Source organism: Actinomadura vinacea, from assembly GCF_039532545.1.
Taxonomy (GTDB): domain Bacteria; phylum Actinomycetota; class Actinomycetes; order Streptosporangiales; family Streptosporangiaceae; genus Spirillospora; species Spirillospora vinacea.
This window is the reverse complement of sequence record NZ_BAAARW010000020.1, coordinates 341,937-399,116: the sequence shown is the minus strand read 5'-3', so window position 1 is coordinate 399,116 and position 57,180 is coordinate 341,937. Positions and strand designations below refer to the sequence as shown.

At 71.9% G+C, this 57,180-nt stretch carries 54 protein-coding genes (2 of these 54 running past the window's edge); 36 read left to right on the top strand and 18 right to left on the bottom strand.

Features of this window, described 5'->3' with window-relative positions; translation table 11 throughout:
• The 16 genes from ABD340_RS26205 to ABD340_RS26130 all read left to right on the top strand — a co-directional run.
• On the top strand, positions 1-629 hold the end of the coding sequence (locus ABD340_RS26205; RefSeq protein WP_344592384.1) for an outer membrane protein assembly factor BamB family protein. Its footprint begins 1,537 nt before the window's first position; 629 of the gene's 2,166 nt are visible here — the last part of the coding sequence; its start codon lies beyond the left edge, outside the window; the stop codon is at positions 627-629.
• Between the two features lie 25 nt (positions 630-654).
• The gene (locus ABD340_RS26200; RefSeq protein ID WP_344592383.1) at positions 655-2,028 is read left to right on the top strand and encodes a serine/threonine-protein kinase; all 1,374 of its coding nucleotides are present in this window, start codon (positions 655-657) and stop codon (positions 2,026-2,028) included.
• A gap of 66 nt (positions 2,029-2,094) precedes the next feature.
• On the top strand, positions 2,095-2,889 hold the full coding sequence (locus ABD340_RS26195; protein ID WP_344592382.1) for an FHA domain-containing protein: 795 nt from the start codon (positions 2,095-2,097) through the stop codon (positions 2,887-2,889).
• Positions 2,890-2,936: 47 nt separating this feature from the next.
• The gene (locus ABD340_RS26190; protein WP_344592381.1) at positions 2,937-3,557 is read left to right on the top strand and encodes a hypothetical protein; all 621 of its coding nucleotides are present in this window, start codon (positions 2,937-2,939) and stop codon (positions 3,555-3,557) included.
• Between the two features lie 183 nt (positions 3,558-3,740).
• Positions 3,741-4,376: an HAD family hydrolase gene (locus ABD340_RS26185; RefSeq protein WP_344592379.1), complete on the top strand. Its 636-nt coding sequence runs from the start codon at positions 3,741-3,743 to the stop codon at positions 4,374-4,376.
• 61 nt (positions 4,377-4,437) lie between these two features.
• Positions 4,438-5,529, top strand: coding sequence for a helix-turn-helix domain-containing protein (locus ABD340_RS26180; RefSeq protein ID WP_344592378.1), 1,092 nt, complete (start codon positions 4,438-4,440; stop codon positions 5,527-5,529).
• Between the two features lie 191 nt (positions 5,530-5,720).
• Positions 5,721-6,014 carry a hypothetical protein gene (locus tag ABD340_RS26175; protein ID WP_344592376.1) on the top strand — a complete coding sequence of 98 codons (294 nt, stop codon included), beginning with the start codon at positions 5,721-5,723 and terminating at the stop codon, positions 6,012-6,014.
• Positions 6,011-6,367 carry a hypothetical protein gene (locus ABD340_RS26170; protein ID WP_344592375.1) on the top strand — a complete coding sequence of 119 codons (357 nt, stop codon included), beginning with the start codon at positions 6,011-6,013 and terminating at the stop codon, positions 6,365-6,367. Before ABD340_RS26175 ends, ABD340_RS26170 begins: the two co-directional genes overlap by 4 nt.
• A gap of 37 nt (positions 6,368-6,404) precedes the next feature.
• A complete protein-coding gene (locus ABD340_RS26165; RefSeq protein ID WP_344592374.1) occupies positions 6,405-6,626 on the top strand; it encodes a hypothetical protein in 222 nt (73 codons plus the stop codon).
• A 688-nt stretch (positions 6,627-7,314) separates the two neighbouring features.
• The gene (locus ABD340_RS26160; protein ID WP_344592372.1) at positions 7,315-7,485 is read left to right on the top strand and encodes a hypothetical protein; all 171 of its coding nucleotides are present in this window, start codon (positions 7,315-7,317) and stop codon (positions 7,483-7,485) included.
• A gap of 4 nt (positions 7,486-7,489) precedes the next feature.
• A complete protein-coding gene (locus tag ABD340_RS26155; RefSeq protein WP_344592371.1) occupies positions 7,490-8,029 on the top strand; it encodes a DUF6879 family protein in 540 nt (179 codons plus the stop codon).
• Between the two features lie 7 nt (positions 8,030-8,036).
• Positions 8,037-8,885, top strand: coding sequence for a helix-turn-helix domain-containing protein (locus ABD340_RS26150; protein ID WP_344592369.1), 849 nt, complete (start codon positions 8,037-8,039; stop codon positions 8,883-8,885).
• A 130-nt stretch (positions 8,886-9,015) separates the two neighbouring features.
• Positions 9,016-9,342, top strand: a complete 327-nt coding sequence (locus tag ABD340_RS26145; RefSeq protein ID WP_344592368.1) for a hypothetical protein — start codon at positions 9,016-9,018, stop codon at positions 9,340-9,342.
• A 224-nt stretch (positions 9,343-9,566) separates the two neighbouring features.
• Positions 9,567-10,424: a radical SAM/SPASM domain-containing protein gene (locus ABD340_RS26140; RefSeq protein WP_344592367.1), complete on the top strand. Its 858-nt coding sequence runs from the start codon at positions 9,567-9,569 to the stop codon at positions 10,422-10,424.
• Between the two features lie 41 nt (positions 10,425-10,465).
• Positions 10,466-11,242, top strand: a complete 777-nt coding sequence (locus ABD340_RS26135) for an RIO1 family regulatory kinase/ATPase domain-containing protein (protein ID WP_344592365.1) — start codon at positions 10,466-10,468, stop codon at positions 11,240-11,242.
• A gap of 283 nt (positions 11,243-11,525) precedes the next feature.
• Positions 11,526-12,446: an SDR family NAD(P)-dependent oxidoreductase gene (locus ABD340_RS26130; RefSeq protein ID WP_344592363.1), complete on the top strand. Its 921-nt coding sequence runs from the start codon at positions 11,526-11,528 to the stop codon at positions 12,444-12,446.
• Positions 12,447-12,469: 23 nt separating this feature from the next.
• Here the strand turns inward: ABD340_RS26130 and ABD340_RS26125 are convergent, their stop codons facing one another.
• The 3 genes from ABD340_RS26125 to ABD340_RS26115 all read right to left on the bottom strand — a co-directional run bounded on the left by ABD340_RS26125 (position 12,470) and on the right by ABD340_RS26115 (position 15,151).
• Positions 12,470-13,654 carry an alpha/beta hydrolase gene (locus ABD340_RS26125; protein ID WP_344592361.1) on the bottom strand — a complete coding sequence of 395 codons (1,185 nt, stop codon included), beginning with the start codon at positions 13,652-13,654 and terminating at the stop codon, positions 12,470-12,472.
• Positions 13,655-13,844: 190 nt separating this feature from the next.
• Positions 13,845-13,991, bottom strand: coding sequence for a hypothetical protein (locus ABD340_RS26120; protein WP_344592360.1), 147 nt, complete (start codon positions 13,989-13,991; stop codon positions 13,845-13,847).
• 155 nt (positions 13,992-14,146) lie between these two features.
• On the bottom strand, positions 14,147-15,151 hold the full coding sequence (locus tag ABD340_RS26115; RefSeq protein WP_344592358.1) for a LacI family DNA-binding transcriptional regulator: 1,005 nt from the start codon (positions 15,149-15,151) through the stop codon (positions 14,147-14,149).
• 206 nt (positions 15,152-15,357) lie between these two features.
• Between ABD340_RS26115 and ABD340_RS26110 the strand changes: the two genes are divergently transcribed.
• The 6 genes from ABD340_RS26110 (at position 15,358) to ABD340_RS26085 (ending at position 20,856) form a co-directional block, all read left to right on the top strand.
• Positions 15,358-16,428, top strand: a complete 1,071-nt coding sequence (locus ABD340_RS26110; RefSeq protein ID WP_344592357.1) for an asparaginase — start codon at positions 15,358-15,360, stop codon at positions 16,426-16,428.
• A 10-nt stretch (positions 16,429-16,438) separates the two neighbouring features.
• A complete protein-coding gene (locus tag ABD340_RS26105) occupies positions 16,439-17,314 on the top strand; it encodes a polysaccharide deacetylase family protein (protein WP_344592355.1) in 876 nt (291 codons plus the stop codon).
• Between the two features lie 123 nt (positions 17,315-17,437).
• A complete protein-coding gene (locus ABD340_RS26100) occupies positions 17,438-18,793 on the top strand; it encodes an MFS transporter (RefSeq protein WP_344592354.1) in 1,356 nt (451 codons plus the stop codon).
• Positions 18,790-19,557, top strand: coding sequence for an SDR family NAD(P)-dependent oxidoreductase (locus tag ABD340_RS26095; protein WP_344592353.1), 768 nt, complete (start codon positions 18,790-18,792; stop codon positions 19,555-19,557). Before ABD340_RS26100 ends, ABD340_RS26095 begins: the two co-directional genes overlap by 4 nt.
• A 10-nt stretch (positions 19,558-19,567) precedes the next feature.
• Entirely contained in the window at positions 19,568-20,323 is a 756-nt protein-coding gene (locus ABD340_RS26090) for an SDR family NAD(P)-dependent oxidoreductase (RefSeq protein ID WP_344592352.1), read from the top strand.
• Between the two features lie 8 nt (positions 20,324-20,331).
• Positions 20,332-20,856 carry a hypothetical protein gene (locus ABD340_RS26085; RefSeq protein WP_344592351.1) on the top strand — a complete coding sequence of 175 codons (525 nt, stop codon included), beginning with the start codon at positions 20,332-20,334 and terminating at the stop codon, positions 20,854-20,856.
• Here the strand turns inward: ABD340_RS26085 and ABD340_RS26080 are convergent.
• The 5 genes from ABD340_RS26080 to ABD340_RS26060 are packed head-to-tail and all read right to left on the bottom strand — an operon-like array spanning position 20,853 to position 24,815.
• On the bottom strand, positions 20,853-22,091 hold the full coding sequence (locus ABD340_RS26080; protein ID WP_344592349.1) for a styrene monooxygenase/indole monooxygenase family protein: 1,239 nt from the start codon (positions 22,089-22,091) through the stop codon (positions 20,853-20,855). The genes ABD340_RS26085 and ABD340_RS26080 overlap by 4 nt on opposite strands.
• Positions 22,092-22,134: 43 nt before the next feature.
• Positions 22,135-22,749, bottom strand: a complete 615-nt coding sequence (locus tag ABD340_RS26075) for a GTP-binding protein (protein ID WP_344592348.1) — start codon at positions 22,747-22,749, stop codon at positions 22,135-22,137.
• A complete protein-coding gene (locus ABD340_RS26070; RefSeq protein ID WP_344592347.1) occupies positions 22,727-23,068 on the bottom strand; it encodes a DUF742 domain-containing protein in 342 nt (113 codons plus the stop codon). The genes ABD340_RS26075 and ABD340_RS26070 overlap by 23 nt, the downstream gene beginning before the upstream one ends.
• Positions 23,065-23,517 carry a roadblock/LC7 domain-containing protein gene (locus ABD340_RS26065; RefSeq protein WP_344592345.1) on the bottom strand — a complete coding sequence of 151 codons (453 nt, stop codon included), beginning with the start codon at positions 23,515-23,517 and terminating at the stop codon, positions 23,065-23,067. Before ABD340_RS26065 ends, ABD340_RS26070 begins: the two co-directional genes overlap by 4 nt.
• Entirely contained in the window at positions 23,514-24,815 is a 1,302-nt protein-coding gene (locus ABD340_RS26060) for an ATP-binding protein (protein WP_344592344.1), read from the bottom strand. The genes ABD340_RS26065 and ABD340_RS26060 overlap by 4 nt, the downstream gene beginning before the upstream one ends.
• A 713-nt stretch (positions 24,816-25,528) precedes the next feature.
• Between ABD340_RS26060 and ABD340_RS26055 the strand changes: the two genes are divergently transcribed.
• Positions 25,529-26,035, top strand: a complete 507-nt coding sequence (locus ABD340_RS26055; protein ID WP_344592343.1) for a SigE family RNA polymerase sigma factor — start codon at positions 25,529-25,531, stop codon at positions 26,033-26,035.
• A 1-nt stretch (position 26,036) separates the two neighbouring features.
• Positions 26,037-26,957: a hypothetical protein gene (locus ABD340_RS26050; protein WP_344592342.1), complete on the top strand. Its 921-nt coding sequence runs from the start codon at positions 26,037-26,039 to the stop codon at positions 26,955-26,957.
• 11 nt (positions 26,958-26,968) lie between these two features.
• Here ABD340_RS26050 and ABD340_RS26045 read toward each other — a convergent pair whose 3' ends face one another.
• Genes ABD340_RS26045 through ABD340_RS26025 form a run of 5 tightly spaced genes read right to left on the bottom strand, consistent with a single transcriptional unit; the run spans position 26,969 to position 31,124 of the window.
• On the bottom strand, positions 26,969-27,712 hold the full coding sequence (locus tag ABD340_RS26045) for a copper homeostasis protein CutC (protein ID WP_344592340.1): 744 nt from the start codon (positions 27,710-27,712) through the stop codon (positions 26,969-26,971).
• Positions 27,713-27,720: 8 nt separating this feature from the next.
• Positions 27,721-28,662: an asparaginase gene (locus ABD340_RS26040; protein WP_344592339.1), complete on the bottom strand. Its 942-nt coding sequence runs from the start codon at positions 28,660-28,662 to the stop codon at positions 27,721-27,723.
• Positions 28,663-28,682: 20 nt separating this feature from the next.
• Complete coding sequence (locus tag ABD340_RS26035) at positions 28,683-29,531, bottom strand: amino acid ABC transporter permease (RefSeq protein WP_344592338.1); 849 nt, start codon at positions 29,529-29,531, stop codon at positions 28,683-28,685.
• Positions 29,528-30,172, bottom strand: coding sequence for an amino acid ABC transporter permease (locus tag ABD340_RS26030; protein WP_344592336.1), 645 nt, complete (start codon positions 30,170-30,172; stop codon positions 29,528-29,530). Before ABD340_RS26030 ends, ABD340_RS26035 begins: the two co-directional genes overlap by 4 nt.
• 16 nt (positions 30,173-30,188) lie before the next feature.
• Positions 30,189-31,124, bottom strand: coding sequence for a glutamate ABC transporter substrate-binding protein (locus ABD340_RS26025; RefSeq protein WP_344592335.1), 936 nt, complete (start codon positions 31,122-31,124; stop codon positions 30,189-30,191).
• 146 nt (positions 31,125-31,270) lie between these two features.
• Between ABD340_RS26025 and ABD340_RS26020 the strand changes: the two genes are divergently transcribed.
• Positions 31,271-32,428, top strand: a complete 1,158-nt coding sequence (locus tag ABD340_RS26020; protein ID WP_344592334.1) for an ROK family protein — start codon at positions 31,271-31,273, stop codon at positions 32,426-32,428.
• 165 nt (positions 32,429-32,593) lie between these two features.
• Here ABD340_RS26020 and ABD340_RS26015 read toward each other — a convergent pair whose 3' ends face one another.
• A complete protein-coding gene (locus ABD340_RS26015) occupies positions 32,594-34,105 on the bottom strand; it encodes a beta-N-acetylhexosaminidase (protein WP_425547457.1) in 1,512 nt (503 codons plus the stop codon).
• Between the two features lie 24 nt (positions 34,106-34,129).
• Positions 34,130-35,515: a sensor histidine kinase gene (locus ABD340_RS26010; protein WP_344592331.1), complete on the bottom strand. Its 1,386-nt coding sequence runs from the start codon at positions 35,513-35,515 to the stop codon at positions 34,130-34,132.
• A gap of 459 nt (positions 35,516-35,974) precedes the next feature.
• Between ABD340_RS26010 and ABD340_RS26005 the strand changes: the two genes are divergently transcribed.
• From ABD340_RS26005 to ABD340_RS25985, 5 genes are all read left to right on the top strand, one after another.
• Positions 35,975-39,625 carry an nSTAND1 domain-containing NTPase gene (locus tag ABD340_RS26005; RefSeq protein WP_344592330.1) on the top strand — a complete coding sequence of 1,217 codons (3,651 nt, stop codon included), beginning with the start codon at positions 35,975-35,977 and terminating at the stop codon, positions 39,623-39,625.
• Positions 39,626-39,643: 18 nt separating this feature from the next.
• On the top strand, positions 39,644-40,300 hold the full coding sequence (locus ABD340_RS26000) for a hypothetical protein (protein WP_344592328.1): 657 nt from the start codon (positions 39,644-39,646) through the stop codon (positions 40,298-40,300).
• Positions 40,297-42,765 (top strand): NACHT domain-containing protein, encoded by a 2,469-nt coding sequence (locus ABD340_RS25995; protein WP_344592327.1) that lies wholly within the window; start codon positions 40,297-40,299, stop codon positions 42,763-42,765. The genes ABD340_RS26000 and ABD340_RS25995 overlap by 4 nt, the downstream gene beginning before the upstream one ends.
• A 294-nt stretch (positions 42,766-43,059) precedes the next feature.
• Positions 43,060-44,088 (top strand): hypothetical protein, encoded by a 1,029-nt coding sequence (locus ABD340_RS25990; protein WP_344592326.1) that lies wholly within the window; start codon positions 43,060-43,062, stop codon positions 44,086-44,088.
• Positions 44,089-44,524: 436 nt separating this feature from the next.
• Positions 44,525-45,550 (top strand): DMT family transporter, encoded by a 1,026-nt coding sequence (locus tag ABD340_RS25985; protein ID WP_344592325.1) that lies wholly within the window; start codon positions 44,525-44,527, stop codon positions 45,548-45,550.
• A gap of 184 nt (positions 45,551-45,734) precedes the next feature.
• Here the strand turns inward: ABD340_RS25985 and ABD340_RS25980 are convergent, their stop codons facing one another.
• Both ABD340_RS25980 and ABD340_RS25975 read right to left on the bottom strand, forming a co-directional pair.
• Positions 45,735-45,923, bottom strand: coding sequence for a ferredoxin (locus ABD340_RS25980; RefSeq protein WP_344592323.1), 189 nt, complete (start codon positions 45,921-45,923; stop codon positions 45,735-45,737).
• Positions 45,920-47,209 carry a cytochrome P450 gene (locus ABD340_RS25975; RefSeq protein WP_344592322.1) on the bottom strand — a complete coding sequence of 430 codons (1,290 nt, stop codon included), beginning with the start codon at positions 47,207-47,209 and terminating at the stop codon, positions 45,920-45,922. Before ABD340_RS25975 ends, ABD340_RS25980 begins: the two co-directional genes overlap by 4 nt.
• Positions 47,210-47,712: 503 nt before the next feature.
• Here ABD340_RS25975 and ABD340_RS25970 point away from each other — a divergent pair.
• From ABD340_RS25970 to ABD340_RS25945, 6 genes are read left to right on the top strand one after another with little or no spacing between them, the layout of a single operon-like run.
• Entirely contained in the window at positions 47,713-49,683 is a 1,971-nt protein-coding gene (locus ABD340_RS25970) for an outer membrane protein assembly factor BamB family protein (protein ID WP_344592321.1), read from the top strand.
• A complete protein-coding gene (locus tag ABD340_RS25965) occupies positions 49,680-51,764 on the top strand; it encodes an outer membrane protein assembly factor BamB family protein (RefSeq protein ID WP_344592320.1) in 2,085 nt (694 codons plus the stop codon). The genes ABD340_RS25970 and ABD340_RS25965 overlap by 4 nt, the downstream gene beginning before the upstream one ends.
• A 15-nt stretch (positions 51,765-51,779) precedes the next feature.
• Positions 51,780-52,598, top strand: a complete 819-nt coding sequence (locus ABD340_RS25960) for a vWA domain-containing protein (protein ID WP_344592319.1) — start codon at positions 51,780-51,782, stop codon at positions 52,596-52,598.
• Positions 52,595-53,383, top strand: a complete 789-nt coding sequence (locus ABD340_RS25955) for a protein phosphatase 2C domain-containing protein (RefSeq protein ID WP_344592318.1) — start codon at positions 52,595-52,597, stop codon at positions 53,381-53,383. Before ABD340_RS25960 ends, ABD340_RS25955 begins: the two co-directional genes overlap by 4 nt.
• 4 nt (positions 53,384-53,387) lie before the next feature.
• The gene (locus ABD340_RS25950; RefSeq protein ID WP_344592317.1) at positions 53,388-54,803 is read left to right on the top strand and encodes a protein kinase domain-containing protein; all 1,416 of its coding nucleotides are present in this window, start codon (positions 53,388-53,390) and stop codon (positions 54,801-54,803) included.
• 13 nt (positions 54,804-54,816) lie between these two features.
• Complete coding sequence (locus ABD340_RS25945) at positions 54,817-56,697, top strand: P-loop ATPase, Sll1717 family (RefSeq protein ID WP_344592315.1); 1,881 nt, start codon at positions 54,817-54,819, stop codon at positions 56,695-56,697.
• A gap of 6 nt (positions 56,698-56,703) precedes the next feature.
• Here ABD340_RS25945 and ABD340_RS25940 read toward each other — a convergent pair whose 3' ends face one another.
• On the bottom strand, positions 56,704-57,180 hold the 3' portion of the coding sequence (locus ABD340_RS25940; RefSeq protein ID WP_344592314.1) for a substrate-binding domain-containing protein. It continues 1,359 nt past the right edge of the window; only the last 477 of its 1,836 coding nucleotides appear in the window; its start codon lies beyond the right edge, outside the window; the stop codon is at positions 56,704-56,706.

Here is a 57,180-nt window from a genome sequence, read left to right as displayed (position 1 = left end):
AGCGCGTCACCGCGCTGGGCGTCCGCGACGGGCGGGTGCGCTGGACGGCCGGAGTGAACGCCGAAGACGGGATCGCCGCGGGCGACGGCATGGTCGTGGCGATGGAATCCAAGGTGATCGGGCTGGACGCGGAAAACGGCCGTACCAAATGGACCCATGCCGTCGTCGAGCCACGCCATCCGCACTTCGGCGACGGCCTCTTCTTCGTCGCCGACCGCTATTCCACGCTGCACGCGCTGCGCGCCGACGACGGACGGCTCGCGTGGCGGCGGCCCGGCACCGGCCAGGCGTTCCTGCTCCAGATCGGAGGCGGAATGCTCTACAGCGACGCGGGCGGCGGCCACATCCTCGCACTCAAGACCGCGACCGGAGAAGTGGTCTGGACGCGGCGGCTCGGCTACGGCGAGGGCGGCGACTACGGGCGCGACAACGCGCTCGGCCTGTACGGCGGCACGCTCTACGTCGGGTGCACCGACCGGAACGTGTACGCGCTGGACGCGGCGAGCGGCCGCGTCCTGTGGAGCCACGGCGCCGACATGACGCTCAAGTCCGGGCCGCTGGGCATCGGCGGGCTCGCGTTCGTCGCCACCCGGGACGGTCACGTCCACGCCCTGGGGGGTGTTTCATAAGTCTCGTCCGTGAACGGAGGCGCGCGTGCGACCCCTTGAACCCGGCGACCCGCGCTGGATCGGCGACGGCGACCGGCGCCACCGGGTGCTGGCCCGGATCGGATCCGGCGGCATGGGCGTGGTGTACCTCGGCCGGTCCGCGGGCGGCCGCGCCGTCGCGATCAAGCTGGTGCACGCCGACCTGGCCGGGGACGGCGAGTTCCGGGACCGCTTCCGGCGCGAGGCGGCGGCCGCGCGGGCGGTCGGCGGGGCGTTCACCGCCCCGGTGCTGGACGCCGACCCGGACGCCGCGGTCCCCTGGCTGGTGACCGAGTTCCTGCCGGCGGTACCGCTGAGCGATGCCGTCCAGGACGGCGGGCCGCTGCCGGCCGCGGCGGTGGCGCCGCTGGCCGCCGGGATCGCCGAGGCGCTGCTGGCGATCCACCGCGCCGGGATCGTCCACCGCGATCTGAAGCCGGCGAACGTGCTGCTCACGGCCGACGGCCCGCGCGTGATCGACTTCGGCATCGCGCGGGCGGTCGACGCCGCCACGGTGACGCGTCCCGGCGTGCGTGCGGGGTCGCCCGGGTTCATGTCGCCCGAGCAGGTGACGGGAGGCAAGATCGGGCCGGCCGGCGATGTGTTCTCCTTCGGCGCGACGCTGGCGTTCGCGTGCACCGGTGCCGAGCCGTTCGGCGACGGGCCTTGGCACGTGAAGATGCTGCGGATCGAGTCGGAGGAACCGCGGCTGGACGGCATCGCCGACGACCGGCTGCGGGCGCTGGCCGCCTCCTGCCTGGACCGCGATCCGGAGCGCCGTCCGACCGCCGCCGAGCTGGCCGAGCGCCTGTCCGCGCTGTCCCGGGACGACTCGCCCGAGGACGCGTCCTGGCTGCCGCCCCACATCACGGCCGAGATCGGCAGGCGCGCCGCCGAGGCGGAGAACCCGCCGCTCCCGCTGCCCGCACCCGCCACCCCACGCAAGGTGGAGCGTCGTGTGGTGGCGGCCGCGACCGCCATCGGCCTGGCCCTCGTCGCGGGCGCCGCGATCGTGGCCTGGCCCGCGAAACGGGGACCCGGTGCCGCGGCCACGCCGTCCGCGTCCGCGAAGGCGTCCCAGATCGTGCGGACGACCCCGGCGACGCGCACGCTGGAGTTCTACATCACCGGCGACGTCCGCCTCACCTCGGTGACGTTCACGGTGAACGGCCAGGACACGACCCTCAAGAACGTGAAGCTGCCGCGGCGGCAGATCGTGCGGATCCCGGCCGCGCCGCAGCGCAGCGAATGGCGGCTCAGGTTCCGGTTCCCGCCGGGACAGGTGGCATGGCGGGTCCTCATCGACGGTTTCGAGACCTCCACCGGCGGCAGCGGTTCCGCCGGCCGATCCGGCACCGGAGACTATGACGGAACCGCTTGAGGTCCGGGACCCCTCCCCGGGGCCCGGACGTAGCGTGGAACGCCGCGTGAGAGAAAGGAGCGGACCATGCCGACGGCAATGCCGAGACGGTTGAACAAGGTCGACATCCTGCCGAAGGAGATCGGCAGCCTCGCGCACGGGCTGCCCCCGGCCCGGCCGGGGACGTTGTTCGTCATGGGCCTGAACGGCGGGATGAGCGTGGCGCCGGACGCCCGCTTCGACCTGGTGTTCGGGCGCTGCGAGCCGGACGTCCACGTCTGCGTCGGCGGGAACGACCCGCACGTCAGCCGGAAGCACGGCTACATCACCTGCGAGGGCTCGCGGTGGATCCTGCACAACACCGGCAGGCTCGCCATCCGGTTCCCCGGTTCGCGGCTGGTCCTGGGCGGCCACCACGCCGAACTGCCCGTCGCGTACACGCCGCTGTTCATCGTCGCCCCGCGCCAGGAGCACCTGCTCGAGGTGCGGATCGCCACCAAGACCGCGCCGCCGGGCCAGGGCCGCCACGAGGCCGACACCTACGACGCCGAGAAGTGGGACCTCACCCCCGCCGAGCATCTCGTGCTGGTCTGCCTCAGCCAGCGCTACCTGCGCCAGGAACCGCATCCGCAGCCGCTCACCTGGTCGCAGGTCGCCGAGGAGCTGAAGCGCGTGCGGCGCGGTGAGCGGTGGACGAGCAAGCGGGCCGCGCACCTCGTCACCGACGTCCGCAAACGGCTCAGCCCCAAGGTGTACGGGCTGGTCGAGGAGGAGGTCCCGCCGCCGCTCGGCAACACGCTCAACCACAACCTCATCACCGAACTGCTGGTCACGGCCACGATCGTGGAAGCGGACCTGGCCCTGCTCGACGAGCGGCGGTAGCGGAGCGGGAACCGATCGTGACCGTCCCTTCTCTAAGGATCCGGATCATGGAACCGGACGGAAGGGACGTACGACGCGTGGCTGCCAACAACGAGGCCCGTGCCAGGCCGGGCGGACGGGTCCGCCTGGCGTTCTCCGGGCACGGGTACTCGGCCGACAAGGAGAGCTTCCGCGACAGGCTGGAGCGCTGGGGGCACCGCTTCTTCCGTGACAAGGTGCTGTTCATCGCGCTGGGGCTGGCCATCCTGCTGTCCTGGCCCGCCTTCCTCATCCCCAAGGCCGTTGGCGCGTCCGAGAACGCGGCCGTCATAGTCGGTTCGCCCGCGCTCCTGTGCTTCTGCTACTTCCTGTTCGGCATCCTCGTCCGGGCCGCCGCCGAGTTCGTGATGTACACGCTGATGATCCTTTCGCTGCCGCTGCTGGTGTTCGGGAGGTACCGGCGCTGGCTGTTCGGTGACAAGGTGGCGCTGGACCACCGCCCGGGATTCGTGCACGCCTCGCACGTCGCCCAGGCATGGGCCGCCGGGGACGGCGACCGGGTGACCGTGACGGTGCGGCTCTCCGACGGTGCGCAGATCGAGTACGCGGCCCAGGGCGACTCGGGACGGTCGATCGCGAACGGTTTCGCCCGCCTCCTCGGCCCGCGCCTCGTCCAGGCACGCCAGTAGCGATTCGCGGCGCCGGCGTCGTCCGCGCCGGGGCCGAGAATTACCGGGATGAACAGGCGAAACACATCCCTGGAGTTCCCGGCCCCATGTGCATTCGATGTACACGCCTGGGACGTCTTCGGGAACTGTCGGGAAGTCCGCGACCGGGCTCACGGTGGTCGTTCCCGCTCGTACTCTGGAGCGGTGATCTCTGTGGTGTTCGACGTTGGCGAGACCCTGGTGGACGACACGCGGGAGTGGCGGGCATGGGCGGAATGGCTCGGCGTTCGCCCTCACACGATGTCGGCCCTTGTCGGCGCTGTGGTTTCCCAGGGACGCGACAACGCCGACGCACTGCGTCTCATCCGGCCCCGCATCGACCTCGCGGCCGAGCGCCAGGCCCGCATCGCTGCGGGATGCGGCGAGCAGATCATCGAGGCCGACCTGTACGGCGACGTCCGTCAGGCTCTGGCCGGGCTGCGAGCCCAGGGTCTGTGGGTCGGCATCGCAGGCAACCAGACCTCGCGTGCCGGCGACTGCCTGCGCGCGCTGAATCTTCCCGCCGATGCGATCGCCACTTCGCAGGAGTGGGGCGTGGCCAAGCCAGATCCCGCCTTCTACGCCCGGCTGATCGAATGGGCGCCTGGCGCCCCCAACGAGATCCTTTACGTGGGTGACCATCCGGCCAACGACATCGGGCCGGCCAAAGCCGCCGGTCTCTGGACGGCACTTGTGCGCCGCGGCCCCTGGGGCTACCTGTGGGCCGACGATCCGGCGGGCGGCCGGAGTGCGGATTGGCTGGTCGACCAGCTGATCGATCTTCCTGCTCTGCTGCGCTGAAGTTCGCTGCCTGCGGGGGAGGGCCATGTACGGTGCTCGCAGGACGTACCTCACGGAGCCCATGGTGATCCCGGACAGGCAGGTCGGCCATCGCATCGCCGCGATGCGCGGTGTGCGCCGACTCACGCAGCGGCGACTGGCCGAGGACGCACACATCTCGCTGAGCACACTGCGCAAGGTCGAGCAGGGCAGCCGCCCGGTGACCGATGGTGTACTGGAGGCGCTCGCAGCCGCACTTGGGGTGGAGCCGGACGCCCTCACAGGCCGCCGTGCGCACACCGACAGCCGGGTGCATGCCGCGGTGCCGGATATCCGCACCGCCATCGATGCCTACGACATCCCCGACGACGGCCCCGTACGCCCGCTGGATGAGCTCGGGCGAGCGACCGCGACCGCCACACAGCGGCGGTTGACCTCGCAGTACACGCGCTTGGCCGAGGAGCTGCCGCCGCTGTTGGTTGAGCTGTCGCGCGCCGTGTTGGGTGGAGGTCCTGAACGCCGAGCCGTTGCGGCCCTGCTGGCTGCGGCCTATCGGTCCGCTGACGCGGTGGCCTACAAGTACGGCTACTACGATTTGTCGGCCCGCCTGATCGAGCTGATGCGCCGGTCGGCCGATATCGCAGAGGACTCGGCGCTGATCGCCACCGCCGCCTATGTGCGAACCGAGGTGTTCTTCGCTGCTGGCCGCAATCTCACTCCGGGGCTGCGCGCGCTAGAGATGGCCCTCGACGACCTTCCCGAGCCGACCTCGCCGGACCTGCGCGCTGCCGCAGGCTCCCTGCATATGCGCGCCGCCGTCGTGGCAGCCCGGCTGACCGAGGACCCCGCAGTCGTCGCCCAGCACATGAAGGAGGCCCGGCGCCTGGTCAAGGGGGTCCCAGAGGGCGTCTATAACGGCACGGCCTTCGGCCCGGCCTCGCTGCATGTGCACGAGGTCTCGGTTGCCGTCGAGCTCGGCGACGCGGCGCGCGCGCAGCTATGGCTGGGGATGCGGGATGAGGCTTTCGGGTCGCTCCAGACTGCCCGGCAGACCGCTCCTCAGCACGTGCGCGAGCATCCTTTCGTGCGTGATGCCCTGGTCACCCTACTTCGCCTGCATGTGTCCCCGCCGCACGCCCTAGTCGCATTTGCCGAGTGGGCGCGGGCCATTTAGCCAGTTCAGGCGTGGTGACACCAGGTGTGTCACTTCTGGGTCTTGTGAGCCATCAGGATCGGTGCGTGGGAGCGGCCTGCTGAACGACAGCCGCCCGCCCCGTCCGAGAACAAGGCGGCCCCGGCCTGGTGCGCGAACACCAGGGGCCCCGGGGCCTTGGCCGGAAGGATCTCCGACCCGTGGCAAAGACTATGCCCCAGACCAATCCGCTCGCCGCGCTCGGCGCCTATTTGGGCGCGCATGGCCTCGCCGTCGAGCTGACCGCGCGCGGTCTCAAAGTGACGAACACGCAGGTTTCCGGATGCTGCGATGAGGTCTCCTACGCGGCCGACACGATTACCTGCCGCAAGCGCAGCGACGACGGAGACCGCCTCTGGTTCTGGACCTCGTCGGGGAAGCCGATCACCGAGGCGGACCGGATCGTCGACGCCGCGCTGATGATCCGCGGCATCCTCGCCGGCTCCCAGCACGGGGGCGGGCAGTGAACGCGGCCGTCCCGTGCCCGGCAGAGGTCTCCCGGGTCGTCACCGAACTCCGTCGCCGCTTCCCGGGTGCGCGCGTCTGGTGGGGCGAGGCGACGCGGGAGTGGTGGGCGATGCTCCGCGACCGCTCCGGTCGTGACCTCCTGGTGGAGGCCGACAGCCCGGCCGAACTGAGCCACCGCGTGGCGGCCGTCCTCACAGTGCCCCGGTTCGCCCGCGTCCATCAGCCTGGTGCCGTGAGTCGGCCGGCGCCCGGCGTCCCCGCGCCGCGCCGTCCCGCCATGCCCACCGAACCTCGGGCGTCGCGTGGCCGACACGAATTGCCCCGGCGCGGCCTGCTGCGCGGGTGGCGCTGACCTTCGACGACCCCTGGAGCAAACAGCCATGCCTCATGTGAACGAACCCTCCGGGCTCGTGCCGCTCTCGCGGTTCAGCCTGCACGGCGCGTTCCGCCGCCGCTTCCCCCAAGTGGCCGTGGCACGCCTCGGCACGCCGACCGAGTTCCTCGCCGTCACCTACAGGCAGCGGGGCCCTTGGCGGATCCGCTGGGACGACGGCGACGAGCTGTTCATCTGGTCGACCGCCCGAAGAAGGACCACTCGGTCGGCACCTTGACCCACGTCGAGCGGACCGCCGAACGAATTGCGCGGCCGCTCGGGGTGGACACTGACGCGCTGCGGTGCTGACCCGCCGCACGCGGACGCGACGTGAGTGCGCGCCGCGCCGTCCCAGGGGGCGGCGTGCACTCACCCAAGGCGCGGGGCGGGCCGGCCGGACAGGCGCGGCAGCCGGACCGCCCCGCATCGACGCCGTGCGACCGCTCAACTTCCTCACACCAGGAAGCGCACCGTCCCCGCAGAGCGGTCGCACGGCCGCATCCCGGCCCGGTGGCTTGGGGATCGCCGCCGGGCTCAGGGGGATCGTGCGGCTGGTGCCTTGCTCCCCCCACGTGGGCATCGGCCGCACGGCGAAGGAGAGACCGACGCCGGGTGGTGGGTTCGGCGATCTTGAGAGCAGGCAGTCAGCGGCCATGGTGGCGCAGGACGATATCGGGCGCCTGACGCTGCGATTCGGGCTCTGACTCGCGGCCAAGGAGCAGCCCGTACGGTCACCGATCGGTGGGGCTTTCCCACGCTGTGTTCACAGTGGCGGATGCGATGTGTAGCCTTCGCGGTTCTTGACCGTTGCGCGACCGGCCGCAACGCTGCCCCGTGAAGCAAGTTCCAGCAACCTACTGGGTGAAGGGAAGATCATGCGGCTACGGTTCCTCGGAACGGATTCGAATCAGGGCACGTGTCCGGCGATGTACGCCACCGATCGCCGCACCTATGTGGTGCAGGGGAAGATCGTCGCGGACTTGACGGCGCTGGGCGACGTGCGCAATCTGGCCGACGACGAGACTCTCGTGGAGATCGACCCGGCGCTGGTGCGGCACCTGATCGAGCACTACCGGGAGCACCACGCGAAGGGATGACCTCGTGGCAGTTCTGCTGACCGGCGACCAGCTCGGCGCCCTGTTCGAGGGCGTGCGGCGGTACGCGTTCCGGTTGGAGACCCGCGACCGCTACAACGTGCCAAATGAGCGGCCGTCGTTCGAGGCGTTCATGGCCGGCGCCGGCGAGCTGGACGAGTCGGTCCGCTCGGGCCACTGGTACGACAGGACCCGCCGGGCGGCCATGGAGGGGCGCCCGTTCTCCCGCGTGCGGGTGGTGTCGGTTCCGCTGGGCGACTACTCGCGGTACGCGCTGTGGTGCGCTCAGGGCAACGTCGCTGCCGGGGAGGACATCCGCTATCTCGACCGGGTCCGCGCCGTCGGGCTCGGCCTTCCGGTTGAGCCTCCGCATGATGCGTGGCTGTTCGACGACGAGCACGTGGCGGTCCTGCGGTTCGACGACGATGACGCGTTCGTCGGCGCCGAGTTGCTCGACGATTCGGCCACGATCGCCCAGCACCAGCAGTGGCGCCGGATTGCCTGGGAGGCGGCCGTCAGCCGGGACGAGTTCGCGGACGCCCTGTAGCGCCGTCATGTCCCAGCCCCACCAGCAGGCCCGCGAGGCGCTCGGCCTGCGGCTGCGCGAGCTGCGCCAGGACTCGCGGCTCGCGCAGCGCCGCTTGGCCGAACAGGCGGACTGGCACGAGAGCAAGGTCTCCAAGATCGAGCACGGCAAGCAGACGCCGAGCGAGGACGACATCCGCGTCTGGTGTCGTCTGGTCCACGCCGAGGACCACATCCCGGACCTGATCGCGACGATTCGGAACATCTCCAGCGCCTACATGGAGTGGCGGAGAGAGTGGCGCGCCGGCGCCGGGCGGCGCCAGCAGACCATCGCCGCGCAAGAGGCGGAGACCACGCTGTTCCGGGTGTTCGAGCCCGTCGTCATCCCCGGCCTGCTTCAGACCCGCGACTACGCCGAGGCGCGGTTCCGGGACAATATCGCCTTCCATGGCACCGGCGGCGATGTCGACACGGCCGTCCAGGCGCGCATGGACCGTCAGGACGTGCTCCGGCGCGGTGACCGCGACCGACGTTTTCACATGGTCATCTGCGAGGTGGCCCTGACGATCGGCCTCGCGGGGGATGACGTGCTGATCGCCCAGTTGGAGCGGCTGCTGACGCTGTCGATCCTGCCGCGCCTGAGTCTCGGCATCATCCCGACCAGGGCTCGGCTCCGGCGCGCTCCCAGTCACGGGTTCTGGATCTTCGACAACCGGTTGGTGCTGGTCGACACCGCGGCGGCCGAGCTTGCCATCACCCAGCCCCGGGAGATCGCCGTGTATGGCCAGGAGTTCGACTGGCTGGCGTCCTCCGCTGTCTACGGATCTGCGGCGCGTGATCTCATCAGCGGGGCAATTCAGGAGTTGCGAGCAAGCTGAGGCAAGTTCCTGGCCAGACCGTTAAGGCCTTGTCCACTGTTGGGGGTGCCCCCAGAAAGTAGCCCCGGACGCGGTGATCTCACCCACCGGCCGGGACCAGGAGCAACGCCGTCCGAGGAGGCCCCACCTTATGACCGCTGATCGTAGACCGCTGCTTGAGGCGCTCTGCACCGTCCTGAGGGCCCACAGACTCACGGCCGAGATGACGCCGGACGGGTTGCACGTCACCAATCCCGAGACCACCTCGTGCCGCCCGGAGCATCCCAGCGCCACGATCGTCGCCCGTCGGCGCGAGGACGACGGCGGCCGGGTGTGGTTCCTGACCACCGGCGGCTGCCCGCTCGGCGAGGCCGACAACTTCCCCGACGCGGTCACGGCCATCAAGTCTTTGGTGACCGCCGGCCGGGAGATCCGCCGGATCGTGCGGCACGAGTCGGGAGTGCGGATCAACACGTGAGCGGCGACATCCCCGGCGCTGTCGCCCACATTGACCGGGAGTTGGGCGCGCTCGTACGGCGGCTCGTGTAGACCCCGCGGCCCTCGGATGCCTGGCCGGGGCCACGGCTCGTGCTGTCCCTTCAGCGCCGCGGCCCGCCACGTCCCCGACCCACCCGTCCACCACATCGGCAAGAGGTTCCCAACAGCTCCACCCCTATTCACCGTTCACGAACGGAGAAGAGCATGACCATCACAACCGACCGGACCGTCGAGCAGGCGAAGCCCCGAATGCTCTGGCTCGACCTGACCCGCAAGTGCCAGCTGTCCTGCTCACACTGCTACAACTCCTCGGGGCCCGAGGGCGACCACGGCACCATGACCATCAAGGACTGGACCCGCGTCCTGGACGAGGCCGCGGGCTGCGGCGTCCAGCAAATCCAGCTGATCGGCGGCGAGCCGACCATGCACCCCGCCGGCGCCCAGCTGGTCGAGCACGCGCTGGGCCTCAGCCTGCGAGTCGAGATCTACACCAACCTCGTGCATGTCTCCGCCGAATGGTGGGGCCTGTTCCAGCGTGACGGGGTGTCCCTGGCCACGTCCTACTACTCCGACCAGGCCGAGGTGCACAATGCGGTCACCGGTCGACCGACCCACGCGCGAACCCGGGCCAATATCGAGCGGGCGCTCACCCTGGACATTCCGCTCCGAGCCGGGATCATCGACACCGGCGACGGGCAGTCCGTCCAGGAGGCATGGCGCGACCTGGAAGCGCTCGGTGTAACCCAGATCGGGATCGACCGGGTCCGGCGGTTCGGCCGCGGCGCCGATGGCCACGCCCCGGACATGACGCAGCTGTGCGGCAACTGCGGAACCGACCGCGCCGCCATCGGCCCCAACGGCGAGGTCTCCCCCTGCGTGTTCACCTCGGACTGGATGAGCGTGGGCAACGTCCACCGGGACCCGCTGGCCGCTATCGTCGGCGGGACCGCAATGGCCGAGGCGAACGCCTCCATCAGGGGCACGGCCCGCTCGGGTGTTTGCGAGCCCGACCAGGAGTGCAAGCCGGGAACACCGGGCAGCGGGTGCAGCCCCAAGGCGTGAGGAGCCGAGGATCGATGAGGCAAGCCCTTCCCGAACCGGAGTTGGCGGCGGCGATCCGCCCGTACACCGGCGACCTGGTCGACGTCCGGGCCGCCCAGCACGGTGACGACGCCGATGTTACGGCCGTGGTCACCGGTGCGACCGGGGCCTGGTTCGTCAAGGCTGTCCGTAACCGGCCCGGAGGCCGGCGGGACTCCCTGGTTCGGGAAGGGCTCGTCAACCCGGCGATCGTGCCCCTTGCACCGGCGGTGCGCTGGCAGGTCGAGAACCCGGCCTGGGTCGTGCTCGGGTTCGATGTCATCGAGGCGCGGCCGACCGGTTTCGAGCCCGGCTCGCCGGACCTGCCCGCTCTGATCGACGTCGTCGAACGGATCGGGGATCTAGACCTGCCCGAGGTCGCCCGAGATTGGCCGGAAACCCGGTGGGACCGCTTCGCTGGGCAGGACGCGGCTCATTTTCAGGGCGAGACGCTGATTCACGCCGACCTGCATCCCCACAACGTGCTCGTGAACGATGATCGTACGTGGGTGATCGACTGGTCGTGGCCCACCCGGGGCGCAGCATTCATCGACCCGGCGCTCCTGGTAGTGCAGCTGATCGCCGCGGGCCACGACGCCAAGGCCGCCGAGACGTGGATGAGCGGGTGCCGGGCGTGGAAGGCCGCGGACCCGTTTGCGGTCGACGCATTCGCCGCGGCCACACTGCGGATGTGGCGGGAGCGTGTGGAGCGGAATCCTGACACGGGGTGGCTCAAGGCGATGGCCACAGCAGCCCAGGAGTGGGCTGGTCATCGAGGCTTGACGCCCTCGGGCCGCTGAAACCTGCTGCTCCCGCTGCGCTACGCCGCCGCTCGGCAACACGCTCAACCACAACCTCATCACCGAACTGCTGGTCACGGCCACGATCGGGGAAGCGGACCTGGCCCTGCTCGACGAGCGGTCGTAGCGGAGAACGCTCACGCGGGTGGCAGCGATAAAGGGAAGCGAAAAGCTCTGGTCGAATGGCATATAGCCAACGGTTATAAACGCATGTCTTGGACGTGCGACGAGTGCGTGCAGCAGGGTTCCCAGCACATCCCCCAACGGCTGATCTGGAGCCCAGATGTCCGAGCACTCCGAGCACTCCGCGCATTCCCGCCGCCGTCTGCTGGCCGCCGGTGCGATCGGCGCCGCCGGTCTGGCCGCCGTGCCGCTGGCCGGACGGTCCGCCGCGGCGAACACCCAGCGCCCGCCCGCCCCGTCCACCGGGCGGGCGAACCCGGACGGCCGCTTCGCCGGCAAGGTCGTCCTGATCACCGGTGCCACGTCGGGGATCGGCCAGGCCACGGCGTACGAGATGGCCCGCGAGGGCGCCCGCGTCGTCTTCTGCGGCCGCCGCGCCGAACTCGGCCGCCGGCACGAACGCGCGATCCGCGCCTTCGGCGGCGACGCCACGTACGTGCGGGCCGATGTCACCCGCGAGCCGGACGTGCGCGCCCTGATCGACGCCTGCGTCCGCCGGCACGGCCGCATCGACATCGCGTTCAACAACGCCGGAATCGAGAGCCCCCGCTCCGCGCCCCTGCACCAGCAGACGCTGAGCGACCTGGAACTCGTCTGGCGCACCAACACCGCGGGCACGTTCCTGTCGATGAAGTACGAGATCCCGCACATGCTGCGGCGGGGCCGGGGGATCGTCGTCAACACCGCGTCGATCTCCGCCGAGGTGGGCTTCGCGACGATCGCGCCGTACAACTCCAGCAAGCACGGGGTCGCCTCGCTCACCAAGGTCGCCGCCCTCGAGTACGCCGACCGCGGCATCCGGGTGAACGCGCTGGCGCCCGGTGCGGTCGACACCCCGATGCTGCGCCGCGCCGCCGAGGCGTTCGACATGACCTACGAGCAGATCGCCCAGGACTATCCGATCAAGCGGATCGTCCAGCCGCAGGAGATGAGCCGGGTGGTGATGTGGCTGGCGTCCGACGACGCCACCGCCGTCCTGGGCACCGACATCGACGCCTCGGGCGGCTACCTCACCGGCTGATCGCGCGCGCCGCGGAAGGGGCCTCAGGACTTGCGGGCGCCCAGTGCTCGCATGATCGTGGGCCAGGTCTGGTGCATCTCGCGCTTCCAGTAACCCCAGCTGTGCGAACCGTCGCCGTAGAAGTCGGTGGTGATGGAAACGCCGTGGGAACGGGCCCGGTCGGCGAAATCACGGGAAGCGCGCTCGACCTGCGTCTCGCTCAGGTACCGGATGTCCCAGGGGGCCGCGTTGGACGGATCGTACGGCCCAGGCCTGCCATTGCCCGAGGAGACGTACACGCCCGTGCCGCGCAGGTTGGCCGCGAGGCTGGTGGGGTCGTGGGCGGCCCAGTTCGCCCGGTCGCGCACCGGGTCGCCCCAGATCCGCAGCGGGTCCTGCTTGGAGTTGATGAACAGCAGGAGGGCGGGAATGCCCGGCGACAGCATCGACAGGACGCCGCTGTAGGCGGCGGCGTACTTGTACATGCCCGGGTGGCGGGCCGCGTAGGTCATCGCGCCCTGCGCCCCGGAGGAGATCCCCATGGCCGCGCGCGTGGCGCCCGCGCGGAAGTTGCGTTCGAGGAGCTGCGGCACTTCCCGCGTGTGGAAGGTCTCCCACTTGGGCGGCCCGCCCTTGCCGCCGTTGTACCAGTCGGTGTACGAGCCGTTGCTGCCCTCGGGCATCGCCACCATCACGTCGTAGCCCGAGGCGACCTTGCTGATGTCGGTGCTGCGCGTCCAGGAGACGTAGGAGTCGTCGCCGCCGTGGAAGGTGTACACGATCGGCCAGCTGCGGGTGGCCGTGGCCTTCCAGCTCTTGGGGACGAGCAGGCGGACTTTCTGGGTGGAGCCCAGTGCGGGGGAGGCGACGGAGATGTCCGCCGTCCGCTTGCCGATCCACTTGACGCGGGTGATGCGGGCGCCGTCGTCGGCGGTCGCGTACATGACACCCCCGCCGGGGCGCGAGCCGCCGCCCTGGCCGCGGGGCCGGGGCGAGTTGATGTCGGGCAGGACCCCGGAGTTGCGTCCCGCCGGGACGGGCGGCGAGGCGGTCTCGGACGGGGAGGGGATGGGAGCCGCCGGTGTGTTCCCCGCGGGGGTGGGGCCGGGCATGCCCTGGGTACCGGCCGGTTGATCTTTCTTCCAGGGCATCAGGACGAGAACCGTGGGCACCACCGCAACGGCGATGATGCTGCCGACCCCGACCCAGCGATCCAGCTGCTCGCGCACGGGCGTCCCACCTTTCAGAGCGCAAACTTTACTTGCGCATTGCCCCATTGGCGAGCACTTTGCTCAGATATGTCGGTCTTGTTAATGCTTGATCGTTCGGTACCGTTTCCGCGGCGCCACCACCTGCACCTTTACCAGCCGGTAGTACCAGCGGGTAGGTTCCCGGTCCGGGCGTGGCCGATGGTGGCCGTCACCCTACGGGCCGGCGACCGTCCCGGACGTGGGCGCCCTGGTCGGCGGGCCGGTCGGCGTGCTGCGCGTCGCCGGTCCTGGGACGCGGCGGCCGCGGCCAGGCGTCGATGCGGGTACGGCGGGGGTTGGCCAGCGGGGTGCTCATCGTGTCTGCATCCTCCGGGTTTGATCGCGTTCGAGGTGGTTGTTGGGTGATTCCACCTAGTTGTAACGCGCCAAGCCCCGAGCCTTTGTCTGTGGGTTCGCCTTGTTTCCGTAAATTGCTCTTTGCCGACCCGCGAATACCGTCCGTGAGAACCGTCAGCCGGCGCTGGTCGGACGGCTGGAGGCGCGGGCGATGAGGGCGGGGGCGAGCCGCCGGGAGCGCGCGGACCCGCCCTCGATCAGCTTGACGATGGCGGCCGCGGCGCCGCGCCCCATCTCCCGCATCGGCGAGCGGACGGTCGTGAGCGGCACCGGCAGGTCGGCGGCGATCGACACGTCGTTGTAGCCGACGACCGAGACGTCCTCGCCGACCCGCAGGCCGGCCTCGCGGATCGCGCCCATCGCGCCGATCGCGGCGAAGTCGTTCACGGCGTAGACGGCGGTCGGCCGCGGATCGAGGGCGAGCAGGGCGGCCGCCGCGCGGCGCCCCCCGTCGGCGTCGAACGGCGAGTGCAGCACATGATCGTCCGGCACCGGGACGCCGGCCTCGGCGTACACCTCGCGGAATCCCCGGGTGCGCTCGATCCCGGTGGAGGCGTAGGGCCGTCCGGCGATGATCCCGACCCGGCGGTGGCCCAGTGCCAGCAGGTGCCGCCCGGCCAGCCGGCCGCCTTCGAGGTCGTCGCAGGTCACCGAGGTGACGCCGGGGAGCCGCCGGGAGGTCAGCACCACCTTGGCGCCGCTGCCGACCAGGCCGTGGACGAGATCGGAGTCGGTCCGGGCGTCGCCCAGGATGAGGCCGTCCACCCGCATGCCCAGCAGCGTCTCGGTGCGCAGCCGCTGGATCTCGATGTCGTCGCCGCTGTTGGCGACCACGGTCTGGTACCCGGCCGCCGCGGCGCCCTCCTCGATGCCCTCGTAGATGGTCGCCAGCACCACGTCGGTGAGCCGCGGCACCACCACCCCGATCATGCGGGACCGGCCGGTGCGCAGGCTGGTGGCCGCGGGGTGCGGGAGGTAGCCGAGGTCGGCGGCCACCCGCCTGATCCGCTCGGCGGTCTCCTCGCCCACTCCCTCGCTCCCCCGCAGGGCGCGCGAGACGGTCGTGGTGTGCACGCCGGCGGCGCGCGCCACATCGGACAGGCGGGGTCGGTCGGCCAAGTGGATCTCCTCCGGGGGTCTGGGGCTCCCCTCACATTGTGGCGGACGGCCCTGGGGCGAGCGCCGCCCCCTCTCCGGGGCGGCGGCTTCGCCGGCCGGTTCGGCGGTGTTGATTCGTCGTTTTTCCGGGAATCGGGGCTTGACGTGCATGGACGTCGTACTCCAGGATGTCCGCAATCGTTAGCGCAAACGTTAGCGGAGGTTGCGTGCGTCATCTGATCCTGCTGGGCACCGGGGGCACCATCGCCACCACGGACGGGCCGGGCGGCCGCCGGGTCGGCGTCCCCACCGCCGAGCTGCTCGAGGCGGCGAACACCGCGTGGAACGATTCGGACGTCCGGGTCGAGGTCCGCGAGGTGCGCCGCACCGTCAGCTTCGCGGCCACGGTCGCCGACGCCCTCGCGCTGGCCGCCGAGGTCCGCGAACTGAGCGGCGCCGCCGACGGCATCGTCATCACGCACGGCACCGACACCATGGAGGAGGTCGCCTTCCTGCTGGGCCTCGCGCACGGCTCGGGCACGCCCGTGGTGCTGACCGGGGCGCAGCGGCCGTACGGCGACCCCGGCGCCGACGGCCCCCGCAACCTGGCGGCCGCGCTCCGCTGGGCCGCGTCCGGCGCCGCCCGCGGCACCGGCGTCACCGTCGCCTTCGACGACCGGATCTGGCCCGCCGTGGGGGTGCGCAAGGTCGGCAGCCTCGCGCTCGCCGCCTTCGCCGCCCCAGGCCGCGGCCCGATCGCGCACGTGGACGAGGCCGGGGTACGACCGCACGCCCGCCCGCTCCTTCCCCGGCCCCTGCTGACCGGGCGGCACGACGACCTGCCGCGGGTGGACGTCGTCCCGCAGTACCTCGGCTCGGACGCGACCGCCCTGCACGCCGCGCGGCGGGCCGGCGCCCGCGGCGTGGTGATCGCCGGGTTCGGCGTCGGGAACGCCACCCCGGAGACCACCGCCGCCTGCCTCGACCTGCTCCGCGAGGGCGTGCCGGTGGCGGTGGCCAGCCGGACCGGCGAGGGTCCCGTGCTCGGGCTCTACGCGGGGGCGAGCGCCGAGCTGTCCGCCGCGGGCGCGCTCTTCGCCGGCGACCTGTCGCCCTGGCAGGCCCGGCTGCTGCTCGCCGCCTCCGTCGCCGCCGAGTCCCCCGGCGGCGACGGCGGCGGCGACCTACCCGCCCGGGTGGCCCGGCGCTGCCGGTCCTGGCTCGTCGAGGCGGGCGCGCTCAGCGCGGCGTGCCTCGACGGCCCCGCCGCCTCCACCGCCCCCGTCACACAAGTCTGAGAGGGAGACAATGGCAAAGGAAATCCTGGTCGCGTACGGAGTCGACGTCGACGCGGTCGGCGGCTGGCTGGGGTCGTACGGCGGGGAGGACTCGCCCTGCGACATCTCCCGCGGCCTGTTCGCCGGCGAGGTCGGCGTCCCCCGGCTGCTGGAGCTCTTCCGCCGCCACGAGCTGCCCAGCACCTGGTTCTGGCCGGGCCATTCGATCGAGACCTTCCCCGAGCAGTTCGACGCCTGCGTCGGCGCCGGGCACGAGATCGGCGCGCACGGCTACAGCCACGAGAACCCGATCGCGATGAGCCGGGAGCAGGAGGCCGCGATCCTGGATCGCTCCATCGAGCTGATCGAGGGCCGCGCCGGCCGCCGTCCCACCGGCTACGTCGCACCCTGGTGGGAGTTCTCCCCGGTCACCAACGAGCTGCTGCTGGAGCGCGGCTTCACCTACGACCACTCGCTCATGCACCGCGACTTCGAGCCGTACTACGTCCGGGTCGGCGACTCCTGGACGAAGATCGACTACGACCGTCCGGCCGCGGAGTGGATGAAGCCGCTGGAGCGCGGCGAGGAGACCCCGCTCATCGAGATCCCCGCCTCCTGGTACCTCGACGACCTGCCGCCGATGATGTTCATCAAGGCCAGCCCGAACAGCCACGGCTTCGTCAACCCGCGCGACCTCGAGCGGATGTGGCTCGACCAGTTCGACTGGATCCACCGCGAGTGCGACTACGCGGTCTTCACGATGACGATCCACCCGGACGTGTCGGGCCGCCCGCAGACCCTGCTCATGCACGAGCGGATCATCCAGCACATCAACGGGCACGACGGCGTCCGCTGGGTCGGCTTCGACGAGATCGCCGCCGACTTCGCCCGGCGCAACCCGCGCTGACCGGACGCCTCCCGCGGCCCGTGTTTCAGGCCCGTGGTTCAGGCCCGTGGTTCAGCGGCGAGCCACGACGCCCCCTCAGCCTCTCCGCCATCTCCATCCTTTTTTCACCCCTGAAGGCTCACCATGTCTGGAAACACCGCACCATTCCCCCCTGGGGGCGCACCGCTGGCACCGGCGGCCGTCCGCCGCGTCTCGATCGTCTGCTTCTTCGCCTGGGTGTTCAGCGTGTTCGACTACACGCTGTTCGGCACCCTGCTGCCCGCCATCTCCGAGGACAACGGCTGGACCGCCGGCACCGCCACCGCCGTGACCACGTGGATCACCATCGGCACGTTCGTGGTGTCGCTGTGCGTGGGCCCGATGCTGGACCGCTGGGGCCGCCGCCGGTCGCTGGCGATCACCACCGCGGGCGCCGCCATCGCCTCCGGCCTCACCGCGCTGGCCGGCGGCAAGGTCTCCATGATCCTGATCCGGGCGCTGTCCGGCCTCGGCTACTCCGAGGAGGTCGTCAACAGCGTCTACCTGAACGAGGTCTACGGCGACAACCGGCGCCGCGGCTTCATGTACAGCTTCGTGCAGAGCGGCTGGCCGGTCGGCGCGCTGATGGCCGCGCTGGTGTCGGCGCTGCTGCTGCCCTACCTCGGCTGGCACGGGGTGTTCCTGCTCGCCACCTTCCCGGCCGTGGTGATCGTGCTGATGGTGCGCCGGCTGCCCGAGTCGCCGACGTTCGTCAACCTCACCCGGATCCGCGAGCTGCGCGCCGAGGGACGCGCCGCCGAGGCCGCCGACCTGGCCGGGCGCGCCGGGCTGGAGACCGGCGAGACGGGACGGCTGCGCGACATCTTCGCCCCCGAACTGCGCCGGCACACGGTCTGCCTGTCGGCGGCATGGCTGCTGAACTGGATGGGCATCCAGGTCTTCTCCGTGCTCGGCACGACCGTGCTCACCGACGCCAAGGGCGTCTCGTTCGACAGCGCCCTGCTGGTGCTGATCCTGGCTAACGCCGCCGGGTTCGCCGGTTACATTGCGCACGGCTACGTCGGCGACCGCATCGGCCGGCGCCGGACGATCACCATCGGCTGGCTGCTCGGCGGCGTGGTGATGACGGTGATGCTGGCCGGCCCGGCGACCGCGGCGTTCGTCGTCCCGGCGTACGCGCTCGGCCTGTTCTTCCTGCTCGGCCCGTACGCCGCGCTGCTGTTCTACATGGGCGAGTCCTACCCGGCGAAGGTCCGCGGGATCGGCCCGAACACCGCGCACATCATGGGCCCCGTCGGCGCGATCGCCGGGTCCGCCGTGCTGTCGGTGCTGCTGAGCGCGGACCTGTCCATGTCGGTGGCCGCGTTCTTCGCCGGTGCGGTCGGCATCATCGGCTCCGGCCTGGCCATGCTCGGCACCCGCCGCGTCGACCAGGACGGCGAGACGGCCGTGCCCGCGGCCCCCATCCGAAACGAGGACGACCTGAGGAGCACCCTGTGACCGACTCGACCAAGGTGGCCGTCATCAGCGGCGGCGCCAGCGGGATCGGCCGCGCGCTCGCCGTCGCGTACGCCAGGGCGGGCGTGGCCAGCGTGATCGGCTACTACCCGGGCGACCCGCACGATCCGCAGGCCGCGGTCGACGAGGTGACCGCGAACGGCGGACGGGCCGTCGCCGTCCCGGCCGACGTGCGCGACTCCGCCGCCGTGGACGCGCTGGTCCGCACCGCCGTCGACACCTTCGGCCGGCTCGACATCGCGGTGGCGGGCGCCGGGATCCTGCGCCGCGCGCCGCTGGCCGAGCTCACCGACGAGCGCTGGGACGAGATGCTGGGCGTCGACCTCACCGGCGTGCTGCGGGTGTTCCGGTCGGCCGCCGCGGCGATCGGCCCGGGCGGCGCGATGGTCGCGGTGTCGTCCATCGCGGGCGGCGTGTACGGCTGGGACGACCACGCCCACTACGCGGCGGCCAAGGCGGGCGTGCTCGGCCTGGTCCGCTCGCTCGGGGTGGAGCTGGCGCCGCGCGGCATCCGGGTGAACGCCGTCATCCCCGGCCTGATCGAGACCCCGCAGTCGCTGGACGCGGAGAACTCGCTCGGCCCGGACGGCCTGCGCGCCGCCGCCCGCGGCATCCCCACCGGACGGGTCGGGCGGGCCGCGGAGGTGGCCGGCGTGATCCGGTTCCTGACCTCCGACGAGGCGAGCTACGTCACCGGCCAGCAGCTCGTGGTGGACGGCGGCCTCACCACCCGCTTCCCGGACTGAGGAGAGCGACATGACCGGAACTTCCGTGCTCGCCGGCCGGCGCGCCCTGATCACCGGGGCGGCCAGCGGGATCGGTGCGGCGATCGCGCGCGCCTACGCGGGGGCAGGCGCCGCGCTCGCCCTGGCAGATCTGGACCCCGCCGGGCTGGCCGTGGCCGCGGACGGCCTGCCGGAGGGCACCGCGGTCACCCGGCACGTCCTGGACGTCACCGACGCCGGTGCCGTCCAGGACACCGTGGCGGCGGCGATCGAGGCGCACGGCGGCATCGACGTCCTGGTGAACTGTGCCGGGATCCTGACCGAGGTGCCGCTGGTGGAGATGGACCCGGCGACCTGGGACCGGATGCTGGACGTCGACCTGCGCAGCGTCTTCCTCTGCTGCCGGTACACCGTCCCGCACATGATCGAGTCGGGTGGCGGCCGGGTCGTCAACGTCGCCTCCCAGCTGGGCCAGAAGGGCGGCGAGGGGCTCACGCACTACTCGGCGGCCAAGGCCGGGGTGATCGGCTTCACCAAGGCGCTGGCGCGGGAGGTGTCGCGGCACGGCGTGCTGGTCAACGCGATCGCGCCGGGTCCCATCGAGACGCCGCTGATCGACGGTCTCAGCCCGGAGTGGAAGGCGGCCAAGGGCGCCGAGCTGCCGCTGGGACGGTTCGGACGGCCCGAAGAGGTCGCCCCGACCGCCGTCCTGCTGGCCGCCGACCCCGCCGGGAACCTCTACACCGGGCAGACGCTGGGCCCCAACAGCGGCGATGTGATGCTGTAGGCGGGGCGATGTGCGGAGCCTGCGGCACGGCCGCGACCTGGACCGAACGGATCGCCCCGCTGGACGGCGGCGGGGCGGTCCGCCGGGCCCGCGCGCTCGCCGCGCTGCTGGCCGCCGGGCCGCCGCGGCTGCGCCGGGTCAAGGCGTCGCCGTGGCCCGGCGGCGGGTGGCGGCTGCACGCGCCGGACGGGTGGCACTTCGCCCGCTCGCTGGACGACGCCGTGGCCCTGCTGACCCGCCGCTACGGCCCGCTGGTGACCGTCGACCCCGGCGACCCCTCCACCATGGCCCGGCTGCCGGACGCCCTGCCGGGCCACGCCCTGGTGGTCTGGGCGGTTGCGGTCCGGCACGCGGACCTCACCGCCACCGTGGAGACGGCCGGACCGACCCTTGAGATCGGCCCGTCCGGCGTCCACACCACGGAACCGGACGGGCCGCACGCCCCGTGCTCGGAGACACTGGGCCCGGGGACGCTGCGCAGCGGCACCGGGGCTCGTTCCCTGACCCGGCACCTGGAGATCGCCTGCGGCTAGGGCTCGGGGGTGACCGAGGCGATATAGGCGTCGGTCTTCTCCGGATCCATGATCCAGTTCTCGAAGTCGGTCGGGTTGGCGTAGCCGTACGCGAACCGGTACGCCACCTCCTCGTTCCCCGCCGACGCCACGGCCAGCACCTTCTGCACGTGCTCGGGCAGCGGGCCGAGCATCATGTTGGTGAACGCGGTCGGATGCCGCGCGTAGTCCCAGTACGCGTCGAACGCACTCTGCATCCACTTCTCGTCGAACGGCCGGTCGCCGTGCCGCAGGATCTCCGCGCAGTAGACGGCCGCGCAACGCGCGGCGTTGTTGGACCCCTGCCCCGTGATCGGGTCGTTCGCCACGAGCACGTCGCCCATCCCCAGCACCGACACCGAGCCCGACAACCGTCCCACCGGATGACGCACGACGGGGGCGTAACCGCCGAACAGGGTGCAGCGCGCGTCCGTGGGCTCCGCGCCGACCGTGAGCTCGTACTCCCACGGCGCGTACTGGCGCATCAGGTCCAGCGTGCGGGCCAGATGGTCGGCCGGGGACGGCCGGTCGGACCAGACGTCGAACGCCTCGCCCGGCACCGCCTCCCAGAGCAGGATGTCGCACGGGCCGCTGTTGGTGAGTCCCGGCATGAAGAACAGCTCTCCGACGCCGGGCGTGGCGGTCAACCGCACATGCGGCTCGGGATAGTCCGGACGCGGCGACATGCCGTGCACGTAGATGCACGACAGCTGCCGCTGCGGCCGGTCGTACGGCGAGCGGGACGCGTCCCGGTCGAACAGCTCGACCAGCTCACCCTTCCCCGCCGCGATGAGGGTCAGGTCGTACAGCGTCGCCAGCCCCTCCAGGTCGGAGGTCATCACGCCGTGGTAGACCACGTTCCCGCCGCGGGACTCGAACAGCTCCAGCCAGCCGGCCATCTTCACCCGCTGGTCGATGGACTGCGCGTAGTCGTCCCAGCGCCCGACGGTGTCCAGCGCGACCTGCCCCGGCGGGCCGCCGACCGTCACCCGCTGCGCGACGATCTTCGGCGCGTCCCGCTCCCACAGGTTGAGGCCGCGGTCGCGCTCCAGCTGGAGCTGCGGGTAGAACATGCACTGGGTCGACATGATCCGGCCATTCCGGATCTCGTCCGGGGTGCGGGCCGACATGACCGTCACCTCGTAGCCCTCGGCCTGCAGGCTCAGCGCCAGCTGCAGGCCGGCCTGCCCGGCACCGATGATCAGGATCCTGCGCAAGCGTCCTCCTAGGCGGGGTGCGCCCGCCGCGTCTCAGGGAATGTCACGGGGTGGTCAGCGCGCCGGGCCCGGGCGCGCCGGCGGTGCTCCGCAGCGTGTGCGCCAGCGTCTCGGTGAGCACCCGCGCGACCGAGCCGCGGTCGCGGGCGTCGCAACTGGTCAGCGGCACGCCGTCGGGCAGCCGGAGGGCTTCGCGCACCTCCTCCGGCGGATGCGTCGCCAGCCCGTCGAACAGGTTGACCGCGACGATGAACGGCACGTCGGAGTCGTTCTCGAAGTAGTTCACCGCGGGGAACGACATCTCCAGCCGCCGCGTGTCCACCAGGACCAGCGCGCCGCTGGCGCCCCGGCACAGGTCGTCCCACATCGGCCAGAACCGCGGCTGCCCGGGCGTGCCGAACAGGTAGAGCACCAGGTCGGGGCCCAGCGTGATACGGCCGAAGTCCATCGCGACCGTGGTGGTCGTCTTGCCGTCCACATCCGCCAGCGGATCGACCGTCCGGGCCGCCTGCGTCATCCACGCCTCGGTGTTGACCGGCGGGATCTCCGACACGGCGCCGACCAGGGTGGTCTTGCCGGTGCCCAGCCCGCCCGCGACCACGATCTTGACCGATTCGCGGGTGCGCCGCCGCGGGTCAGGCGAGCTCGCGTAGACCATCGATCACTCTCTCCAGAAGCTGCGGGTCGTACGGGGAGGTGGTCTCCGGGCCGATCGAGATCCGGTCGCCGGCGGCCAGGTCGCTCAGCAGCACCCGGGTGACGCCCAGCGAGATCCCGCAATGCGCGGACAGCTCCGCCACCGACTCGCTCACGGTGTGCACGCGGTCGTACAGCGCCCTGGCCTCCGGCAGCAGCCGGGCCGCGAACCCGCCGTCGTAGCGGCGCCCGTAGACCAGGGTGTGCACCAGCAGCTGGCTCCGGCCGCGGGTCCGGCCCCCGGTCAGGACGTAGGGCCGCACCCAGGGGTGGGCGCTCATGGCGCGACCTGCCCGGCCGACAGCCGACGGAGATCGTCGCGCATCTTCGGGGTCAGCACGTGCCCCACGCTCTGCACCATCTGCGTCATCCGGTAGGCCACCGCGCCGAGGTTGGCGCTGTCGTTCACCAGCACCGCCAGCCCGGCGAGGCTGCCGATGCTCATGAACAGGAAGTGCCCCGAGGCGAACTTCAGCATCACCTGCTCGCAGCCGCTCTCCCCGACCCGCCGGGCGATGCTGTCGCCCAGGCTGATCATCCCGCTGGTCATCGCGGCCAGCGGATCGGCGAAGTCGGCGGGCATCGCGCCCGAGCCGGCCAGCGCCAGGCCGTCGGACGACACCAGCAGCGCGTGCGTCACGCCGGGCGTCGCGGAGGCGAAGTCGTCCAGCAGCCACCCGAAGTCCTCGGGCCCGCGCGGGCGGCCGGAGTCGGAACCGGCGCTCATCATCTGGATCGTCCTTCCGTCCCGTCGCCGGCGTCCTCGCCATCGGCGAACGCCGCCTGTCCTCCGCTGGAGAAGGCCTCGATGTCGGCGGCGAACGCCCGTGCCGCCTCGGCCGCCTCGGCCGGGTCGCGGGGCGCGGCCTCCCGGCCGCCGGGCCCGCCGTCCGACTCCATGCGGCGCAGGCTCATGCTCTCCCGGCGCGGCAGCGCGCCGCCGGTCGCCGGCCGCTCCACCGCCTCCGTGCCCGGTCGCGTACCGCCCGATCCCGTGCCACCGGGCGCCGCGCGGAGCGGCCGCTCGGGCGGCTCGGCGCGATGCGCCATCGTCAGATGCGCCAAGGCCCGTTCGCCCACGCCCTGGCCATGCCCGCCGACCGGGGCGGGCACCTCGCCGGGCACCTCGCACAGCAGCTCGGGCGGGATCACGACCATCGCGACCGTGCCGCCCTGGGCGCCGTTCCCGGACGGGCGGCACGCCAGCCGCACGCCGATGTCGTGCTTGCGCGCCAGCCGGTGCACGATCGGGAAGCCGGTGTGCAGGCCGGTCTCCGGGGTCGGCGGCGGCACCGGACCGGCCAGCAGCGCGTTGATCGCCTTCACCCGTTCCGGGTCGATGCCGATCCCGCCGTCCTCGACGCGCATCATGACCGCGCCGTTGTCGAGCAGGTGGGCGCTGACCGTGACGGTGGACGGGGAGTACCGGGTCGCGTTGTCCAGCAGCGCGACGACCAGGGCCGCCACGTCCTCGGCCGCGTACGCCACCACGGCCAGCTGGACGACCTTGCCGATCGCCACGTGGGTGTACCGCTCGATCGACGACTCGGCGATGCGGATCACGTCCACCAGGGAGGTGGTGTGGCCGTCGAGCTCCTCGGCGCCGGTGCCCGCGAGCACGCGCAGCCCGCGGGCCGCGCGGCGCATCCGGGTCACGGCGTGGTCGACCTCGTAGAGGAGCTGGAGCCGGTCGGGGTCGTCCTCCTCGGTCTCCAGCCGGTCCATGGCCGGGCGGAGCTGCTCGGCCAGCAGCAGTACCTGCTGCGAGAACTGCTCGCAGATCCCGGGCCATGCCTCGTCCGCGGTGGCGTGCTGCGGGGGAGCCGGGGCGACCGCGTGGGCGTTCGGCGGGACGGCCTGGTGCGGCTGGGGCTGCGCCGCGTGGGGCGCGTTCCCCCAACCGTGCTCGTACTGCTGCTGCCCGTATGGCTGTTGTGCGTACGGCTGCTGTGCGTACCGCGGGTCGTAGGGCTGCTCGTAGTGCGGTGCGGGGGGCGCCTGGCCGCTCCGTCTCCGCCACCTCACCATGCGACGTCCTTCCCAAACCCCAAACGGCGGGCACCAGAGTGGCAGAAGGGGCGGCGATGATCAATGCCCGGCAGCAAATTGGAGTGACATGGGGGTAATTATCCGGACTTCTCCGCTTGTGGTACTGGCTTGGCCGCTCAGGGCGGTGCTCCGGGGCCTCCGGGCACCGGAGACCGCATCGCGGGAAGTGCTATTTTGCGGCCTGAGTTCGGCGATGGTATTGGTGCCCGATTTCCGCGGCGAATGCCCCTCGCGGATCGTCCAATGCGCCCCCGCGCTCGCCTGCCCCCGCCAAGCCGCCCGCACTGAGATGGAGGAGCACATGCGTGAGGTCGCGGGCGCCGGACGCGTGCGGCTCCCGATGCTCTACACGATGGGGATCACCCGTCCTGGGCGGCGCCCGACGCGCCAAGGAGCGCCTACGACGACGATTCCAGGATCGCCCCGCTGCGCGACCTCGCGCATTGGGACCGCTACGTGCGCGCCGTGGCATCGCGCTACCGGGGGCGGATCGGCCACCGGACGACCTGCACGACCACGGCAAGCGCCAGCAGATCGCCGCGCCGACGTGAAGAGCGCAGTGATCCGCCGGGGCCGCCGCGCGGCGGCGTCGACGGTACAGGCGGCAACCCGCCATGACGAAACCTTCCGGGCGCGGCATAGGGAGAGTGGCCCTCCGGTGTCTTTAGGGGTGACATCGGAAGGGAGGCGCCGTGAACCGAGAAGCCCGCGAGAGCTTCAGCGAGTTCGTCGCGGCGCGGTCCGGCAACCTCATCCGGACGGCGTACGTGCTCACCGGCGACCAGCACGCGGCAGAGGACCTGCTCCAGTCGGCCCTGGCCAAGACCGCGGCGCGTTGGCGGCACGTCCATGACAACCCTGAGGCGTACGTGCGCCGCGTGCTCTACAACGAGCAGATCAACCGCTGGCGGCGGCGGGGCCGGGAGTCGGTCGTGGCCGAGCCGCCCGACATTCCTGTGGACGACGGCAGCCAGAACGTCGACCTCCGGCTGACGTTGGAGCGGGCCCTGCTCGCGCTGCCGCCGCGCAAGCGCGCCGTGCTCGTCCTGCGCTACTACGAGGACCTGCCCGAGAGCGAGGTCGCGCAGATCCTCGGCTGCTCGGTCGGCACCGTGCGCAGCCAGACGCACCGCGCGATCGCCCGGCTGCGCGAACTGGCCCCCGAACTCGCCGCCCACCTCGAGCCCACGGGAGCGTGAGATGACCGACGACATGCTCAAGGACGTGCTGGGCCGCATCGCCGACCGCGCCGAGCCCGTGGACGGGCTCGCGGAGCGGGCGCTGAAGACGGCCGACCGCCGCCGCCGGACCCGCGTGGCCGGTGCCGCGTTCGCACTGGCCGCGGCCGTCACCGCGCCGGTCGGGCTGCTGCAGATCAACGACTCGCCCGCCGAGCCGCCGCCCGTCCTGAACCGTCCGGGCAAGACCGCGGTCGAGCTTCCGGAGAACTCGCCGCAGGAACGGGAGACCGCCCGCCGCTGCATGCGGAACGAATCCCCCCGCGGGGTCATGGGTGAGAAGCAGCCCGGATGGGGGAAGGCAAGCGGCTTCCGGTTGCTGGTACGGGCACCGCTGGGCAAAGGGGAATACCTCGCCGAGGTCGCGGGCCCCAGGGGTTTCGTGCTGTGCGCCGCCAGCGGCGAGTACGGCAATGTCGAGGTGCCGAGGCTCCATTTCTGGCCCGGGCAGACCTCTCGCGGCCTGTGGACCTTCGGCACCCCGTTCCGCGTTGACGCGATTCAGTCGGTGTCGGCCCCGAAGGGGACGGGGACGGACCCGAACCGGCTCCATCGCATCATGGTGGGCCGGGCGAAGCCCGGGGTGGCCCGGGTGCGGATCGCCTGGGACAACGGCCGCACGTCCGAGGCCGCCGTCGGCAACGGCTTCTTCCTCGGCCACACGCCCAACAGGATGGTCCCGGACGAGGACGCCACGGGCCCGATGTCGGATGGTGCGATGAGCGAGGCCGATCTCCGGGTCGTGTCGGTGACCGGGTACGACTCCGGCGGTCGCGCCCTGCACACCTGGCGGCCGCAGACCCGGGGCGAGGCCGAGGGCTTCCAGCCGTCCGACTGCACTGACGCCCTCCTCCACACGCGCCCGTCCCTCTGCTCGGACTGACCGCGGGGTCGTCAGCCGGCGGCGCCGATCACCGCGGTGATGCCGCCGGTGGTGGTGACGAGCCGCTGGTACTCGGGGCGCCGCAGCTCGCCGCCCATGAACGGGTGCGGGTTGCGGTGCACCGCCGGGCTGGCCTCCTCGCTGAGCGCGGCGAAGTGGATCTCGCGGGCGCCGGTGGCTTCGACCACGCGGGCGACGTTCCGCTCGGTGATGCCGCCGCCCGGCATCACCGCGATCCGCTCGCCCGCCCGCCGGACCAGCTCGGCGATCAGCGGCGCGCCCTCCAGCACGCTCACCTCCTGGCCCGAGGTGAGGACGCGGTGCACGCCCAGGTCGACGAGGGTCTCCAGGGCGGCGAACGGGTCGGCGGCCATGTCGAACGCGCGGTGGAAGGTGACCGGCAGCCCGCCCGCCGCGGCGATCAGCCGCTCGGTGACCGGGCGGTCGATCCCGCCCGCGGCGGTCAGCGCGCCGATGACCATGCCGTGCGCCCCCGCCTCGCGGGCCAGCGCGACATCGTGCTCCATCGCCGCGACCTCGTGCTCGTCGAAGATGAAGTCGCCGCCGCGGGGCCGGATGATCACGTGCACCCGGATCGACGACACCGCGGAGAGGGTGGCGCGGATCGTGCCCAGGCTCGGGGTGAGCCCGCCCTCGAACAGCGCGGCGCACAGCTCCACGCGGTGCGCGCCGGCCCGCTCGGCGGCGAGGGCGCCGGCCACGCTGTCGATGCAGATCTCGTAGGTGAGGCTCACTTGGTCCCTTACTTCCCTTCGGTCGTGCGGATCTCGCCCACCGGACGGCCGCCGCCCAGCACCGGGACGGCGCCCAGCGGTTCCGCCGGGGCGGTGTCGGCGCCGAGCGCGGCCAGCGCGCGCAGCGCGACGGCGGTGGTGGCGCGCTGGCCGCCGTCGATGATCTTCACTGCGACGGCGTGGCCCTCGGACGTGGCGGCGATGAGCACGCCCTCGGCGCCGCCCTTGGCGACCGAGCCGGGCAGCGCCCGCATCAGCTCGGTGTTGAGGTGGCCCGTCCCGCCGACGTATTCCGGGTGGGCGCGCATCGCGTCGGCCACCGCGCGGACCGGACCGTCCTGCGCCAGGACGAGCGCCTGCGTGGCGCGGGCGAGGCCCGTGAGGGTGAGCCCGAACAGCGGGGCGCCGCAGCCGTCCACCGCCACCGGGGACGGCTCCTCGCCTGCGCTGCCGGCCATGGCGGCGCGGACGGCCTGCTGGAGCGGATGCGCCGGGTCCAGGTAGGTCTGGGTGGGCCACCCGTTGGCGACGCAGGCGGCGAGCATCGCGGCGTGCTTGCCCGAGCAGTTCATGCGCACGCGCGACTCGCCCGCACCGGCCCTGATCAGCCGGGCCTTCGTGGCCTTGTCCTCGGGCCAGCTCGCCGGGCAGCCCAGCGCGCCGGCGTCGAGCCCGGCGTCGGCCAGCATCGCCTCGACCGTCTCGACGTGGAAGTCCTCGCCGGTGTGGCTGCCCACCGCGATCGCCAGCCGCTCCCCGGCCAGCGGCGCACCCGCCGTCAGGCAGGCCAGTGCCTGGAACGGCTTGGTCGTGGAGCGCGGCAGCACCGTTCCGTGCACGTCCCCGCGGGCGTGCGCGAGGGTGCCGTCCGGCGCGAGCCCGGCGACGCTCCCGTAGTGGACGCTCTCCACGAAGCCGTTGCGGACGACCTCGGCCAGCATGTCGTACATCTCGTTCCTCGGGTGTTCTGTCACGGGGCGGCCTGCCGGGCCTCCAGGGTCCGCGCGAGCTTGGCCAGCGACGCGTTGATGACCAGGTAGATCAGCGCGATCACCAGGTATGTCTGGATGAGGAGGTGATTGTAGTTCGCCAGCACTTTGCCGCTGTAGAGCAGCTCGGCGTAGCTGACGACGAAGCCGAGCGAGGTGTCCTTCAGCAGCCCGGCGGACTGGCTGACCAGCGACGGCAGCACCCGCCGCGCCGCCTGCGGCAGCACGATCAGCCGCATCGCCCGGCCGCGGGTCAGCCCGATCGACAGGCCCGCCTCCAGCTGGCCGCGCTCCACCGACCGGATCCCGGCCCGGAAGATCTCCGCGAACGCGGCGGCGTTCGACACCGACAGCGGCACCACGAGCTTCCAGAACAGCGGCAGGTCGACGCCGTACCGGGGGAGCGCGAACAGCACCACGTACACCAGGAGCAGCGCCGGGATCGTCCGGACGACCTCCACGTACGCGGCGGACGGCAGCCGCAGCCACCGCGACGGCGACAGCCTGCCGAGCGCCAGCAGGATGCCCGCCGCCATCGCCAGCGCGATGGACACCACGGCGGCCTGCAGGGTGGAGCGCAGCCCCTCCAGCAGGTACCGCCACATCGGCCACGTGCCGTAGGGGCGCCACCGGTCGGCGGCGAGCTGCCCGTTGTCGGCGAACTGCTTCAGCGCCAGGGCCAGCAGCGCGGCACCGGCGAGGACGGTGATCGCGGTCGCCGCCCGGATGCGGCGCCGGGCCCGCGGCCCCGGCTCGTCGAACAGCAGCCGCGCCGCGCCCCCGTGTGCGGCGCGCCCGGCCGTCCGCCCGGCCATCGCGGGGATCTTCATCGCAGGATCGCCAGCCTTCGTTCGAGCGTGCCCGTCACCAGCCCGAAGATCCCCGACAGCGCCATGTACATCAGGCCGGCCGTGACGAAGATCCAGATCGGCCGGGCCTCGGCCAGGTTCACCCGGTTCGCGGTGGCGGTCAGCTCGACCACCCCGACGGCCGCCGCCAGCGCGGTGTTCATCAGCGTCATGATCGCGATGTTGCCGAGCGGCTGGACGACCGTGCGCAGCGCCTGCGGCAGGACCACCAGCCGCAGCGACTGGGTGAACGTCAGCCCCAGCGCCCGCGCGGCCTCGCCCTGCCCGTACGGCACCGCGTTGATCCCGGACCGGATCGCCTCGGCCGTGTACGCCCCCTGGTAGAGCGCGATCACGACCACCGCCGTGGTGAACAGCCCGGCGATGACGCCGATCTCGGGCAGTCCGAAGACGGCGAGCACGAGCCACACCAGCAGCGGGACGTTCTGCAGCACCTCGACGTAGGCCGTGCCGGCGGCGCGCAGCACCCGTACCGGGCTCACCCGCATCGCCGCCACGACGATGCCGGCGGCGAGCGCGCCCGCCAGCGCCAGCAGCGTCAGCCCGGCGGTCAGCAGCAGGCCGTCGCGGAATTCGGCGAGGTGGCCGGTGATGACGTTCACGCCCGTACGCCGGCTCTCACTCCGAGCCCGGCGCGGATCCGATCGCGGGCGGCTGTGGTGCCTCGCCCTGCACGACCGTCCCGATCGAGTTCTTCCAGACCTTTCCCCACAGCCCGGACGACTGGATCTGCTTGAGCCAGTCGTTCACGAACGCCTTCATCTGGGCGTCGCCGTGCTTGAGCCCGATGCCGTAGGGGTCGCTGGTGAACGGCTTGCCCTGGATCTGGACGGACGGGTCCTGCTTGGCGGTGGCCAGCAGCACGGCCTCGTCCTGGACGTAGGCCTGGCCGCGGCCCTGCTTGAGCGCCTGCACGCACTCGGGGTCGCTGCCGAAGGTCACGATCTCGGCGTCCGGGGCGGCCTTCTTGATGGCGGGGATCGCCGGGGTGTTGGCGCCGGCGATGACCTTCTTGCCCTTGAGGTCGGCCGGGGTCTTGATCGCGGTCTCGCCCTTCTTGGTGGCGATGACCAGGCCGGAGCTGTAGTAGGGCCCGGCGAAGGCGACCTGCTTGGCGCGTTCCGGAGTGATGCTGTAGGTCTGGAACACCACGTCCACGGTGCCGTTGGCCAGCAGCGCCTCGCGGGTCTCCGACGCCGAGTTGACGATCTTCACGTTCGGCTTGCCGATGATGTGCTTGGCCAGCAGCCGCCCGAAGTCGGCGTCCAGCCCCTCGACCTGCTTGGTGGCGGGGTTCTGCTGGGACAGCAGCGGCGCGTCCAGCGAGCCGCCCACGATCAGCTGCCCGCGCTTCTTGATCTTCTCCATGGTGGAGCCGGCGGGCAGGTTCGCGGCGACGGGGGCGGCGGCGAGCAGGTCGTCCTGCTTGCCGCCGCCGGCCCCGGGCACCGCCGCGGAGGAGCCGCCGTCCGAGCAGGCGGCCAGGCCGGCCAGCGACGCCGCGGCGACCGCGGCCACCGCGGCCCGCCGCATCCTCGCGGGGGTACGCACCATGATCATCAGCCTTTCTCGGGGGGCGATCATTCGGTCACCCGAGCGCCCACTTTCTTCGATATCGAAGTAGCTCAGGACGATAAGCGCCACAATCGACGTAAGTCAACGTGTTGATGGATGAAGTTGGCCTGTGTTATTCATCTGGTGTGCGCAACAGCAGAGACGACGGACCGGCCGCGCTCGTACGGCTCGTGGCGACCGGTCAGGCCGAGTCGCGGGCCGAACTGGCCCGGCTCTCCGGGCTGGCCGCCTCCAGCGTCTCGTTGCGGGTCGAGCAGCTCATCGGGGCCGGGCTCTTCACCGAGGAGGGCGCCGGCGCCTCGCGCGGCGGCCGCCGCCCGCGCCGGCTGCGGCTGGCCCGCGAGGCGGGCGTGTTCCTCGTCGCCGACCTCGGTGCCCACCACGCCCGGCTGGCCGTCGCCGACCTCGCCGGCACCCCGCTCGCGCTGGACGACCTCGCGTGCGACATCTCCGTCGGCCCCGAGGAGACCCTGACCGCGGTCATCGGCAGCCTGCGCGCCCTCGCCCGCGCCCACGGGCTGGGGGAGGTCCCCGTCCGCGGTGTCGGCGTCGGCCTCCCCGGCCCCGTCGACCCGGCCACCGGCCAGGTCGTCTCACCCTCCCGCATGCCCGGCTGGAACGACTTCCCCGTCCGCGACTTCGTCGGCGCGCACGCCGGCGTCCCGGCCCTGGTCGAGAACGACGCCAACCTCATGGCCGCCGGCGAGCACCGGCACTCCTGGCCCGCGCTCGACAACCTCATGGTCATCAAGCTGGGCACCGGGATCGGCTGCGGCGTCATCGTGGACGGCCGGCTGCACCGCGGCCGCGGCGCCGCGGGCGACATCAGCCACGTCCGGGTCCTGACGGAGGCGACCGTCGACTGCGCGTGCGGCCATCCCGACTGCCTGGAGGCGCACGCCAGCGGCGCCGCGGTGGCCGCCGCGCTCAGCGGGCACGGCATCGAGGTGGAGCGGCCGTCCCGGATCGTCGACCTGGTCGCCGACGGCGTCCCGCAGGCCACCAGCGCCGTCCGCACCGCGGGCCGCCTGATCGGCGAGGTCCTCACCGGGCTGGTGAACTTCTTCAACCCCGACGCGCTGGTGATCGGCGGCAGCCTCTCGGGCGCCGAGCCGCTGGTCGCCACCATCCGGGGCGTCATCTACGAGCGCTGCCTCCCGCTGGCCACCCGCAACCTGGAGATCGCCACCTCCCGCGCCGGCCGCGACGCGAGCATCCTCGGCGCCGGCCATCTCCTTCTAGAGCGCTCGGACACCTGGATCGACCACACCCTGGCCCGCTGACTAGGGGGTGTTTCATAAGCCTGCTGTCCTGCTGCGCGACGCCCAGGCACGCACCTCGCCGCGTTGTCGTCGGTCGACAGCCAAACCCGGGCTGACTCCCTCCTCCGCCTTGCGATGCACGCACCTGAACGCCGCTCGCGACGGACGAGACTTATGAAACACCCCCTAGGCCCTGTGCCAGGGCTTGCGGGGTTTGTTGTGCATCCGGCCGGGGACCCCGGGGCGCTGCTGCCAGGGACGCGGCCCGGAGGACGGGCGGTAGGCGACGCCCAGCGCGTCCAGGCGGGCGTAATGCGCCGCGTCCATCCGGCGCTCGAAGTCCGCGAAATCGCGCTCGTCCGGATGCGGCAGCCGCGACCAGGCCACCTCGGCGAACGCGGCCAGCCTCGGGAACGCCTGGTAGTCCACGCGGCCGCGGTTCTCGACGACCTCGGTCCACAGGTTGGCCTGCGCGCCGATGACACGGTCCGCGTGGGGCGTCCCGGCCAGGCTCGGCGGGACGGGCTCGAAACGGTAGACGTCCTCCAGCGTGTGCACCCACCCGAACGGCACCGGCTCACCGTCGCCGTCGTCCTGGACGTGGTCGAGGTAGACCTCCTGCTGAGGGCACATCACCACGTCGTGACCGGCCTGCGCGGCGGCGACACCGCCTCTGTACCAGCGCCAGCACATCACGGCCGCCCCCTCCGCCAGGCCGCCCTCCAGGATCTCGTCCCAGCCGATCAGGCGGCGGCCGCGCGCGGTGAGCCAGCGGTCGAAGTGGCGGATCATCCAGGACTGCAGCTCGTCCTCGTCCCTGAGCCCCAGCTCGCGGATGCGCGCCTGGGCCGTGGCCGACGCGCGCCACTGGTCCTTGCGGCACTCGTCACCGCCGATGTGGACGAACCGCCCCGGGAAGATCTCCAGCACCTCCTCCAGGACGCCCTCGTAGAAGCGCAGCACGGCGTCGGTGGGGGCCAGCACGTTCGGGTTGATGCCCCAGTCGGTCTTCACCTCCAGCGCGGCGGTGTCGATGACGTCGGTGTTGCCCAGCTCGGGGTACGCGGCGATCGCGGCCTGCGCGTGCCCCGGGAAGTCGATCTCGGGCACGACCGTGACATGCCGCTCCGCCGCGTACGCGACGATCTCGCGCAGGTCGTCGCGGGTGTAGAAGCCGCCGTGCGGCCGCTCGTCCCAGACCGCCGGCTCGCCCCACCCCATGCGGGTCCGCCGCCGCCACGCGCCCACCTCGGTCAGCCTGGGGTGGCGCTGGATCTCCACGCGCCATCCCTGGTCGTCAGTGAGATGCAGATGCAGCACGTTGAGCTTGTGGACGGCCAGCAGGTCGACGTAGCGCAGCACGTCGTCCTTGGGCAGGAAGTGCCGCGCGACGTCGAGCATGAAGCCGCGCCAGGCGAAACGCGGCGCGTCCTCGATGGTCACGTACGGCACCGTGACCGGCCCGCGCGCGACGGAGGCGCGGCGGAAGGCGTCCGGGCCGAGCATCTGCCGCAGCGTCTGCCGCCCCCAGAACACCCCGGCCTCGTCCCCGCCGACGATCTGCGCGCCCTCGGCCGACACCGTCAACCGGTACGCCTCCGGCGCCAGCGAAGGGTCGAGGCCGGTACGCACGTCCCCGGTGAACACCCCCGCCCCGCCGTCCCGTACGAGCCGTCGCGGAGCGGGGATCAAGCTCATCTCGTCGACCACGCCGCAATCCTGTCAGGAGGACGGGGCAAGGGGGAGACGCAGGACGAAACGGGCACCGGAGAGGCCGTCGGGGCGGTCGGTGACCTCCAGGGAACCGCCGTGCGCGACGGCGATGCCGCGGGAGATCGCCAGGCCCAGCCCGGTGCCGCCGGCGTCCATGCGCCGGCCGTGGGCGAGCCGGGCGAACCGCTCGAACACCCGCTCCCGGTCCTCGGGAGCGATGCCGGGGCCGTCGTCGACGACCTCGACCACGGCGGTGTCCGGCCCCCCGGTGCCCGACCGCTCCGTGCCGACGCTGACGCGGACCCCGGCGGTGGCGTGCCGGTCGGCGTTGTCGAGCAGGTTCGTCAGCAACCGGCCCAGCTCCAGGGCGCTGCCGTGCACGATCACCCGCTCACCCGCCTCCATGACGAACCGGGCCCTGCGGTGCCGCCGCGTGATCTCCAGGGCCGCCAGCGCGTGCAGCTCGACCTTCTCGCTCCCCGCCTGCGGGGCGGCGTCCAGGCGGGCGAGGGCGAGCAGATCGTCCAGGACGTCGTTCAGCCGCTCCGTGGTCGCCAGCAGGGTCCGCAGCGTGGTGCGGTGGTCGGTGCCCTCCGGGTCGGACAGGGCCAGTTCCAGCTCCGTCCGCAGGCCGGTCAGGGGGCTGCGCAGCTCGTGCGAGGCGTCGGAGACGAAACCCCGCAGCCGGACCGCCGCGCTTTCCAGCCGGTCCAGGGTGGCGTTGACGCTCTCGGCCAGCCGTGCGATCTCGTCGCGGCTGCGCTTTACCGGCACCCGACGCTGGAGGTCGGTGGCGGTGATCTCGTCCAGTTCGGCCTGGATGTCGTCCACGGGACGGAGCAGCCGCCCGGTGGTGCGCCACATCGCGTAGCCGATCAGCCCGGACAGCAGCGGGATGCCGCCGGCCATCAGGGCCGAGAACGCGGGCTGCGCGAAGAACAGCTGGGGTGCGGGCGCCAGCGCGTACACCACCCGTTCCCCGCTGCCCCGGAAGTGGAACCGGTAGGCGACCACGATGTAGCACGGGCCGTCCGGGGCGCGGATCCCGCAGGCGTGCCCGTCCACCCGGCCACCCCCGGGGCCGGGCGGGGGGAAGCGGACCGGCGGGTACCCGGCCATGGCGTCGGTGTAGGCGATGACCTTGCCCTTCGTGTCCACGGCCTGCAGCAGATCGGTGCCGGCCCGCCCGGGGTCGATACGGCCCACGGCGGTCCGGGCGATGGTCCGGCTGGCGGCGCTGGCGAGGTCGTGCCGGACCGTGACGTTCGTCTCGTGCCGCAGGAGCGCGAGGATCACCAGGTACAGGACGACCGCGACGACCGCGGACACCGCGATGGACCAGAAGGTGATCTGGCCGCGGATCGAGAGGTCGCCGACGCGCCCGGACCACCTCACGAGGAGCGGGACTCGCCGCGGATCGCGCGCCTTCACCGGGTGTCAGTTCCCCAAACAGGGTGAAACCGAGCCCAAATCCCGCCCAAGAGGGCGTCAGACCCGTCCCCTGCCGGGTACGCGCGGCCCGCGGCCCTCGGCCGGGACGGCCTTGACCTGGCGCGGCCGCGAGATTTCGGGACGGGCCGCGCAGAACGGGCTACAGGCCGTGTTTAATCGGCGTGGAAAACCACTGCAGTATGGTGTCCATCCAAGCCTCTGTGCGGGACGAAGGGCCCCTGGAAGCGCTGGGTGTGCTGGACGGCCCCCTTATGGACGCGCTGATTATCACCGGTCTGTTGACCGATTCGATGTTTCGCGACGGAGTTCGCACGCGGGCCCGGTGGAGCCTCCATCCTGGCTCTAATGGTGACGAGCAAGCGTGATTGATCACCAAGGTGGCGATTGGTCAGAATGAGGGTCATGAGTGACGGGGAGCGCGCCCTGTCCCTGCCCTCCGGCGATGGGGACGATGTCTGCCCATACCAGGGCCTGGCGCCATTCGAGACCGAGACGAGCGACCTCTTCTTCGGACGCGCGCAGGCCACCCGGGGCCTCCTGGCACGCCTGGGCCCGCGCCTGGAGGCGCAGGGGTCGGTCCTGCTGGTCTCGGGCGCCTCGGGCGTGGGCAAGTCATCGCTGTTGCGGGCGGGGCTGCTGCCGGAGCTGGCGCGGGGGACGCTCCCGGTCGCCGGATCTGAGACGTGGCCGCGGCTGCTCGTCACGCCGACATCCGAACCGTTACGGGCCCTGGCCGAAGCCTGGACGGAGGAGTTCGGCGGGAACGCCGGAACGGTGCGGGAGCTGCTGCGGGACGACCCGCGGGGCGCCCTGACCGGGCCGCTCGCCCCGCCCGGCCGCCTCGTCCTGGTGGTCGACCAGTTCGAGGAACTGTTCACCCTGGTGACCGGCGAGGAGGAGCGGCAGGCGTTCGTGCGGGCGCTGCACGCCCTGGCCGAGGGGCCCCCGGGCGCCGGAGTGGTCATCGGTGTGCGCGCGGACTACTGGGACCGGTGCGCGGCCTACCCGCAGTTCGCCGAGGCCATCCAGGACGGGCAGGTCATCGTCGAGCCGATGACCGAGTCCGATCTGCGGCTCGCGATCACCGGGCCGGCGGCCTCGGTGGACCTGGAGCTCGAGCCCGGTCTGGTGGAGACCATCCTGGCCGAGCTGCGCGCCGGCCGGGACGCCGCCGACCGCTACGAGCCCGGTGCGCTGCCGCTGCTCTCGCAGGCGCTGCGCAACACCTGGGAGCGGCGGGAGAAGCGCCGGCTGACCGTCCGGGGCTACGAGGAGTCCGGCCGGGTCCGCGACTCCGTGCGGCGCACCGCCGACGAGGTCCTCGACCGGCTGCCGGCGGAGGACCGCAAGACCGCGCTCCGGCTCTTCCGGCGCATGACGGTGATCAGCGCGGGCGGGCGGGTGGTGCGGCGCAGGGCGACGCTGGCCGAGATGCGCGCCGCGGCGTCCGCGCACACGGCGGAGCAGCGGGACCGGGTCGGCGCGCTGCTGTCCGCCTTCGCCGAGCAGCGCCTCATCACCCTGCACGAGGACGCCGTCGAGATCGCCCACGACGCGCTCCTGACCGCCTGGCCGACGCTGCGGCAGTGGCTCGAACCGGACCTGGCGGCGCAGGAGGTGTACGACCGGCTCGTCGACGATGCCGCGCAGTGGGCCGAGAACCACCGCGATCCCGCCTTCCTCTACCGGGGTGCCCGGCTGCTGTCGGTCCAGGACACCCGGCCCCGCTGGGACCGCGACCCCGACAGCTTCCCGCCGCCCGGCCCCATCGTGGAGGGCTTCATCGCCGCGTCGATGCGGGCCGCCCGCCGGGCCGGCCGCCGCCGTCGCCTCGTCATGGCCGGTCTCGCGGTGCTGACGGTGGTCGCCCTCATCGCGGCCGTCGCCGCCGTCGACGCGGCCGGCGACGCCGACCGGCAGCGCAGGCTGGCGGTCTCGCGCCAGCTGGCGGCGCAGAGCGAGATCGCCGGCGACCCGACGATCTCCTCGCTGCTGGCCGTGGCCGCCTGGCGGATCGCGCCCACCGCGGAGGCCCGGTACCGGATGCTCGACGCCGCGACCCGGCCCGGCCGGGGCTCCATCAAAGGGGACGGCAGAACCATCATCGAGCTGGCGTTCAGCCCCGACGGCTCGAAGATCGCCACCGCGCACGAGCAGGAGGGCGTCGTACGGTTCTGGGACACCGCGTCCCGCCGGCAGGTCGGCGCCCCGATCGACGCGAAATCCATAACGTCGTGCCTCGCGGGCTTCGACATCGCCTTCAGCCCCGATGGGAAGACCCTGGTCACCTCCTGCTTCAGGTTCATCCGGTTCTGGGACGTGGCTACCCGCCGGCCGCTGGGCCCCCTGCTGGACGCCGCTATGGAGGAGCCGATCGGTGGAGTGCAGACGCTCGCGTTCAGCCCGGACGGCAGGACGCTCGCGACCTCCAACTACGAGGGCACCACCCTGCTGTGGGACGTGGCCACCCGCCGCAGGACCGGAGGCCCCTTCGGCGAGTACCAGGCGACCGGCAAGAAGTCCATCAAGGCCATGGCCTGGACCCCGGACGGGAAACGCCTGGTCACCGCCGGACTCGACGACACCGCGCGGCTCTGGGACACCGTCGCCGGCCGGCAGGTCGGCGACGGGTTCACCGGGCACACCGACGACGTCCATGACCTCTCCATCAGCCCCGACGGAACGACGCTCGCGACGGCGAGCACGGACGGGACCGCCCGGCTCTGGAACCTCGCCACGCAGAAGGAGATCGGCACTCTGCGGGATCCGGACCGCAGGGGCGCCGTCGGCGGTTTCCGCGGGATCGCCTTCAGCCCGGACGGGAAGCGGCTCGTCACCGCCGGAGAGGAGGGCATCACCCGGCTCTGGGACGTCGCCGACCGCCGCCCGGTGGGTCCCGTGCTCGGCGACAAGCGGCAGCGTGTGAAAAGGGTGGCGTTCAGCCCGGACGGGCGGACCGTCGCGGCCGCGGGGGACGCCGGCGCGGTGTGGCTGTGGGACCCGCTCGCCCACCGGCAGGTCGGCGCGGCGATGCCCGCGTCGTCCGACGCCGTGTTCAGCCCGGATGGAAAGACCCTGGTCACCCCCCGTCCAGAGCCCGACGCCTCCGGTTACAGGGTCGCCGAGGGCGCGCTCCAGATCTGGGATGTGGCCACCCAGCGCCGGGTCGGCCGTCCCATGGAACCCGCGGGCCGCCCGGCCTTGTACGACGTCGAATTCGATGCCGCGGGGCGGACGCTCACCACAAGGACCGCCGACGGCACGATACGGCGATGGGACACCGCCACCCAGCGTCAGATCGGCTCTCCCATCCCATCGGACACCAACGCCATGACCGCGCGGTTCAGCCCCGACGACAGGCTCCTGGCCGTCCAGCGGTCCGTGGAGGATCGCTCCATCGCGTTCTGGGACATCGCCGGCCGCCGCGAGGTCGGCCCCCGGATCACCGTCCCCGGCTTCACCGACAACATCTGGGAGATGCGGTTCAGCCCCGACGGCGCCACGCTGGCCCTCGCGGGCAAGGACCGCTCCGTGCGGTTCTTCGACGTGGCCACCCACCGCCAGGTCGGTGCCCCGATGCCCGCCGCCGTCGGCGGCGGGTACTTCGACCACCTGGCGTTCAGCCCCGACGGCAGGACCCTGGCCAGCACGCCCGGCGACGGCACCGTACGGCTGTGGGACGTGGCGGCCCGCCGTCAGATCGGAGACGCCCTGACCGGCCACACCGACTTCATCACCGAGGTCCAGTTCAGCCCGGACGGCAAGACCCTTGTCTCGGGCTCGGCGGACGGCACCCTGCGGCTGTGGGACGTGGCGACCCACCGTCAGATCGGACCGGCGCTGACCGGCCATGACGGCCGGGTGACCGGGCTCGACGTCGGCCCGGACGGCACCGTCGTCAGCGTCGGTGGCGATCGGACCGCACGGCTGTGGAACGTCGCGATCCCCGCCGATCCCGCCGCCACGGCCTGCGCCAACGCGGGCCGGTCGTTCACCCGGGCCGAGTGGGCGCGCTATGTGCCGGGCGAGGAGTTCCAGCGAGTATGCCGCTGACGGACGGACGGAGCGAGGATGTTCCTGCGAGGTTTCCGGCGGCGGACGGGCCGGCCCGTCCAGGAACTGGCCGGGATGTTCCGCTCGATCGTCACCGAGAGCCGGAACATCTACCCGATGGCGGCCGACGTCCTGAACCACTTCATGGACGGCGCGGGCGCCTCCAGGACGCTGTCCCGGCGCTGGCTGCGCTCCTTCAAAGTGATCAAGAAGGCGGAGCGCAAGAACCACCGCCGGTTCGAACGGCAGCTCGCGCGCGCGGCGAGGCTGCTGGACGACGGCGCCTCGACCTGGCTGGGCGACTACTGGGACGCGAAGATCAACGCGTTCATCGGCACCGAGCTGTTCTACGTCAGCAGAATGAGCCTGCTGCGCTCGCAGGGCTCGTTCGTGCTGACCAGGTCCGGGCCCGAGGTGCGGGTGTCCGGCACGGTCCGCCACCATTGGTTCGATCCCTATGACTGGGACCGCGGCCGATGGGTCTACATTCCCAAGCACGGCTGGGTTCCCATCGCGGTCGGCCGGGATCTGGTCGAGGCGGACGAGGCGCGCAACTTCCTGATGGAGGTGCGCCACGTCCAGACGCTGGAGGGCACCTGGGTGGACGGCCGGTGGCCCCGGCGCGGCAGGCCGAGGTTCGAATGGTCGCTGGTGCGGAAGGGAGGGTCCGAATGACCGCAAGCCGCCCCCGTCCGCCCGATCCGGCCGGGGCCGGGACCGTGCCGGACTTCGTCCGGTCGCTGGCGAGGCTCAGGCAGTGGGCGGGCGACCCGCCGCTCAGCAGGCTGCGGGCACTCGGCGGCCGGACGGTCACTCCGGACGGGGACGAGACCGACACGCTGCCCAAGAGCACGATCTCGCACGTCCTGCGGCAGACGAGCAAGCTGCCGCGGTGGGATTTCGTGAAGGCGTTCGTCACCGCGTGCCTCCGCTACTGCGACTATCCGCCCGAGCTGATCCCCGGTGAGCTGGAGCGCTGGCGGGCGGCCAGGACCGCCCTCGCCGAACCCCCGGCCACCCCCGCACCGGACGCCGAGGAGCCGGAGCCCCCGGTCATGCCCGCGGCGGGCGCGCCGGACCAGGCCGTCGAGTTGCTGGCCCGGCGGGTGGCCCGGGAAGAGGACAGGGCGCGCAAGGGACTGCTGGGCGGCTACAGCATCGCGCCGGTCTCCTTCGGGAACGACGACCTGCACTCGATCGGCCGCTTCTTCAGCGACCTGAGCCCGCAGCGCCTGCTGGTCGTCGGCGAGTCGGGTGCGGGCAAGACGGTGCTCGCCATCGAACTGGTGCTGCAACTGGTGGAGCCCCTCGTGACCGCCGGCGAGCCGCTGCGACTACCTCGCCCGGTGGTGCCGGTACGGCTGAACGCGGCCCGCTGGACCCTGGGAAGCCCGTTCGAGACCTGGCTGGCCGAGCAGCTGGTGCACGAGTTCGGGCTCGCCGCCGAGGACGCGGCACGGCTGGTGCGGGACCGCCGCGTCCTGCCGGTGGTGGACGGGCTGGACGAGCTGGACCCCGAGCCGTCCACCGGCCCGCCCCGCCGCGCGATCGGGCTGCTGGCCGAGCTCAACCGGTACAGCGACCTTTCCGGACGGCGGCCGGGTGCGGTCGTGGTGACCTGCCGGGCCGACCGCCACGCCGAGCTGGCGCGGGCCCGGGTCGGCCTCGACAACGCCGCCCGGATCCACCTGCGCGACCTGACCATCGAGCAGATCAGCGCGTACCTGCACGCCCGCTGGCCGGACGGCCACCCCTGCGGGACGCACCGCGACGGCATCCACGCGGAGCTGTCCGGCGCGGCGGGGACGGCCGTCCACACCGCCCTGGCCACCCCGTGGCGGCTGATGCTGACCGCGACCGCCGTCGAATCCGGCGCCGACCCGGCCGAACTGCTCGCCGCCGACGCGGCCGCCGACCCCCGCGAGGCGGCGGCGCGGATCGCCCACCGGCTGCTCGACAGCTACGTGCCGGCCGCGACCGAGCTCACCCCGCGCACCGCCGGCACCCGGTACCAGCCCGAACAGGTGCGTGCCTGGCTGGAGCACCTGGCCGGGCACCTGCGGTGGCAGGCCGCGACGGACCGGCCGGCGCCCGGTCTGACGGCGATCGACATCGTCCCGCACCTGCTGTGGCCGATCGGCGGCCGGCGCCGGATCCGGGCGCTGCACGCCCTGTGCTGCGCGCTCCTCGCGGCCATCGCCATGCTGGCGTTCTGGGCCGGGTCGGCACTCGACCGTCCCGGCGACATGCGCGACGGGCTCGACCTGGAGGAGGGGCTCACCCTGGCGCTCATGGCGGGCTGGGTGGGCATCGCGACCTCCCTGTCCCTCTCTTCGTGGCCGGCCGCGGCCGGCGGGCGGGGCAACGTCCCGGTGCGACGGCGCCTGACGGTCGGCCTGCTCGGCGTCCTGGTGGGCGGCCCGGCCGGCGTGCTGGGCGGCCTGGCCGGGCTCGCGCTGACCGGCGGCGAGGTCTTCGGGCCCGGCTACGCCGTCGCCGCGGGCGCGGCCGGCGGTTCGGTGCTCGGCGCGCTCATCGGGCTGACCGCCGCCGGGCGGCGGGGCGCCGAACGGCCGACCGTGTCGGAGGCGGTCCGGGCCGAGCCCGTCACCCTGCTCGGCTTCGGGCTGTGCGGGGCGCTGACCGGGCTGCCGCCGCTACGGCTCGCGCAGGCCGGTCCGGTGCCGCTGACCGCGGGGGTCGCGGGCGCCTTCGTCCTGGCCTTCGCCCTCGGCGTGGTCTTCAAGATCGCCGCAGGCGGCTGGAGCATGGAGGCGGAACTGGCCCACCCGCGGGAGGCCCTGCAACGCAACCCGGCGATCGGGGTCGCCTTCGGGCTCACCGGGGGCGTCGCGGCGTTCCTGGTGTTCGTCATGAACCAGGGCGTCGCCGCGTCGCTGGCGTGCGCGCTCGTCGGCGGCGTGACCTTCGGGCTCGCGCTGGGCGCGATCGCCTGGTGCCGCACCATGATCGGCCTGATCGTCGCGGCCGCGCGCGGCCTGCTTCCGCTCCGGCTGTGGACCTTCCTCGACTGGGCCTGCGAGGCGCGGCTGCTGCGCATCAGCGGCGCCACCTACCAGTTCCGCCACCGCGAACTCCAGGACTTCCTGACCGACTCCGCCCCGGACAGCGGTCCGTGAAGCCGAACGACCCCTGAGGGCCGTTCGGCCGGTTTGGGTCCGTCCGGGTCTTTGGAGTCTCGCACGGCGATCAACACGTCAAGATCCGCGACGGGCCGCGGTCCACCGCTGGTGAGCATCCCGGTCGCCGAGCCGGGGGGAGGGCCTGGCCGTCGGTCTGGCAAACTAGCGACGACAACCTCAAATTAGAGCCGTCCCGGCTCTTTGGTTGCTCCGTGAAAACGGGCGCAGCGAAGGAGCCGGGACTGATGTTCTCGGGACTTCTTTGTGCGCCCTGCAAACAAGGGGAGTCCCATGGACATAGAAAAGCCACTGCGGGTTTCACACGCAGCGCTCAAGGGGCGTTTGGGGTCGCTGTACAGCGACCTGAGCGCCGGACAATTGCTCTCGATAGCCGCGGTCGTAAACTTGGTGAACACGGCCAGGAATTACCTCCTGCTGGCTATCGGAGTGATCAGCAGCGTGGGGTCGCTCAAGGTGGCTCTCGTCATCCTGGTCTTCGGAGTCGCCGTCAGTCACTGGTGGTACCGGCCGGCACTGCGGTGCGGCTGGGAGGTGTGGGGGCCGGCCATTCTCTTTGGCGTCAGCCTGGGAGTGAACAACGTGGCCGCCCTGTACACGTTCGAGTGGATTTCGCCGCAGATCGTGGCGCCGCTGGGTTTCTTGTGCGCAGTGGTGTTCATGATGTGCTTCGACGGCTTCAAGGAGATCGTCAAGGAGGTCAGAAAAGGAGATTTCTCGAGGGTCGTTTGGCCGATTCTGGCCTTGCCCGGGCTCTGGCTCCTGGTGAACGATTCAGCCGATGGCAAGGACGGAGCGCAGGTCTCTCCCGGTTCGGGGGTCTCCATTCTGGGCCATGAGATCGCCGGTTGGATCCCGGGTGTGGCCGCCGTGATCATTACGGCGTTCACATTCGTCTACTCCCAATATCGACTGGAGGTTTCCGACCGGGACCTCAAGGAAAAGATCAGCACCCTCTCGGGGATCCCCGCCATTGTCATCGTCGCGGTGGGCGCATCGTTCCTGGACGGTGGTTGGAAAGGCATGACGAGTGAAATCTGGTCAAGCCTTCTGATCTGCGCGGTCGCCGGGGTGGTCGCGGGACTGAGCAATGTGCTCGTGATCGAGGCGTACAAACACGATCTTCGAGCACCGGCGGTCGTCATGCTGCAGCCCCTCTTCACCCTGGCCGGCATCCTCTTGGGGTGCCTCGTGGAGAGGACGGTCCCCGGCCTCCAGGGGTGGCTGGGAATCGTCGTGATAATCGTCGCCACTTACGGGGACGCCAAATATCAGAACCGGAGGGCAGCCTCCCGGCTCTGACTGACGCACAATTGCGGCGGGAAGGGGCCCACCCCTTCCCGCCGTACGGCCCGCGGCCCTGAGCGAGTCGAGCCGGGTGTCCAGGGATCGGTGGTGCCCGGACGGCTCGGCGCCGCCGGCCCGCCGGGCGGGGCGGGCAGCGCAGGTCGACATGAGGCAGTCGTTGGCTTCCACGCGGGTTGGTCGTCGCTCATCCCGTACGACTCCACTATGCCGTCACCGTCGGTGACCACGACTACGCAGAGCTACTTTGTGCTTGGTCGCACCGACTCGAGTGGAGGGCCTGGCCGTCGGTCTGGCAAACTGGCGACCACAACCTCAAATTAAGAGCCGTCCCGGCTCTTTGGTTGCTCCGTGAAAACGGGCGCAGCGAAGGAGTCGGGACAGATGTTCTCGGGACTCCTTTGCGCGCCCCTGCAGATAAGGGGAGAGTCCCATGGACAGAGAAAGGCCGCTGCGGGTTTTACCCGCAGGGCTCAGGAGGCTCTCGGGATCGCCGTTCAGCGACCTGAGCGCCGAGAACATGAAGATCCTCGCGACAGTCGTGGTCGCCAACCTGGTGACCAAAGCCAAGAATTACTTCCTGGTGGCTGTCGGAGTGATCAGCAGCGTGGGGCCGATCAAGGTGGCTCTCGTCGCCATGGTCGTAGGATTTTCCGTCAATTACTGGGTGTACCGGCCGGCACTGCGGTGCGGCTGGTACGTGTGGAGGACGGTCCTTCTTCTGGGGGTCAACCTGGGAGTGAACAACGTGGCCGTCCTGTACACGTTCTATTGGATTCGGCCGCAGACCGTGGCGCCGCTGGGCTTCTTGTGCACAGTGGTGTTCGTGATCGGCGCCGATATCGTCAGGGACGCCCGGAAAAGGAATTTCTCGACCGCCATATGGCCGATTCTGGCCTTACCTGGCATCTGGGCCCTGATGAGCGATTCAGCCGACGGCGGGGATGGAGCGAACTTCTCTCCTGGTCCGGGGATCCCCATCCTGGGCCATGAGATTCCCGGTTGGATACTGGGGGTGGGCACCGTGATCATTACGGCGGCCACATACGCCTTCTCTCAAAAGCGACTGGAGGCCCTTGACCGGGATCTCAAGGGAAAGATCAGCACCCTCTCGGCAATCCCCGCTCTTGCCATCCTCGCGGTGGGCGCATCGTTCATGGACGGTGGTTGGAAAGTCATGACGAGTGAAGACTGGTCAGGCCTTCTGATCTGCGCGGGCGCCGGGCTGGTCGCGGGACTGAGCAATGTGCTGGTGATCAAGGCGTACGAAAGGGGCCTTCGAGCAGGGGCGGTCGCCATGCTGTCGCCGCTCATGACCCTGGCCGGCATTCTCATGGGGAGCCTTGTGGAGATGACGGCCCCCGGCCCTCTGGGGTGGCTGGGAATCGTCTTGATATTCGTCGCCTCCTATGGGGCGACCAAATATCAGGGCCGAAGCAAAACCTCCGGCTCTGACTGACACCCGATCGCGGCGGGAAGGGACCCCTCTTCCCGCCGTACCAACCACGTGAACAAGCTTCCCGCCAGGAGCTTGAACGTCCCACCCGGATCGACTCCGGGTTCGGCCTGAAGTCCGCGAGGATCTGGAGCTGCTGGACGAATGCGAGCAGGCCCTGCCGCCATCACGCGGGCCGGCGGCGGGCTCAGGTGACGGTGATCGCGCGTTCGGGGCACTGGTCGGCGGCGGCGCGGACGGCCTCCTCGTGCTCGGCGGGGACCTCGGGGTCCTCGACCGTGGTGTAGCCGTCGTCGTTCAGGGTGAAGACCTCGGGGCACAGCGCGCAGCAGATCCCGTGGCCCCGGCAGCGGTCGTCGTCGACGGCGACCTTCATCGGGCCCCGTCCTCGGCGAGCGTGAACTCCAGGTGGAGCCTGGTGAGGCCGCGCAGGATGTAGGTGGGGAGGTACCTGTAGCGGCGGGCGTCGGACGGGCCGTGCACGCGTTCGGAGATCCGGATGTCGGTCGTGCGGTCCAGGAGTCGTTCGATGGCCACGCGGGCCTCGGCGCGCGCGAGCGGTGCGCCGGGGCAGGTGTGGATGCCGCGGCCGAACGCCACGTGGTGGCGGGCGTTGGCGCGGGTGGCGTCGAAGGTCTCGGGGTCGTCGAAGTGGCGCGGATCGCGGTTGGCGGCTCCGTTCAGCACCATCAACGTGGTGCCGGCGGGGATGTCGACCCCGCCGACCGTGGTCGGTACGCGGGAGAGCCGGAAGTCGCCCTTGATGGGGCTCTCGACCCGCAGCGTCTCCTCGATGAAGCCGGGGACGCGGTCGCGTTCGGCGCGCAGCAGCCGCTGGAGGTCGGGTTGCTCGACGAGTATCTTGACGGCCGAGCTGAGCAGCCGGACGGTGGTCTCCTGCCCGGCCGCGAACAGGTTGGCGGCGACCCGTACGGCGTCGGCGACCTCGGGCGTCGACCCGTCCGGGAACGTGGCGGTGGCCAGGCCGGTGAGCACGTCGCCGCGGGGCTCGCGGCGGCGTTCCTCGATGTAGCCGGTGAACCGTTCGTACAGGAATTCCAGCGGCGTGCGCCCCATCGACTTCTCGGTGCTGCCGATGCCGCCGCCGGTGGACGCCTCTTGGCCGAGGGTGGCGGCGAACTCGTCGCGGTCCTCGGCGGGCACGCCGAGCAGGTCGGCGATGACCAGCAGGGTGAAGGGGCCGGCGAATCCGTTGATGAACTCGCCCTCGCCGTCGGTGAGGAAGGAGTCCAGCAGGCGGTCGGCGAGCTGCCACATCGACGCCTCGTTCTCCTTCAGGCGCCTGGGCGTGATCAATCGCATGAGCAGGGCCCTGTGGGCGGTGTGCGCGGGCGGGTCCAGCGTCGGGAGCTGGTCGCTCATCGGGAGCTCGTTCCGGTGCCGTTCGATCAGCTCGGTCACGTCGTCGCCCTCGAGGGGGACCGGGAAGCCGGGGAAGGGCCCGGTCACCGAGACGCAGGAGGAGAAGGTCTCGGTGTCGTTGAACACCTGGACGGCTTCGTCGTATCCGGTCACCATCACCACGTCGTGATGGGGTTCGCGCCGCACCGGGCACTGCTCGCGCAGGTGCTTGAAGTAGGGGTAGGGGTCCGCGACGAGCTCCTCGCCCCGGAAGAAGTCAAGCGCCTCGTGGTCGTCCACCCTCTGCTCCCTTCGGCCGCGCCGCGCGGGTGACCCGGGACGACCCCATCAAAGAACAGCGCTCTCGTCAAGCGTTAAGCACGTTTCCGTCTCAGGGGGGTGCCGTGCCGGCTCCGGATCCGAACCGCCGGTGGCGACCGTCCGGGCTTCGGATAAATATCAATCGCATGATTCTTTTCTGCTCGCGATTCGGGCCGGCGAGCGGAATCGCCGTGTCGGAATTCAAGCGCTCCGTGGTCGATTAAAGTCGGTTCCGCGCCTGTGCGCCCCGTCCGGCGAGCTGATCTTCCGGGGGCTCTGAAGTGGGGTTCAGTCGGTCGAAACCGGGGGATCTGAGCGGATTGTGATCATCTGACCACTTTCGGTCAAGTGTGACCGCAGGCTCAAAAGTAGGTCCCGGACCGAGAAACATGGGAATGTCCGTGAAACAGGGAACGGCCGGGGCGTAAGGGAAAACGGTCCGCCGCAGGCCGTCCACCGGCGACCGTGGAGCAAACGGCGGAATGAGCGATCTTGACCCGAAGGGCACCCAGTACATCGGCGAATATCGGCTCATCCGCACGCTCGGACAGGGCGGCATGGGCCAGGTCTACCTCGGCCGTCACGACCAGAACGACATGCTGGCGGCCGTCAAGATCATCCACAGTCATCTGGCGGACGATCCCTGGTACCGGCACCGCTTCAGGGAGGAGGCCGGCGCCTGGGGCTCGGTGAGCAAGGGGCACACCGCCGAACTGCTGGGATTCTCCCTCCAGGCGGAGCCCGCCTGGCTGGCCACCGAGTACCTCGCGGCGCCCACGTTGCAGGAGGTGGTCGACCGTGCGGGCGGGCTGCCGCTGCCCGCGGTGCACTCCCTCGCCGTCCACCTGGGCAAGACGCTGGCCGCGCTGGAGCGCAAGAGCATCCTTCACCGCGATCTCAAGCCCTCCAACATCCTCGTCACGGCCGCCGGACCGAAGGTCATCGACTTCGGCCTCGCCAGGGATTCCGGCCACCCCATGACGCGGTCCGGCCCGCTCGCCGGGACCCCCGGCTACATGTCCCCTGAACAGCAGCGGCACCTGAAGCTGACGCACGCCACCGACGTCTACTCGCTCGGCATCACGCTGGCCTTCTCCGCCACCGGGCTCGATCCCCGAAGCCGCCTCGGCGCCGACGGGCTGGTCAGGCGCGACCCGGACGGCACGCCGGCCTTCCCCGGCCTCGCCGACGAGTTGCGCGTCCTGATCGCCGACTGCACTCGGGAGGAGCCGCTCGAACGCCTCACCCCGGGCCAGATCGTCGCCGAGGTGACCCGGCGCGCGGGTGGCGCGGCACGCCTCGACTGGCCCGGCTGCCTCCCGGACGAGGCGAGGCGGCTCATCGAGGCGTACGCCGAGGCGGACCCGGAGGTCGGACCCGTGGCGCCGCGCAGGCCCAAGCCCAGGCCCCCGACGCGCAAGGACCCGCACCCGCGGAAGCGGACGCCCTGGACGTTCCGGCTGGGCGGCGCCGGCTACCACGCGTCCCCCGTGCTGCGCCGCGACGGCGTCGTCCACGTCGGCTCCCAGGACGGGGTCGTGCACGCCCTCGACGCGGCCAACGGGCGGGTGGTCTGGCGCTTCCCGACCGAGAAGAAGATCGACCACACCCCGCTGCTGTGCGGCGGCCTCCTGATCGTCCCCAGTGCCGACCACCACCTGTACGGCCTGCGCGCCCGGACCGGCGAGGTCGGCTGGAAGGTGCCGCTCGGCCCGGCGGTGGCCCACGCGCCGGGCCCGCTGCCGGTCACCGGCCGGGAGGACGACCCGTACTTCGTCGTCGGCGATTCGCGCGGCACGGTCAGCGCCAGGCGCGTCGCGACCGGGGAGCAGATCTGGCACTTCCAAGCCGACCAGGTCGTCGAGACCCGGCCCGCCGCCGCGGCCGGCCGGGTCTTCGTGGGCTCCCATGACCACCGGCTCTACGCGCTCGACGCCTTCACCGGCGAGGAGGTCTGGAGGTTCGACGCGGGCGCGTCGGTCACCTCGGCCCCGGTCGTGGCGGACGGCGTCGTCTACATCGGCTGCGCGTCGGGCCACCTGTTCGCCGTGGACGCGGACAAGGGCAAGCGGCGCTGGGACTTCCAGACCGGCGGGGCGATCCACTCCCGGGTCGCGCCGCGCGGCGGCCTGCTCTACTTCGGGAGCAACGACCACTGCGTCTACGCGCTGGACGTCACCGACGGCCAGGTGCGATGGCGGTGTTCGACGGGGGGCGAGGTGCGCTCGTCGCCGGCCGTCCACCACGGCCGCGTCTACTTCGGCAGCCGCGACTTCCACGTCCACGCGGTCGACGCGCGCACCGGCCGCGACCGGGCGTCGGTGAAGACCGCGGACTGGGTGGACTCCACTCCGGTCGTCGGCGGCTCGGTCCTGTACGTCGGCAGCTGGGAGCCCACGCTCCACGCGATCGAGTTGGCCGCGCTGCGCGGCCGGGACGGGAGCCGCGGATGAGGGTGGACGATTTCGAGCTGCTCGACGACCTCGGGAGCGGCCCGATCGGCCGGACCTACCGGGCCGAGGAGATCGTCAAGCGCCGTGCGGCGGTGGTCACGGTCCTGCATCCGCACTGGTCCGCGAGCGGCTGCGAGGAGGAGTTCACCGAGGCGGTCCAGCGGATGATGCGGGTGCGGGGCCCCAACGTGGTCCGCACGCTCGACGGCGGGGTCGCCCCCGAGGGCTGGTGGGTGGCCGTCGACCACCTGGCCGGACGCCCGCTGGACGCGGTGCTCGACGGCACCGGGCCGCTCAACCCCTACTGCGTGGTCGGCCTGGCCCGCCATATGGCGGCGGGCCTGGCGGCGCTGCACGAAGGACGGATGCTGCACGGCGCCCTCAAACCCGCCAATGTGATCGTCACGCCGGCCGGGCCGCAGCTGGTCGACTACGGGCTGCTGCCGCTGCTGTCGCCCTTGGCGGACGGTGCCCCGGCGGGGCCGGCGGTCAACCTGCGCGGCGATCCGGCGTACATGTCCCCGAGGGTCGTCGCCGAGCCGCAGCTCGCCGACGCCGACGACGACGTCCATTCGCTCGGGATGATCCTGCTGCACGCGCTGCTCGGCAGGCGGCCCTACGACGACCTGGAGCTGATGTCGACCGCGATGCGGGTGCTCTGCGAGGGCCCGCCGGTCGATCTCATCCCCTACCGGGACCTCCGGAAGCTGATCGGCCGCTGCCTCGGCCCTCGGCCCGCCGGCCGGAGGCGCCTCGCGGGCCTCGTCCCGCGCCGCGCGCCGAGCGTGCACTCGGTCATCTACCAGGCCGCCAAACTCCACTCCGCCGACGACAGGTGGTTCGAGCTGGTCGCCGCGGACCGTTCGGGGCAGGCGGCCGCGCGTGCGCCGGAACGGACGGCGGAGCCGTCGGCCACCCGTGCCGACGGCGCGCCGCAGGCCGCCCTGCCCGCCGCCCACGCCGCCCCGGTTCCCGCGCCGCCGCCCGCCCCGGTGCCCCCGCAGCGGACGAAACGGCCGGAGCACGGCGGCGGTCCCGAGCCCGGGGCGTCCCCGCGCGGCACGCCGTCGCGCGTGGGGCCGTGGCGGTTCCCGACCCAGGGCATGGTCCTCGCGATCCGGCCGGCCGGCAAGGAACGCCTGCTGGTCACGAGCCAGGACGGCCGCGTCTACGCGGTGCATCCGGTCAGCGGCAAGGAGCTGTGGCGGTACGGGGGCCCCGGAACGCCGCTGCTGCCGCCCGCGCGGATGGGGCACGACGAGCTGCTGGTCGCCGCTGCCGCCGAAGGTCTCCTCGTCGTCCTCGACGCCCGGGACGGAACGGAGCGCCGGCGCCGTCAGATCGACTGCTTCTTCGCCGCCCCGCCCGCTGCCGCCCATGGAACCGCCTGCGTCCCGACGGCCGACGGCCGGCTGCTGGTGTTCGACGGCGATCTGAGCGTCCGGCACAGCATCAGCGTCGGCTCGCTCGGCGGCGCGGCGCCCGTCCTGGTGTCCGGGCTGGCCTTCGTCGGCACCTCCGAAGGCCTCCTGGTCGTGGACGTCACCTCCGGCAAGCACCGGCTGCTGCGGATCGGCGACGTGGAGGGATGCGGCGTCGCCGCGGTGGGCGGGACGGTCTACACCGGCACCGCCGCGGGCGACGTGGTGGCGATCGCCCACGACGGCACCGAGAAGTGGCGCGTCCACACCAAGGGGCAGGTCACCGGCCGGCCCGCCTGCGTGGACGGGCGGGTGTACGCGGGCAGCCACGACCACCACGTGTACGCCCTCGACTCCCACGACGGGCGGATGCTGTGGCCGGCGGCGGCCACCGAGGGGCCGGTCGTCGCCGGTCCTGTCGTCGCCGGCGGCACGGTCTACGCCGGCGCCGGCGACCACCGCCTCTACGCCTTCGACGCGGACGACGGCGCCCGCCGGTGGACGTTCCCCACCGGCGGCGCGATCAACTCGGCGCCCGTGGTGGGCGCCGACCTGGTCTACACCGGCTCGGCCGACGGCCATCTCTACGCCGTCCAACGAGAGAGCGGCCGCGGCGATCCCGCAGAACCCCATGAGATCGACGTCCGACTGCGACTGTGAGCAGGAGCCCGACCGATGACCTACGAAGCCGAGATCAGCAGGCTCAACCCGGCCTGTTTCGTTTTCCTGATCGACCGTTCGACCTCGATGATGCAATCGATCGGCGGCGGTACCGAACCCAAGAAGGAGGTGGTCGCGGACGCGCTCAACCGGCTGCTGTACACGCTCGTCGGGCGGTGCGTCCGGGAGTCGGACGTGCATGACTTCTTCCACGTCGGGGTGATCGGTTACGGGAAGGGGGCGGGGCCCATCCTGGGCGGGCCGCTGGCCGGCTCCGAACTGGTGACCGCCAGCGAGCTGGCGCACAACCCCGCCAAGGTGAAGCGGCGGACCCGAGACGGCCTGGCGTCGGAGGCCCCGGTCTGGGTGGACGCGCTGGCCGACGGCCTGACGCCGATGACCGAGGCCCTCAACCGGGCCCACGACCTGCTCGAGGAGTGGGTGGACGAGCACCCCAAGAGCTTCCCGCCGATCGTCCTCAACCTGACCGACGGTGAGCCGACCGACGGCGACCCGGCGGAGGCGGGGCAGCGCGTGCGGGCGCTCCGGACGTCCGACGGCGCGGCGCTGCTGTTCAACCTGCACATCTCCTCCGTGCACCACGTCCCGGTGAGCTTTCCCGCCACCGGCGACGGCCTCACCGAGAGCGGCCGCAGGCTCTTCGCCATGTCCAGCCCGCTCCCGGACTCGATGCTCGCCTACGCCAAGGAGCTCGGGGTCTCCGCCGAGCCGGGCAGCCGCGGGTTCGTCTACAACGGCGAGATCGGCGACATCGTCCAGTTCCTCGACATCGGCACCCGCCTCCATGCCGCGCACGGGGGGAGCGAGCGGTGAAGGGCGAGGTGTCCGTACTCACGGTGCCCAAACGCGGCGACAAGGACACCGACAACAAGGACGCCTGCTGGCCCGTCCGCCACACCGGCGTGACCGGCCCCATCGTGCGGCTGGCCATGGCGGACGGCGTCGCGGAGGCGTCCCTCTCGGCGGACTGGGCGCGGGCCATCGTCACGGCCTTCGGAACGTGGGCCCCGGCCCGCGCGGTGCGGGAGCCGACGGCGTTCGGGCAGGTCCTCCGCCCGTTCACCGAGGGCTGGAACGCCTCGCTGCGCGGCTACGTCGAGCGTGAGGAGAGCCGCCGGGACCTGCCCTACTACGAGAAGGACAAGCTGCGCGAGGGGGCGGCGACCACCGTGCTGGCCGTCTACCTGCTGGACGACGGTTCCTGGCACGCCGCCGCGCTCGGGGACACCTGCGTCTTCCAGATCGACGACAAGTACCGGCGGCGGGCGGCGTTCCCGCTGGCCGATCCGGCGAGCTTCAACTCGACCCCCGGAATGATCAGAAGCTTGGACGACGACTGGGGGCGCGTGCTGGGGCGGAGCGAGGCCACGACCGGCCGGTGGGAGCGGGGCGAACGGTTCTTCCTGGCCAGCGACGCGCTCTCGCTCTGGCTGCTGAGGGAGGAGCGGGCCGGCCGGGACCCGTGGCGGCGCCTGGACGAGGCCGTGGACGCGGGCGCGGAGTCGCCGCCGCTCTTCCGGCAGTGGGCGGACGGCCAGCGCGAGACCCGCTCGATGAGGAACGACGACGTGAGCGTGATCCGGCTACTGCTGAGGTGAGGCGATGCACGGCAACCCGCTGCCGGCGGCGGAGGTCTACCACACGGCGGTCCTCAATCCCGCCCAGTGCTTCAGCGACCCCGACCTCCAGGCCGCCAAGGTGGAGCGGAACGGAATCCTGCTTCCCCAGGGCGGCGGCAACTTCAGCTCCGTGTTCCGGATGCGGTCCGCCGACGGCCGCCGGGCCTGGGCGGTCAAGTGCTACCACCGCCGCATCCCGGACCTGGCGGAGCGGTACGCCGCGATCGGCTCGGCGCTCGCCGCGGTGCCGGAGTTCTGGAAGGTCGGCTTCGACTTCCAGCCCGCCGGCGTGCTGGACCCCGCGACCCGGCTGTGGTGGCCGATCGTCAGGATGGACTGGGTCAACGGGCGCTCGCTCATTCCCTGGCTGGACCGCAACCACGCCTCCACCGAACGGGTCCGCGGTCTGGCGGCCGAGTTCGCCAAGGTCGTGGGCTCGATGGAGCGGAACCGGATCGCGCACGGCGACCTGCAGCACGGCAACGTCATCGTGGTGGCCGGCCAGCGCATCAAGCTGATCGACTACGACGGGATGTACGTCCCGGGGCTGCCGGAGCGGACGCACGAGGCCGGGATGCGGCACTACCAGGCGCCGACCCGGATCGATCAGGGGCATCTCGGCTCCGCGGGCGACCGGTTCTCGGCGCGGGTGATCTACACCAGCCTGCTGGCCGTCGCCGCCGCCCCCGACGTCTGGACGCGGCTGCACCGGCAGGGCGGAGAGCACCTGCTGTTCCAGGACACCGATTTCCGCGAGCCCGGGTCCTCGCAGGTCTTCCAGGCGCTGCTCGGGATGCCGGATCCGGTCGCGCGCGAGACGCGCCAGCTGATGCGCGACCTGGAGGCCGCCGATCCGGAGCTGATCCCGCCGATCGACGGCGCGGCCGCGATCGAGCTGGCCGCTTCCCGCCGGCTGCGGCCGAAGGTCTCGGGCCTGCCCGCCTGGCTCGCCGGTGAGCCGCAGGCGCCCGCCGCCATGACGGCCGAGCCGGAGCGGACCGCCCGTGACACCTCCCGGCCGCGCGCGGCCGATACCGAAGACCTCCCCTGGCTCCCGTCCAGGGCGGCGCGGACGTCGTCCTTCCCGCCGCCACCGGCTTCGCCGCCGCCGCCGTTGAAGTCGGAGCCGCTGACGCCGGAGCCGCAGCCGGCACGCCGCGCGTCGAGGCCGCCGGTGCCGGAGCCCGTGCCGTTCGGGAAGGCATGGGGGCCGCAAACGCCGCCCCGGCGGCAAACGCCAAAGCGCAAGTCGGCGCGTGTATCCGCCGCGGTTCCCGTCCCGGACGACAAGCCCGAGCCGCGGCGGTCGTCCGGCAACCGGGCGCTGATGAGCATCCTCCTGGTCGCGCTTGCCGTGGCCTTCGCCATAGCCGTCTACCTCTACCTGAACAACATGTGACAGGAGCGCACGCGTGACCGCAGAATCCATCGAACTCCCCGCGCTGTACTTCGGCCACGACGACGCCGAGAACGACATCACCGAGGGCGGCCTGCTGCGCGCGGGCTTCCTGCGGACGGCCGCCTACGAGGCGGCGCGCCGGTCGCGCAGGCGGCTGATCGTCGGACGGAAGGGGACCGGCAAGAGCGCGATCTGCCGCACCCTCGCCGCCGAGGAGAACCGGTCCCTGGTCACCGCGCTGGTGACCCCGGACGAGCTGTCGGCCGACGAGCTGCGCCGCTTCGAGCTGCAGGGCATCGCGGGGGAGCTGGCCAAGGCGCAGCTGTGGCGCTACGTGCTGGCCGTGCGGGTGGCGCAGTACCTCGTCGAGCACGCCGAGCAGATGCACGGCAAGCCGTCGGCCGCGGTCCGCGACCTGCGCGATTTCCTGGTGGCCAACGGCGAACTGGAGGAGAACCGGCCCAAGTTCTGGCAGATCGTGCGGCGGCTCAAGACCTCCCTCTCGCTGGAGGCGTTCGGCGTCAAGGTCGGCATGGACGCCGCCGGCGCGGACCAGGGCGCGCCGTCCGAGGGCATCCGCGCGGCCGGCCAGCTCGACCTGGTGGAGAAGCGGATCAGGCGCGTGATCGACGAGCTGGGCTGCCCGGCCGACCATCCGCGGCTGCTGATCATGGTGGACCAGGTGGAGGACGTGTGGTCCAACGACGGGGCCTCCGACAGCCTGGTCATCGGGCTGCTGCGGGCCGCCCGGAACGTCGCCCACGTGTTCCCCGGCGTGTCCTGCGTGGTGTTCCTGCGCAGCGACATCTACGACCTGCTCCAGTTCTCCGACAAGGACAAGTACCGCGGCACCGAGATGCGGCTGGACTGGACGCCCGCCCAGCTGCTGGATCTCGCGCTCACCCGGGCCCAGGCGTCGCTCGGCGAGCCGGTCGACGCCGACCGGCTGTGGGCCCGGATCTTCCCGGCGACGGTCGGCGGCGTCCCGATCGAGGAGTACATCGTCTCGCGCACGCTCCGGCGGCCCCGCGACATCATCCACCTGTGCAACCTGTGCTGCGATGTGGCCGAGCGGAACGGGCACGACCGGATCACCGCGGCGGACGTGGCGGAGGCGACCGCCCAGTACTCCAGGTGGAAGCTGGAGGACCTGGCGAACGAGTACCTGGTCAACTACCCGTTCCTCGGCTCGCTCTTCGGACTGTTCAAAGACGCCGGATACATGATCACCCGCGCCGCGTTCCACGAGCGGTGGGAGCGGGCCGCCGGCACCCTGGCCGAGTCCCTGCCGGGCCATTCCGGGTCCCTGTCGGCGGACGCGGTGCTCAACGTGCTCTACGAGATCGGCTTCCTGGGCGTCCGGCGCAACGACCGGATCCTCTACGCCTATGAGGAGAGCCGGATCGAGCTCAGCGACCACGAGTTCCACATCCATCCCGCCTTCCGCCACGCGCTGCGCGCCACCGGCGCGATCACGCCGCAGCCGCACGACGCGACCATGCAGGTGAACGTCGCGGCCGGGCGCGACGCGGTGAACATGCACGTGGAGCGCGGTTCGATGCAGACCAGGCTGGGGCGCTCCGCTCGGCGCGGCCTGGAGCGGCTGACCCTCGACCTCGACGACGCCCGGCTGCCCTACAGCGAGCGTGACGAGGTGTACGACGAGCTCAAGCGGATGTCCCGGCTGGTGCAGGAGGCGGCGAACGGTTACGCCACGGCCGACCTCATCGAGGTGGTGCTCCGGGTGGCCGACGACCTCCTCGCCATGTCCGAGCGGCTGGAGGCGGACGGGTTCACCGAGGCGGCGCGCGGCCGGTTCTACGTCCGGTCGATCGAGGACGTGGGCCGCCGGCTGCGCGCCGAGGCCCGCGGCACCAGCCGCCCGACCGGCTGACCGCCGTCAGGCGCCCTGGCAGGGCGGGGAGATCTGCGAGTCCGCGCCGGCGCAGGGGACGGAACCCGCCCGCTGGAGGAGCCTCCTGGCGGAGTCGCCGGCGAGGAAGGTCAGGAACGCCGCGGCCGGGCTGTTGTTCGGGGGCAGCCCGTAGGTGTAGAAGACCTCGGGTGCGACGAACGGGTAGCGGCCCTCCGCCGGGGCGGCGTCCGCCCTCCTGCCATCGATCGTGAGGATGCGCACGTTGGGGTGGCGGCGGGCGTCCGTGGCGACGTGCAGTTCGGCGTAGCCGATCGCGCCGGGGTTCTGGTCGACCGCGTCGAGCACCTGCCCCTGGCTGCTGCGTTCGCAGCGGATGACGCGGGCCGCGGCGCGGATCTCGTCCTTGCGGCGGCAGTCCCTGGACGACAGCTCCGGTTCGGGCTCGCCGAGCACCTGCTCCTCGAAGATCGTCCGGGTTCCCGAGCCCTCCGTCCTGCTCAC

Bases quoted from the DNA above. Each gene is read 5' to 3' on its own strand.
- ABD340_RS26195 (WP_344592382.1), top strand. From the start codon at position 2,095: ATGCCGACGGCAATGCCGAGACGGTTGAACAAGGTCGACATCCTGCCG.
- ABD340_RS26190 (WP_344592381.1), top strand. From the start codon at position 2,937: ATGGAACCGGACGGAAGGGACGTACGACGCGTGGCTGCCAACAACGAG.
- ABD340_RS26180 (WP_344592378.1), top strand. From the start codon at position 4,438: ATGGTGATCCCGGACAGGCAGGTCGGCCATCGCATCGCCGCGATGCGC.
- ABD340_RS26175 (WP_344592376.1), top strand. From the start codon at position 5,721: ATGCCCCAGACCAATCCGCTCGCCGCGCTCGGCGCCTATTTGGGCGCG.
- ABD340_RS26160 (WP_344592372.1), top strand. From the start codon at position 7,315: ATGTACGCCACCGATCGCCGCACCTATGTGGTGCAGGGGAAGATCGTC.
- ABD340_RS26150 (WP_344592369.1), top strand. From the start codon at position 8,037: ATGTCCCAGCCCCACCAGCAGGCCCGCGAGGCGCTCGGCCTGCGGCTG.
- ABD340_RS26145 (WP_344592368.1), top strand. From the start codon at position 9,016: ATGACCGCTGATCGTAGACCGCTGCTTGAGGCGCTCTGCACCGTCCTG.
- ABD340_RS26140 (WP_344592367.1), top strand. From the start codon at position 9,567: ATGACCATCACAACCGACCGGACCGTCGAGCAGGCGAAGCCCCGAATG.
- ABD340_RS26130 (WP_344592363.1), top strand. From the start codon at position 11,526: ATGTCCGAGCACTCCGAGCACTCCGCGCATTCCCGCCGCCGTCTGCTG.
- ABD340_RS26120 (WP_344592360.1), bottom strand. From the start codon at position 13,991: ATGAGCACCCCGCTGGCCAACCCCCGCCGTACCCGCATCGACGCCTGG.
- ABD340_RS26105 (WP_344592355.1), top strand. From the start codon at position 16,439: ATGGCAAAGGAAATCCTGGTCGCGTACGGAGTCGACGTCGACGCGGTC.
- ABD340_RS26100 (WP_344592354.1), top strand. From the start codon at position 17,438: ATGTCTGGAAACACCGCACCATTCCCCCCTGGGGGCGCACCGCTGGCA.
- ABD340_RS26090 (WP_344592352.1), top strand. From the start codon at position 19,568: ATGACCGGAACTTCCGTGCTCGCCGGCCGGCGCGCCCTGATCACCGGG.
- ABD340_RS26085 (WP_344592351.1), top strand. From the start codon at position 20,332: ATGTGCGGAGCCTGCGGCACGGCCGCGACCTGGACCGAACGGATCGCC.
- ABD340_RS26075 (WP_344592348.1), bottom strand. From the start codon at position 22,749: ATGGTCTACGCGAGCTCGCCTGACCCGCGGCGGCGCACCCGCGAATCG.
- ABD340_RS26070 (WP_344592347.1), bottom strand. From the start codon at position 23,068: ATGAGCGCCCACCCCTGGGTGCGGCCCTACGTCCTGACCGGGGGCCGG.
- ABD340_RS26065 (WP_344592345.1), bottom strand. From the start codon at position 23,517: ATGATGAGCGCCGGTTCCGACTCCGGCCGCCCGCGCGGGCCCGAGGAC.
- ABD340_RS26060 (WP_344592344.1), bottom strand. From the start codon at position 24,815: ATGGTGAGGTGGCGGAGACGGAGCGGCCAGGCGCCCCCCGCACCGCAC.
- ABD340_RS26050 (WP_344592342.1), top strand. From the start codon at position 26,037: ATGACCGACGACATGCTCAAGGACGTGCTGGGCCGCATCGCCGACCGC.
- ABD340_RS26040 (WP_344592339.1), bottom strand. From the start codon at position 28,662: ATGTACGACATGCTGGCCGAGGTCGTCCGCAACGGCTTCGTGGAGAGC.
- ABD340_RS26035 (WP_344592338.1), bottom strand. From the start codon at position 29,531: ATGAAGATCCCCGCGATGGCCGGGCGGACGGCCGGGCGCGCCGCACAC.
- ABD340_RS26025 (WP_344592335.1), bottom strand. From the start codon at position 31,124: ATGGTGCGTACCCCCGCGAGGATGCGGCGGGCCGCGGTGGCCGCGGTC.
- ABD340_RS26015 (WP_425547457.1), bottom strand. From the start codon at position 34,105: ATGAGCTTGATCCCCGCTCCGCGACGGCTCGTACGGGACGGCGGGGCG.
- ABD340_RS26005 (WP_344592330.1), top strand. From the start codon at position 35,975: ATGAGTGACGGGGAGCGCGCCCTGTCCCTGCCCTCCGGCGATGGGGAC.
- ABD340_RS26000 (WP_344592328.1), top strand. From the start codon at position 39,644: ATGTTCCTGCGAGGTTTCCGGCGGCGGACGGGCCGGCCCGTCCAGGAA.
- ABD340_RS25995 (WP_344592327.1), top strand. From the start codon at position 40,297: ATGACCGCAAGCCGCCCCCGTCCGCCCGATCCGGCCGGGGCCGGGACC.
- ABD340_RS25990 (WP_344592326.1), top strand. From the start codon at position 43,060: ATGGACATAGAAAAGCCACTGCGGGTTTCACACGCAGCGCTCAAGGGG.
- ABD340_RS25985 (WP_344592325.1), top strand. From the start codon at position 44,525: ATGGACAGAGAAAGGCCGCTGCGGGTTTTACCCGCAGGGCTCAGGAGG.
- ABD340_RS25980 (WP_344592323.1), bottom strand. From the start codon at position 45,923: ATGAAGGTCGCCGTCGACGACGACCGCTGCCGGGGCCACGGGATCTGC.
- ABD340_RS25970 (WP_344592321.1), top strand. From the start codon at position 47,713: ATGAGCGATCTTGACCCGAAGGGCACCCAGTACATCGGCGAATATCGG.
- ABD340_RS25965 (WP_344592320.1), top strand. From the start codon at position 49,680: ATGAGGGTGGACGATTTCGAGCTGCTCGACGACCTCGGGAGCGGCCCG.
- ABD340_RS25960 (WP_344592319.1), top strand. From the start codon at position 51,780: ATGACCTACGAAGCCGAGATCAGCAGGCTCAACCCGGCCTGTTTCGTT.
- ABD340_RS25950 (WP_344592317.1), top strand. From the start codon at position 53,388: ATGCACGGCAACCCGCTGCCGGCGGCGGAGGTCTACCACACGGCGGTC.